57 protein-coding genes (1 of these 57 only partly in view) are annotated in these 56,784 nt (G+C 71.4%); 34 read left to right on the top strand and 23 right to left on the bottom strand.

Annotated elements, in window-relative coordinates; all coding sequences use genetic code 11:
• On the bottom strand, nt 1–68 hold the beginning of the coding sequence (locus RF644_RS00285) for an HAD family hydrolase (RefSeq protein WP_368794909.1). The gene continues 592 nt to the left of window position 1, outside the view; only the first 68 of its 660 coding nucleotides appear in the window; it begins with the start codon at nt 66–68; the stop codon falls past the left edge of the window.
• Nucleotides 65–778, bottom strand: a complete 714-nt coding sequence (locus RF644_RS00280; protein ID WP_368794908.1) for an HAD family hydrolase — start codon at nt 776–778, stop codon at nt 65–67. Before RF644_RS00280 ends, RF644_RS00285 begins: the two co-directional genes overlap by 4 nt.
• 68 nt (nt 779–846) lie before the next feature.
• Here RF644_RS00280 and RF644_RS00275 point away from each other — a divergent pair, with 68 nt between their 5' ends.
• Both RF644_RS00275 and RF644_RS00270 read left to right on the top strand, forming a co-directional pair.
• Nucleotides 847–1,380, top strand: coding sequence for a hypothetical protein (locus RF644_RS00275; protein ID WP_368794907.1), 534 nt, complete (start codon nt 847–849; stop codon nt 1,378–1,380).
• A gap of 76 nt (nt 1,381–1,456) precedes the next feature.
• Entirely contained in the window at nt 1,457–2,008 is a 552-nt protein-coding gene (locus RF644_RS00270) for a DinB family protein (protein ID WP_017832588.1), read from the top strand.
• 48 nt (nt 2,009–2,056) lie between these two features.
• Here RF644_RS00270 and RF644_RS00265 read toward each other — a convergent pair whose 3' ends face one another.
• Nucleotides 2,057–2,473: a VOC family protein gene (locus RF644_RS00265; protein ID WP_017832587.1), complete on the bottom strand. Its 417-nt coding sequence runs from the start codon at nt 2,471–2,473 to the stop codon at nt 2,057–2,059.
• Between the two features lie 342 nt (nt 2,474–2,815).
• On the opposite strand from RF644_RS00265, the gene RF644_RS00260 reads away from it, so the two are divergent.
• Nucleotides 2,816–3,424 carry a CDP-alcohol phosphatidyltransferase family protein gene (locus RF644_RS00260; RefSeq protein ID WP_368794906.1) on the top strand — a complete coding sequence of 203 codons (609 nt, stop codon included), beginning with the start codon at nt 2,816–2,818 and terminating at the stop codon, nt 3,422–3,424.
• Here the strand turns inward: RF644_RS00260 and ppgK are convergent.
• From ppgK to RF644_RS00220, 8 genes are all read right to left on the bottom strand, one after another.
• Nucleotides 3,394–4,230, bottom strand: coding sequence for a polyphosphate--glucose phosphotransferase (ppgK, locus tag RF644_RS00255; protein ID WP_368794905.1), 837 nt, complete (start codon nt 4,228–4,230; stop codon nt 3,394–3,396). The two genes, RF644_RS00260 and ppgK, sit on opposite strands and share 31 nt — an antisense overlap.
• A 208-nt stretch (nt 4,231–4,438) precedes the next feature.
• Entirely contained in the window at nt 4,439–4,762 is a 324-nt protein-coding gene (locus RF644_RS00250) for a hypothetical protein (RefSeq protein ID WP_051063728.1), read from the bottom strand.
• Nucleotides 4,763–5,354: 592 nt separating this feature from the next.
• Entirely contained in the window at nt 5,355–6,878 is a 1,524-nt protein-coding gene (locus RF644_RS00245) for a SulP family inorganic anion transporter (protein ID WP_368794904.1), read from the bottom strand.
• A gap of 204 nt (nt 6,879–7,082) precedes the next feature.
• The gene (locus RF644_RS00240; protein WP_368794903.1) at nt 7,083–9,221 is read right to left on the bottom strand and encodes an acyltransferase family protein; all 2,139 of its coding nucleotides are present in this window, start codon (nt 9,219–9,221) and stop codon (nt 7,083–7,085) included.
• On the bottom strand, nt 9,218–9,586 hold the full coding sequence (locus RF644_RS00235) for a MerR family transcriptional regulator (RefSeq protein ID WP_017832581.1): 369 nt from the start codon (nt 9,584–9,586) through the stop codon (nt 9,218–9,220). Before RF644_RS00235 ends, RF644_RS00240 begins: the two co-directional genes overlap by 4 nt.
• 85 nt (nt 9,587–9,671) lie before the next feature.
• Complete coding sequence (locus RF644_RS00230) at nt 9,672–11,357, bottom strand: ribonuclease J (RefSeq protein ID WP_095650384.1); 1,686 nt, start codon at nt 11,355–11,357, stop codon at nt 9,672–9,674.
• A gap of 275 nt (nt 11,358–11,632) precedes the next feature.
• Complete coding sequence (locus RF644_RS00225) at nt 11,633–12,604, bottom strand: CapA family protein (protein WP_368794902.1); 972 nt, start codon at nt 12,602–12,604, stop codon at nt 11,633–11,635.
• Nucleotides 12,605–12,751: 147 nt separating this feature from the next.
• Nucleotides 12,752–14,104: an MFS transporter gene (locus RF644_RS00220; RefSeq protein WP_368794901.1), complete on the bottom strand. Its 1,353-nt coding sequence runs from the start codon at nt 14,102–14,104 to the stop codon at nt 12,752–12,754.
• 225 nt (nt 14,105–14,329) lie between these two features.
• Between RF644_RS00220 and RF644_RS00215 the strand changes: the two genes are divergently transcribed.
• The 3 genes from RF644_RS00215 (at nt 14,330) to RF644_RS00205 (ending at nt 18,261) form a co-directional block, all read left to right on the top strand.
• On the top strand, nt 14,330–14,905 hold the full coding sequence (locus RF644_RS00215; protein WP_095650387.1) for a hemerythrin domain-containing protein: 576 nt from the start codon (nt 14,330–14,332) through the stop codon (nt 14,903–14,905).
• A 261-nt stretch (nt 14,906–15,166) separates the two neighbouring features.
• Entirely contained in the window at nt 15,167–17,782 is a 2,616-nt protein-coding gene (gene clpB / locus RF644_RS00210; protein ID WP_368794900.1) for an ATP-dependent chaperone ClpB, read from the top strand.
• A gap of 254 nt (nt 17,783–18,036) precedes the next feature.
• The gene (locus tag RF644_RS00205; protein ID WP_031282554.1) at nt 18,037–18,261 is read left to right on the top strand and encodes a DUF3073 domain-containing protein; all 225 of its coding nucleotides are present in this window, start codon (nt 18,037–18,039) and stop codon (nt 18,259–18,261) included.
• 144 nt (nt 18,262–18,405) lie between these two features.
• Here the strand turns inward: RF644_RS00205 and purM are convergent, their stop codons facing one another.
• Genes purM through RF644_RS00180 form a run of 5 tightly spaced genes read right to left on the bottom strand, consistent with a single transcriptional unit; the run spans nt 18,406 to nt 23,200 of the window.
• A complete protein-coding gene (gene purM, locus RF644_RS00200; RefSeq protein WP_126350356.1) occupies nt 18,406–19,566 on the bottom strand; it encodes a phosphoribosylformylglycinamidine cyclo-ligase in 1,161 nt (386 codons plus the stop codon).
• Nucleotide 19,567: 1 nt separating this feature from the next.
• The gene (gene purF / locus RF644_RS00195; protein WP_368794899.1) at nt 19,568–21,349 is read right to left on the bottom strand and encodes an amidophosphoribosyltransferase; all 1,782 of its coding nucleotides are present in this window, start codon (nt 21,347–21,349) and stop codon (nt 19,568–19,570) included.
• A 5-nt stretch (nt 21,350–21,354) separates the two neighbouring features.
• Entirely contained in the window at nt 21,355–21,789 is a 435-nt protein-coding gene (locus tag RF644_RS00190; protein ID WP_368794898.1) for a hypothetical protein, read from the bottom strand.
• A gap of 10 nt (nt 21,790–21,799) precedes the next feature.
• On the bottom strand, nt 21,800–22,165 hold the full coding sequence (locus RF644_RS00185; protein ID WP_017832571.1) for a sterol carrier family protein: 366 nt from the start codon (nt 22,163–22,165) through the stop codon (nt 21,800–21,802).
• A gap of 3 nt (nt 22,166–22,168) precedes the next feature.
• On the bottom strand, nt 22,169–23,200 hold the full coding sequence (locus RF644_RS00180) for an asparaginase (RefSeq protein WP_017832570.1): 1,032 nt from the start codon (nt 23,198–23,200) through the stop codon (nt 22,169–22,171).
• A 106-nt stretch (nt 23,201–23,306) separates the two neighbouring features.
• Here RF644_RS00180 and purD point away from each other — a divergent pair, with 106 nt between their 5' ends.
• Together purD and RF644_RS00170 are read left to right on the top strand one after the other, a co-directional pair.
• The gene (purD, locus tag RF644_RS00175) at nt 23,307–24,629 is read left to right on the top strand and encodes a phosphoribosylamine--glycine ligase (protein ID WP_368794897.1); all 1,323 of its coding nucleotides are present in this window, start codon (nt 23,307–23,309) and stop codon (nt 24,627–24,629) included.
• Nucleotides 24,626–25,606: a phosphoribosylaminoimidazolesuccinocarboxamide synthase gene (locus RF644_RS00170; RefSeq protein WP_368794896.1), complete on the top strand. Its 981-nt coding sequence runs from the start codon at nt 24,626–24,628 to the stop codon at nt 25,604–25,606. The genes purD and RF644_RS00170 overlap by 4 nt, the downstream gene beginning before the upstream one ends.
• A gap of 21 nt (nt 25,607–25,627) precedes the next feature.
• On the opposite strand, the gene RF644_RS00165 is transcribed toward RF644_RS00170, so the two are convergent.
• From RF644_RS00165 to RF644_RS00155, 3 genes are read right to left on the bottom strand one after another with little or no spacing between them, the layout of a single operon-like run.
• Nucleotides 25,628–25,969: an MGMT family protein gene (locus RF644_RS00165; RefSeq protein WP_368794895.1), complete on the bottom strand. Its 342-nt coding sequence runs from the start codon at nt 25,967–25,969 to the stop codon at nt 25,628–25,630.
• Nucleotides 25,966–27,183, bottom strand: coding sequence for a sensor histidine kinase (locus RF644_RS00160; RefSeq protein ID WP_368794894.1), 1,218 nt, complete (start codon nt 27,181–27,183; stop codon nt 25,966–25,968). The genes RF644_RS00165 and RF644_RS00160 overlap by 4 nt, the downstream gene beginning before the upstream one ends.
• A 36-nt stretch (nt 27,184–27,219) precedes the next feature.
• Complete coding sequence (locus RF644_RS00155; RefSeq protein WP_017832565.1) at nt 27,220–27,351, bottom strand: hypothetical protein; 132 nt, start codon at nt 27,349–27,351, stop codon at nt 27,220–27,222.
• 218 nt (nt 27,352–27,569) lie between these two features.
• Here RF644_RS00155 and RF644_RS00150 point away from each other — a divergent pair, with 218 nt between their 5' ends.
• Entirely contained in the window at nt 27,570–28,253 is a 684-nt protein-coding gene (locus RF644_RS00150) for a response regulator (RefSeq protein ID WP_368794893.1), read from the top strand.
• 441 nt (nt 28,254–28,694) lie between these two features.
• Here RF644_RS00150 and RF644_RS00145 read toward each other — a convergent pair whose 3' ends face one another.
• Both RF644_RS00145 and RF644_RS00140 read right to left on the bottom strand, forming a co-directional pair.
• A complete protein-coding gene (locus RF644_RS00145; RefSeq protein WP_368795362.1) occupies nt 28,695–29,414 on the bottom strand; it encodes a FadR/GntR family transcriptional regulator in 720 nt (239 codons plus the stop codon).
• A 116-nt stretch (nt 29,415–29,530) separates the two neighbouring features.
• Nucleotides 29,531–31,201, bottom strand: coding sequence for an L-lactate permease (locus RF644_RS00140; protein WP_368794892.1), 1,671 nt, complete (start codon nt 31,199–31,201; stop codon nt 29,531–29,533).
• A gap of 247 nt (nt 31,202–31,448) precedes the next feature.
• Here RF644_RS00140 and RF644_RS00135 point away from each other — a divergent pair, with 247 nt between their 5' ends.
• From RF644_RS00135 to RF644_RS00095, 9 genes are all read left to right on the top strand, one after another.
• Nucleotides 31,449–32,300 carry a (Fe-S)-binding protein gene (locus tag RF644_RS00135; protein ID WP_368794891.1) on the top strand — a complete coding sequence of 284 codons (852 nt, stop codon included), beginning with the start codon at nt 31,449–31,451 and terminating at the stop codon, nt 32,298–32,300.
• Complete coding sequence (locus tag RF644_RS00130; protein ID WP_368794890.1) at nt 32,297–33,967, top strand: lactate utilization protein B; 1,671 nt, start codon at nt 32,297–32,299, stop codon at nt 33,965–33,967. The genes RF644_RS00135 and RF644_RS00130 overlap by 4 nt, the downstream gene beginning before the upstream one ends.
• Entirely contained in the window at nt 33,964–34,605 is a 642-nt protein-coding gene (locus tag RF644_RS00125; protein ID WP_017832559.1) for an LUD domain-containing protein, read from the top strand. The genes RF644_RS00130 and RF644_RS00125 overlap by 4 nt, the downstream gene beginning before the upstream one ends.
• Before the next feature lie 139 nt (nt 34,606–34,744).
• A complete protein-coding gene (locus RF644_RS00120; protein WP_031282541.1) occupies nt 34,745–35,071 on the top strand; it encodes a CHY zinc finger protein in 327 nt (108 codons plus the stop codon).
• Between the two features lie 111 nt (nt 35,072–35,182).
• The gene (locus tag RF644_RS00115) at nt 35,183–35,932 is read left to right on the top strand and encodes an energy-coupling factor ABC transporter ATP-binding protein (protein WP_368794889.1); all 750 of its coding nucleotides are present in this window, start codon (nt 35,183–35,185) and stop codon (nt 35,930–35,932) included.
• Nucleotides 35,932–36,639 (top strand): energy-coupling factor transporter transmembrane component T, encoded by a 708-nt coding sequence (locus RF644_RS00110; protein WP_368794888.1) that lies wholly within the window; start codon nt 35,932–35,934, stop codon nt 36,637–36,639. The genes RF644_RS00115 and RF644_RS00110 overlap by 1 nt, the downstream gene beginning before the upstream one ends.
• Nucleotides 36,640–36,718: 79 nt before the next feature.
• On the top strand, nt 36,719–37,330 hold the full coding sequence (locus RF644_RS00105; RefSeq protein WP_368794887.1) for a biotin transporter BioY: 612 nt from the start codon (nt 36,719–36,721) through the stop codon (nt 37,328–37,330).
• 86 nt (nt 37,331–37,416) lie between these two features.
• Nucleotides 37,417–38,826, top strand: coding sequence for a class I adenylate-forming enzyme family protein (locus RF644_RS00100; RefSeq protein ID WP_368794886.1), 1,410 nt, complete (start codon nt 37,417–37,419; stop codon nt 38,824–38,826).
• Nucleotides 38,807–39,973: a thiolase family protein gene (locus tag RF644_RS00095; protein WP_368794885.1), complete on the top strand. Its 1,167-nt coding sequence runs from the start codon at nt 38,807–38,809 to the stop codon at nt 39,971–39,973. The genes RF644_RS00100 and RF644_RS00095 overlap by 20 nt, the downstream gene beginning before the upstream one ends.
• Nucleotides 39,974–40,081: 108 nt before the next feature.
• Here RF644_RS00095 and RF644_RS00090 read toward each other — a convergent pair whose 3' ends face one another.
• Complete coding sequence (locus RF644_RS00090; protein WP_368794884.1) at nt 40,082–40,297, bottom strand: hypothetical protein; 216 nt, start codon at nt 40,295–40,297, stop codon at nt 40,082–40,084.
• 114 nt (nt 40,298–40,411) lie between these two features.
• Here RF644_RS00090 and RF644_RS00085 point away from each other — a divergent pair, with 114 nt between their 5' ends.
• The 16 genes from RF644_RS00085 to RF644_RS00010 all read left to right on the top strand — a co-directional run bounded on the left by RF644_RS00085 (nt 40,412) and on the right by RF644_RS00010 (nt 56,074).
• Nucleotides 40,412–40,975 (top strand): CGNR zinc finger domain-containing protein, encoded by a 564-nt coding sequence (locus RF644_RS00085; protein WP_368794883.1) that lies wholly within the window; start codon nt 40,412–40,414, stop codon nt 40,973–40,975.
• Between the two features lie 117 nt (nt 40,976–41,092).
• The gene (locus RF644_RS00080; protein ID WP_368794882.1) at nt 41,093–42,292 is read left to right on the top strand and encodes a glycoside hydrolase family 26 protein; all 1,200 of its coding nucleotides are present in this window, start codon (nt 41,093–41,095) and stop codon (nt 42,290–42,292) included.
• Nucleotides 42,293–42,331: 39 nt separating this feature from the next.
• Nucleotides 42,332–43,534 (top strand): glycosyltransferase, encoded by a 1,203-nt coding sequence (locus RF644_RS00075; protein ID WP_368794881.1) that lies wholly within the window; start codon nt 42,332–42,334, stop codon nt 43,532–43,534.
• A gap of 263 nt (nt 43,535–43,797) precedes the next feature.
• On the top strand, nt 43,798–44,484 hold the full coding sequence (locus RF644_RS00070; protein ID WP_368794880.1) for an A24 family peptidase: 687 nt from the start codon (nt 43,798–43,800) through the stop codon (nt 44,482–44,484).
• Between the two features lie 249 nt (nt 44,485–44,733).
• Entirely contained in the window at nt 44,734–44,943 is a 210-nt protein-coding gene (locus RF644_RS00065) for a Flp family type IVb pilin (protein ID WP_368794879.1), read from the top strand.
• A gap of 153 nt (nt 44,944–45,096) precedes the next feature.
• Nucleotides 45,097–45,471: a TadE family protein gene (locus tag RF644_RS00060; RefSeq protein ID WP_368794878.1), complete on the top strand. Its 375-nt coding sequence runs from the start codon at nt 45,097–45,099 to the stop codon at nt 45,469–45,471.
• The gene (locus RF644_RS00055) at nt 45,459–46,493 is read left to right on the top strand and encodes a pilus assembly protein TadG-related protein (RefSeq protein WP_368794877.1); all 1,035 of its coding nucleotides are present in this window, start codon (nt 45,459–45,461) and stop codon (nt 46,491–46,493) included. Before RF644_RS00060 ends, RF644_RS00055 begins: the two co-directional genes overlap by 13 nt.
• Before the next feature lie 57 nt (nt 46,494–46,550).
• Entirely contained in the window at nt 46,551–47,297 is a 747-nt protein-coding gene (gene cpaB / locus RF644_RS00050; protein ID WP_368794876.1) for a Flp pilus assembly protein CpaB, read from the top strand.
• The gene (locus RF644_RS00045; protein WP_368794875.1) at nt 47,294–48,523 is read left to right on the top strand and encodes a CpaE family protein; all 1,230 of its coding nucleotides are present in this window, start codon (nt 47,294–47,296) and stop codon (nt 48,521–48,523) included. The genes cpaB and RF644_RS00045 overlap by 4 nt, the downstream gene beginning before the upstream one ends.
• Nucleotides 48,520–50,037 (top strand): ATPase, T2SS/T4P/T4SS family, encoded by a 1,518-nt coding sequence (locus RF644_RS00040; protein ID WP_368794874.1) that lies wholly within the window; start codon nt 48,520–48,522, stop codon nt 50,035–50,037. The genes RF644_RS00045 and RF644_RS00040 overlap by 4 nt, the downstream gene beginning before the upstream one ends.
• Nucleotides 50,037–50,984, top strand: a complete 948-nt coding sequence (locus RF644_RS00035) for a type II secretion system F family protein (protein ID WP_368794873.1) — start codon at nt 50,037–50,039, stop codon at nt 50,982–50,984. The genes RF644_RS00040 and RF644_RS00035 overlap by 1 nt, the downstream gene beginning before the upstream one ends.
• 27 nt (nt 50,985–51,011) lie before the next feature.
• Nucleotides 51,012–51,878: a type II secretion system F family protein gene (locus RF644_RS00030; RefSeq protein WP_176337875.1), complete on the top strand. Its 867-nt coding sequence runs from the start codon at nt 51,012–51,014 to the stop codon at nt 51,876–51,878.
• Between the two features lie 112 nt (nt 51,879–51,990).
• A complete protein-coding gene (locus tag RF644_RS00025; protein WP_176337874.1) occupies nt 51,991–52,926 on the top strand; it encodes a glycosyltransferase family 87 protein in 936 nt (311 codons plus the stop codon).
• Between the two features lie 268 nt (nt 52,927–53,194).
• On the top strand, nt 53,195–53,764 hold the full coding sequence (locus RF644_RS00020; protein WP_368794872.1) for a class F sortase: 570 nt from the start codon (nt 53,195–53,197) through the stop codon (nt 53,762–53,764).
• Nucleotides 53,765–53,915: 151 nt separating this feature from the next.
• Nucleotides 53,916–55,343: a hypothetical protein gene (locus tag RF644_RS00015; RefSeq protein ID WP_368794871.1), complete on the top strand. Its 1,428-nt coding sequence runs from the start codon at nt 53,916–53,918 to the stop codon at nt 55,341–55,343.
• A 35-nt stretch (nt 55,344–55,378) separates the two neighbouring features.
• The gene (locus RF644_RS00010; protein WP_368794870.1) at nt 55,379–56,074 is read left to right on the top strand and encodes a hypothetical protein; all 696 of its coding nucleotides are present in this window, start codon (nt 55,379–55,381) and stop codon (nt 56,072–56,074) included.
• Nucleotides 56,075–56,194: 120 nt separating this feature from the next.
• Here the strand turns inward: RF644_RS00010 and RF644_RS00005 are convergent, their stop codons facing one another.
• Nucleotides 56,195–56,428 (bottom strand): hypothetical protein, encoded by a 234-nt coding sequence (locus tag RF644_RS00005; RefSeq protein ID WP_368794869.1) that lies wholly within the window; start codon nt 56,426–56,428, stop codon nt 56,195–56,197.
• Nucleotides 56,429–56,784: the final 356 nt, after the last annotated feature.

Genomic DNA, 56,784 nt, shown 5'->3' with positions numbered 1-56,784 from the left:
GGTTCGGAGTTCACGAGGGTGCCGTCGTGGTCGAACAGGACGGCGGCGGGGAAGTCGGGGGCGCTCACGGGCGGGTCTCCTGCACGGGGTGGAAGGGCGACGACGGGGACTGCGGGTCCAGCGAGCGCAGCAGCTCCAGGGTCAGCTCCCGGTGGGATCCCAGGTGCAGCAGCCCGGGGCCGCGCTCGACCTCCAGCTCGCCGGGGACGACCACCGTGGGGATGCCCGCCGCGACGCCCGCGGCGGCCCCGGCGGGGGAGTCCTCGACCACGACGCACCGGTGGGGGGCGACCCCGAGGCGGCGCGCCGCCGTGAGGTAGGCGTCCGGGTCCGGCTTGGGGCGGACCCCCTGCGCGTACTCGTCCGTGCCGATGACGACCCGGAACAGGTCCTCCGGAGCGGTGGCCGCGGTGTGGTGGCCCATCGCCGAGCTCGCGTTGGTGACGATCGCCGCGGGGATCCCCGCGGCCGAGAGCTCCTCGAGGAGCTCCGCGATCCCCTCGATGAAGGTCAGCTCGGTGTCCTCCAGGACGCGGACGCTGTGCTCGAAGACCGCCCGGAACAGCTCGTCCGGACCGAGCGGCACGCCGACCCGCTGCAGGCGGTCGATCGTCGCGGCGACCGGCCGGCCCAGGGTCGCGAGCGAGTCCTCGGGGGTCCAGAGCCGTCCGTGCTCGGCGGCGAGGTTCTGCTTGGCGCGGTCCCAGAGCGGCTCGGTGTCGACGAGGGTCCCGTCGTGGTCGAAGAGGACGGCGTGCGGGAATCCGGGGGAGGGCATGCGCTCCAGCCTACCGGGGCGCCCGCGGGCGGGTCTCCGGCGGGAGGCCCGTCGATAGACTGGCGGGCGTGGAAACAGCCCTCGACCGCGTGCCGCACCGTCCCGCCGTCCTGCAGCGCGCCGTGCCCGTCCTCGGGATCCCCGCGGCCCTGCTGCTCGGGGTGTGGGTGGCCGTGGGCCGCGGTCTGGCCGGCGCCGCCGGTGACCTGGTGCTGTTCTACACGCTGACGCTGGCCCTGCCGCTGACCGCGCTGCTCGTGGTGGCCGGGGCCCTGCTGCGCCGCGACGCCCGCGCCCACGTCCCGCCCGGGGCGTCCCTGCGGTCCTCGCTGACGGTCCTCGCCGCGTGGGCCGTGCTCGTCTGCTTCGGCGCCGTCCTCCCGGACCGTGTGGACGGCGCCGGCGCCTCCGTGCTGACCCGGGCCACCGACCCCGTCCACCTGGGCCTGTCCGCGGGGTTCGCCAACACCCTCGGCATCCTCTCGTTCGTCCTGGCGACCGCCGCCGTGGTGCTCGCCGCGACCGACCTGCGCCGGACCCGCCGGGTCCAGCGCGGGGAGCCGCTCAGCGAGGACGAGATCCTGGACCGGCAGGGGCTGTGACCCGCCCGGCCCGCCCGGCCCGCCCCGTCCGCCGCGGGACCTCGCCGCACCCGGTGGGCCCGGGTACATTGGCCGCATGACCACCGAGCGCCCCGGAACCCCCGACACCTCCCCGGTCCCTCCGGAGACCAAGGACTGGACCGTGGTGCTCGACCGGGGCTGCCCCGACTGCGGGTTCGACCCGGACTACGACGTCACGAGCACGGGGGAGCGGGCGCGGGCCACGGTCGAGCGCTGGGCGGCGGTCCTCGACCGCCTGGGCATGACGGACCGGCCCCGCCCGGGGACGTGGTCCCCGCTGGAGTACGCCTGCCACGTCCGGGACCTCTGCCGGGTCTTCCGCGAGCGGCTGCGGCTCATGCTCGACGAGCAGGACCCGGTCTTCGCGGACTGGGACCAGGACGCCGCGGCGGTCGAGGGACAGTACAACCTGCAGGACCCCTACGAGGTCTCCGGGGAGCTCGCGCAGGAGGTCCGCGCCACCGCGGACGCCTTCGACGCCGTGACCGGGGAGCAGTGGGCCCGGACCGGCCGGCGCGGGGACGGCAAGGACTTCACCGTGGCGAGCTTCGCGGCGTACTTCCTGCACGACGTCGAGCACCACCTGCGCGTCGACGTCCGCGGCTGAGCCCGCCCCGGCCGCACCTCCCGGCGCGGACGGGCCGGGCGAGGGCGTTCAGCCGAGGTGCACGGTCCCGTCGTCGTCGATCCGCCACCCCGGGTTGTGCGCGATCTCCCACACCACGCCGTTGGGATCGGCGACGTGCGCGTGGAAGACGCCCCCGAAGGCGCCCGGCCGCGGGCTCGTGAGCACGGTCCCGCCCGCGGCGCTCATCGCGTCGACGCTCGCGCGCACCGCGGCCTCGCCGTCCACGTTGTGCGCGAGCGTCACGCCCTGCGCCGGGGTGGCCGATGGGAGGCCCAGGTCCTCGGCGAACTTCCCGGCGTCGAAGAGACCCAGGACCGTCCCCGGGGCGATCTGGAAGAAGAGGATCTCGCCCGGGACGTCGAGCAGCGGCTCCCAGCCGAGACCCCGCGCGTAGAACTCGCGGGCGGCGTCGAGGTCCGGGGTGGACAGGGTGAGGAAGTGCACGCGAGCATCCACAGCGGTCCTTCGGTCGGGCCCGGCCCCGGTGAGCGGGGCGGACGGGGTGGCGCGCCCGGTGTCGGGCCGAGGACGCGCACCGGGTCGGAGCTCACCGGGCGAGGGTGCACAGCGTGCGCCGGCGGAGCCGCTGCGGGCGCACCGACGACCGGCGACGAGGCTCCCGCCCCATTCTGCCCGGGCGGCCCGTGCGCGGCCAGGGACCGTGCCGGCCCTCGCGCCGGGCGGCGTCATCTCCCGGGCCGCCCGGCGCCGACCAGATAGTCTCGAGGGCAGCACCGACGGGCGCGGACCGTTCGCCCGGGAGCGCCGGAGGACGGGACGAGGCACATGGCACAGCAGCACCAGGACGCGGTCGAGCCGGCGGAGTCGCCGTACTACGACCGGGTGCTCACGGTGCCCAACGTGGTCTCGGTGGTGCGTTTCGCGCTCATCGTCCCGGCCGTGCTGGCCGTCCTCGACATCGACGAGCGGCCGGTGCGCGCGCTGGTCCTCGTCGCCCTCTTCTCCCTGACGGACTGGGTCGACGGCACTCTGGCCCGGGCGCTCCGGCAGCGCAGCCGGGTCGGGGAGGTCATGGACCCCATCGCCGACCGGCTGGGGACCGTGGCGATCGCCGTGGCCGCGAGCATCGTCGGGCTGTTCCCCTGGTGGGTGCTGATCGTCATCGCGGTCGTCGACGTCGTGGTGGGGATCGCCACCCTGGTGCGGCGGTCCCTCGGCACCCTGCGGGTCACGACGGTCGGCAAGGCGAAGACCGCCCTGCTCATGGTGGGGACCGTGCTCGTCCTGGCGGGGCCCGCCTGGTCCACCCCCGAGGTGACGGACGTCGGCCGGGTCATGGTCCAGGTGGCGGCCGTCCTGCACGTCCTGGCGGGCGTGCAGTACTTCCGCCAGGCCCTCAGGGGTCAGGCCGACGTCGGCGGCACGGCGAGGTAGGCGTGCCGGGCGGCGCCGATGATGCCCGCCGCGTTGCGCAGCTCGGCCGGGACGACGCGCGTGTCCAGGCGCAGACGGGGCAGGAAGTCCTCGTGCCGGGCGGAGATCCCGCCGCCGACCACGATCAGGTCCGGTGAGAAGAGGAACTCCAGGTGCGCGAAGTACTGCTGGAGGCGCTCGGCGTAGTCCGGCCAGTCCAGGCCCTCCCGCTCCCGGGCCACCGCCGAGGCCCGCACCTCGGCGTCGACCCCGCCGAGCTCCAGGTGGCCCAGTTCGACGTTGGGCACCAGCTTCCCGTCCACGAACAGCGCCGAGCCGATGCCGGTGCCCAGGGTGATGACCAGGACGGTGCCGCTGGCCCCGCGCCCGGCGCCGTAGCGGAGCTCGGCCAGGCCCGCGGCGTCGGCGTCGTTGAGGACGTGGACGGTGCGTCCCAGCCGCTCCGTGAGGAACCGGTGGACGTCCAGGCCGATCCACGCGTCGTCGATGTTCGCGGCGGAGCGCGCCACGCCGTGGCGGATGATCGCGGGGAGCGCCACGCCCACGCTGGCCTCCGGGTGCGGGGCCTGGGGACCGGCGGCGAGCTCCTGCACGATGAGCACGAGCTGCTCGGCCAGGGCCTCCGGTGTGGCCGGGAGGGGGGTGGGGCGCTGGAGGACCGGGGTGGTCAGCTCGCCGTCGGCCATGTCCACGGCCGCGTACTTGATCAGGGTGCCGCCGACGTCCACCCCGATGTGGTGCCGGTGCAGGGTCGACCAGCCGGCCGGCGCGGAGGGTGGGACGGGGCGGGGCGAGAGGTTGGCCATCCGACATCCTAGGGTCGAGGTGGGGGCACGGGGCGACGACGGGCGCGCTGCGTCCGGCTCGCTGCGCCCGACCGGGTGCGGGCCGTCGTCGGGGCCGGCACCCCGGACCATTGTGCCACCGCGGCCGCCGGGGCCGTGGAGATGGCGCCGCGCCCGAGGCGCGGTCCGAGGAGCTCCGAGGAAGATCCGTCGCGGTGGAGGTGCCGGCTCAGGCGCGCGGCCAGAGGCCCGGTGCGCTGCCGCGGTCCTGCGGGCCGGCGTCGTCCCGGGAGCCCGCGTCGATCTCCCACGAGAACGGCACCCGGGCGACGGGCGCGTCCCGGACGAGTCCGTTGACCGCGCGGGCGAGCAGGTCGCGGTGGGCGGCCGGCAGTCTCAGGCACCCGTGCAGGTACGCGTCGACCTCCAGCATCCCGGCCTCGCCGCCGAGCTGGAAGCAGTGCCACCAGACCCGGGCCGCGTCGAGACCGGCGCGCTCGACGGCGTGCCGGGCGAGGCGTGCCTGCACGGCTCCGATCCTGTCGTCGTCCACGGTCCCCCTACTGTGGTGCGTCGCTCCGAGGACGGTCCCGGACCGGGCGCGACGCTGCGCAGCGGTCCGGGACCGTCCGTGGCGGCGCGGTGGCGCCGCCGCCCCCATCATGGTTCCGGGTGGGCCGCGGGGTCACCACACGGAGCCCGGGCGCGTGCGTTTTCCGGACCGTCGGTGCTTCCTCCGGACGCCCGGGCCCGGACGGGCACCACCGACGGGGCCGGACGGAGCGGGGTGCGGGGGTGCCGGCGGACGGGGCCGGCACACAGAAGGGGAGCGGGGCGGCCCCCCAGCCGGCCCCGCTCCCTGCTGCTCCCGCGCCCGGACCCGATGCGGGTGACGCCCCCCGGAGTCCGGAGGCGGCGCGCTGTCGGTCGACGGTGCGGGAGCCGGGGGATGATCCTTGGCGGACCACAGAATCCCCTGGTGAGAAGCAACAATGCTCGATCCCGCGGCGTACGGCAAGACCCCTCCGTGTGACCCAGTTCACATGCAGACACAAAGGGTTGTGATCGCAAATGCACAGCCCGGAAGAGTGTGCTCGGGCGCCGTGCCGCGGCGCCGGGCGGGTGCGCCGGGCCGGTGCGCCGGGTCAGTGCTCGGAGTTGAGCATTCCGCCCAGGCGCACCCGCATCCGGCGGCTGGCCTGGTTGAGCCCGACGATCGCCACGTCCTTGCCGTAGTGGGCGTACTTGTCCGTCACGGAGTCCAGGGCGGCGACGGTGGAGGCGTCCCAGAGATGGGAGTCGGAGAAGTCGATGACGATCCGCTGGGGATCCCCGGCGTAGTCGAACATCGTGTAGAGATCGTTGGAGGAGGCGAAGAACAGCTCCCCGTGCACGGTGTAGACCGCCGTCTCCCGGCCGTCGCGCCGCTCGAGCGCACGGTCGACGGTGACGAAGTGGGCCACCCGGCGGGCGAAGGCGACCATCGCCACGAGCACCCCCACGATCACGCCGAGGGCGAGGTTGTGCGTCCACACGGTCACGGCCACGGTGGAGAGCATCACCAGGGTCTCCGGGAGGGGCATCCGCGCCAGGGTCGAGGGGCGGACCGAGTGCCAGTCGAACGTCGCCCAGGACACGAAGATCATGATGGCCACCAGGGCCGCCATCGGGATGACCGCCACGACCTCGCCGAGGGTCACGACGAGGAGCAGCAGGAAGATCCCGGCCAGGAAGGTGGAGATGCGGGTGCGGGCCCCCGAGGCGCGCACGTTGATCATCGTCTGGCCGATCATCGCGCACCCGCCCATCCCGCCGAAGAGGCCGGTCACGATGTTGGCCGCGCCCTGCGCCCAGGACTCTCGGGTCTTGTTCGAGCGCGTGTCGGTGATGTCGTCGACGAGCTTGGCCGTCATCAGCGACTCGAGCAGGCCCACCAGCGCCATGGTCAGGGCGAACGGGGCGATGATCCGGAAGGTCTCCAGGTCCAGCGGGACGTCGGGGAAGAACAGCGACGGCAGGGACTCGGGCAGCTCGCCCTTGTCTCCGACGCTCGGCACGTCCATGCCCATCGGCACCACGATCGCGGTGATCACCACGATGGCCACCAGCGGGGCGGGGACCGCGCCGGTCAGCCGGGGGAACAGGAACACGATGGCCAGGCCCAGGGCCGTCAGCGGGTAGACGGCCCAGGGCACCCCGATCAGCTCGGGGATCTGGGAGCTGAAGATCAGGATGGCCAGGGCGTTGACGAAGCCCACCATGACCGAGCGCGGGATGAAGCGCATCAGCCGCGCCGCGCCGATCAGGGCCAGGACCACCTGGAAGACCCCGGCCAGGATCACCGCGGCGATGAAGTAGTCGATGCCGTGGGAGGCCACCAGCGGGGCGATCACCAGCGCCACCGCGCCGGTGGCCGCGGAGATCATCGCGGGCCGGCCGCCCAGCACGGCGGTGGTCACGGCCATGGTGAAGGACGCGAACAGGCCCAGGCGGGGGTCCACCCCGGCGATGATCGAGAAGGCGATCGCCTCGGGGATGAGCGCCAGGGCCACCACGAGTCCGGCCAGGACCTCGGTCTTGAGGTGGCGGGGGGACCGGAGGGTCAGGCGCACCGACTGGCGCTGCTCGGGCGTGAGGTCGGCCGCGGGGCCGGCTGTCGTGGTGGCCAAGGAGGCTCCGTTCGCAGGGGAGGAGGGCGGGGGAGGGCTGGGCGGAAGGGCTGGGGTCGTCCCGGGTGCTGCGCATGCGGGTGGACACGGCGTTGCGCGGGCGGTGCGGCGTCCGGGTGCGGAGGCGCTCCGGCGGGGACCGCGTCGTCACCCTATCCTAACGTGAGGGTAGGGTCCTCGGCCGCGGGGCGGGGGAGAGGTGGCTCACGTCCGGTCGAGGGCGGCCAGCAGGCGCTCCTCGACGTCGGGCACCAGCGTCTCGCCGTAGCTGGAGGTGACGTGGTCGAGGTCGCGGTAGACCATGATGTTGCCGACCACCCCGGGGCAGGTGGTCCCGGTGCACAGCCGGTCGGTGAGGTCGATGCTGTGCAGGTCCTCGTGCCGGGCGGCCAGCTCCTCCAGCGGGTTGACGGGGAGCAGCGACTCGGAGCGGGGGACGTTGCAGCGGTCGCGGTCGGGCCCGTAGGTCTCCACGCACTCGAACATGTCGTAGGGGAAGCGCGGGTTGTCGCGGAAGGCCAGCACCGGGATGCCGGCGTCCAGGAACGGTTGCACACCGGCCTCGTAGCCCTCGACGAGCTTCTCGTGCGGGGCCTCGGGCAGGCTGAGGGTGCCGATGGTCAGCACCGCGTCGGGCTCGGTCTCCAGGACCGCCTCCCGGGCCGCGGTGTTGAAGTCGTTGCACTCGGCCTGGTAGTTCTCCGACTCGCTCGTGTAGCGGCAGGCGTTGCGCAGATAGGAGACCACCGTCCAGCCCTGGGCGTCGGCGACCCGGTGGATCGGCGTGAGCAGCTGCCGGGCGTGGGAGTCCCCGAGGACCACCAGGGTCAGACCGGGGTCGGTGCCGCCCGGATCGGTGCCGCCGGCGTCGGTATCGGTGCCACCGGCGGGCTCCGGGTCGGGGGCGATGATCCTGCACTCGCCCAGCTCGGCGATGCCCGCCGGGGTCCGCTCGGGGGGACAGGGGTCCCCGGTGTCGCCCCACTCCTGGTCGCGCTCGTCCTCGGTGGGGATGATCGGCACGTCCGGGACCTCGCTCGCCTCCCCGCGCAGCACCGCGGCACCGGGGTAGTTCTGCGCGGTGCGCTCCACCCCGGCGGTGGGGTCGCGCAGCACCGTGTACTGGTGAGCGCCGGTGAGCGGTACCGCCACGAGCAGGGCGGTGGCGATCAGCCGGATCCCGCTGCGAGCCCGGATCCCGGGCAGGGCGCGCCAGCCGGTCAGCAGCAGCGCGGTGACCCGGGTGAGGACCACCGAGGCGGCCAGGATCCCGAGCCCGGCCGGCACCGGCACGGTGTCCCTGGCCGTGAGCAGCAGATAGGTGATCAGCAGCGGCCAGTGCCACAGGTAGATCCCGTAGGCCCGGTCCCCGAACCACTGCAGCGGACGCGCCGACAGGAGCGGGGCAGCGCCGGTCCGGGCGTCGGGTGCCAGGGCACCGCCGAGCAGGATCGCCGCCGCCCCCAGGGTGGGGGCCAGGGCGACGGTGCCGGGGAAGCGGGTGTCAGGGCCGATGAGGAAGGGGGTGGCCAGGATCGCGGCCAGCCCGGCCCAGCCCAGGACCACCCCGGTCACCCGGGCCGGGGCGCTCCGGCGCCGGGAGGCCGTGCCCGAGGTGCCGGAGCCGGCCAGGGCCAGGGCTGCCATGGAGCCCAGGGCGAACTCCCACAGCCGGGTCAGGGTGCTGAAGTAGGCCGCCTCGGGCCCGGCCGCAGTGGCCACCACCGACCAGGCCAGGGAGCCGGCGAACACGGCGGCGAACACGACCCAGGCCACCGGGCGGAACCTGGTCCCGGTCCGCCGGGCCGTCACGGCGGCCCCGGCCAGCAGCAGCGGCCAGAGCAGGAACACCTGGCCCTGCACCGACAGCGACCACATGTGCTGCAGCGGGGTCGTGGCCGCGGAGTTGCCGGCGTAGTAGTCCACGGCCTGGTCCGCCAGCACCCAGTTCACGACGTAGAACAGCGACCCCCAGGCCTGGGCCAGCAGCTCGGCCCACCGGCTGGGCGGGAACCAGAGGAACACCGCGGCGAGCACGGCCAGCAGCAGCACCGCCACCGGGCCCAGCAGCCGGGCGAAGGTCCGGGCCCAGTAGGCGGGCAGTGCCAGGGGCCGGCCGTGCTCGATCCGGCGGGCGAAGGAGCCGGTGAGCAGGAACGCGGAGAGCACGAAGAACACGTCCACCCCGCCGGAGATTTTCTCGGTCCACACGTGGAAGACCACCACCAGCAGCACGGCCACCCCGCGCAGACCCTGCAGATCCGGGCGGTGGACGGTCCGCGGGGACGGGCTGCGGAGGGCCGCCACGGGCTCGGCGGCGCAGCTCGTCGAGCGCTCGGTCATCGCCGGAGCCGCTGCTCCAGCATCGCGATGAACTCGTCCGCCTGGGCCAGCTTCCTGGCCAGCCGGTCCCGCTCGGGGTGGGCCCGCTCGAGGTAGTCGGCGAGCCGGGCCTCTGCGGGCTCGTCGGCGCCGAGCAGCTCGAGCAGCTCGGCCATCTCCTCCAGGGAGAAGCCGAGCGGCTTCATCCGCTTGATGTGGGTGAGCCGTTCCACGTCCCGCTCCGTGTACACGCGGAACCCGCCCTCGGTGCGCGAGGCCGGCAGCAGGCCCACCTCGTCGTAGTGGCGGATGGTGCGCAGGGACAGCTCGGTCCGATCGGCGAGCTCGCCGATCTGCATGGTGCCTCCGCGGACGCGCTGCGGCATCGAACGACCTCCAGGAATCAGGGGACCCCGAGTCTACCAACCGCCCGGTCCCGGCCCCGGGGCCGGGACCGGGCGGTCGTGCGGCTCAGGCGTCGACGACGACGACCGTCACCAGCGGGGCCCGCCGGTAGGCGCGCTCGAGGTGGCGGGAGACGGTCTCGGCGATGATCGACTCGAGCTTCTCCAGGTCGGCGACCTTGGACGTGGCCGGGCGCGCCAGGGCGTTCTTCACCTTGTCGGCGGCCCCGTCGAAGACGTGCTCGTCGTGGACGAAGCCCTTCGCCAGGAACTCCAGCGGCTCGGCGAGCGCGTTGGTGTCGGCGTCGACGATGGCCACGACCGTGACCACTCCGCCCTCCTGCAGCAGCCGGCGCTCCACCAGGGTCTCCTCGGTGACCTTGCCCACGGTGTGGCCGTCGACGTAGACCAGACCGGCCTCCACCTGCCCGGAGATCCGCGCCCGGCCGTCGACGAGGTCGATGACGGTGCCGTCCCGGCCGATCAGCACGTTCTCCGGGTCGACACCGGTGCGGACCGCCAGCTCGGCGTTGGCGTGCAGGTGCTTGGACTCCCCGTGCACGGGCAGCACGTGGGTGGGCTTGACGATGTTGTAGCAGTAGACCAGCTCCCCGGCCGAGGCGTGGCCGGAGACGTGGACCTTGGCGTTGCCCTTGTGCACGACCTTCACCCCGAGGTCGGTGAGCTTGTTGATGATGCCGTAGATCGCGTTCTCGTTGCCCGGGATCAGCGAGCTCGCCATGAGCACCGTGTCCCCGGCGTTGAGCTGGATCTGGTGCGTCTCGTTGGCCATGCGCGAGAGCGCGGCCAGGGGCTCGCCCTGGGACCCGGTGCACACCAGGGTGACCTTGGCGTCCGGCATGGACTGGAGCTTCTTGAAGTCGACCACCAGCCCGCGCGGGATCTTCAGGTAGCCCAGGTCCCGGGCGATGCCCATGTTCTTGACCATGGACCGGCCCACGAAGGCGACCTTGCGCCCGTGGGCGTGGGCGGCGTCGAGGACCTGCTGGATCCGGTGGACGTGGCTGGCGAAGCTGGAGACGATGATCCGCTTCGGGGCGGTGGCGAAGACCTGGTTGATCGCCGGCGTCAGCTCCTGCTCCGAGGTGGTGAAACCGGGGACCTCGGCGTTGGTGGAGTCGGTGAGGAACAGGTCCACGCCCTCGTCGCCCAGGCGGGCGAAGTGGCGCAGGTCGGTGATCCGGTCGTCCAGCGGGAACTGGTCCATCCGGAAGTCCCCGGTGTGCAGCACCAGCCCGGCGTCCGTGCGGATCGCCACGGCCAGGCTGTCCGGGATCGAGTGGTTGACCGCGACGAACTCGCACTCGAACGGGCCCGCCTTGTGGGTGTCCCCGGCCTCGACGTGGACCGCCTTCGGGGTGATCCGGTGCTCCTTGAGCTTGGACGTGATGAACGCCAGGGTCAGCTCGGAGCCGATGACCGGGATGTCCGGGCGCTCCTTGAGCAGGTACGGCACGCCCCCGATGTGGTCCTCGTGGCCGTGGGTGAGCACGATGCCGACGATGTCGCCCAACCGGTGCCGGATGGAGGTGAAGTCGGGCAGGATCACGTCGATGCCCGGCTGGTGCTCCTCGGGGAACAGCACGCCGCAGTCGACGACGAGCAGCTTGCCGGCGTGCTCGAAGACGGTCATGTTGCGTCCGATCTCGCCCAGACCGCCCAGCGGGGTGATCCGCAGGCCCCCGGAGGGCAGCGGGGGCGGGGACTTGAGCTTGCGGGAGGAAATGGTCAAAGGATTCCGCTTTCATCGTGGGTTCAACGTGGGGTGGAGCAAGGTCGTGCGGGCGGCTCGCGTCGAGCCGGGGCCGCGTCCGGGACCTGACGGCCCCGAGAAGTCTGGGACAACTCTAACGTCGGGTCAGGGTCGCGGCGGACCGCCGGGCGGCGCGGACGGGGAACGGACCGCCCCGGCGGGGGCCCGCAGGAGGCGGTGACCGGTCACCGGCCGGGCGGGAAGGGGCTCGGCGCAGGTCCTCCGCGCGCTCGCGGCGGGACAGCGGGAGGGCCTCAGTCCAGCGGGACGTCGAGGCACTGCTCGTCGTCGCGCCACGTGCACCGCGTGCCGAGCGCGGCGCTGAGCCGCTCCATCCGCCGTGCGATGCCCCGGGCCTCGGCGGTGGCCGTCCTCGCCCGGAGGTCCTCGATCACCGTGGGGTGCAGGCGCAGGCGGCGGGGCAGGCCGTCCCGGACGTCGAGCAGGAAGACGAAGGACTGGTCGTTGCGCTCGTCGGGACGGACGGCGTAGTCGTCGACGAAGTCCCCGGCGCCGTAGACCACCGGCCGGCCGCGGTGCACCTCGACGCCGCGGAAGACGTGCGGGGAGTGGCCGAAGACCACGTCCGCCCCGGCCTCCACCAGCGCGTGGGCGAACGCGCGGTGCTCCGGCGGCACCTGCGCGCCCCAGTTGGATCCCCAGTGGGCGGAGACGACGAGGAGGCCGGTGCGCTCCCGGGTCCGCCGGACGAGCTGCAGGAGGTCCCGCGCGCGGTCGTCGGCGAGGTCGACGGGCACGTGGTGGACGCCGGGGGACGCGGGGCCCGCCGCCCAGCCCGGCTCGTTGTCCGTGAAGGCGAGGAAGCCCACCGCGGTCCCGGCCCGGGTGCAGACCGCGGGGCGTCGTGCCGCCTCCGCGTCCGGGCCCGCCCCGGTGTGCAGGATGCCGTGCTCGTCGAGCAGGGGGAGCATCTCCCGCATGGCCTCCACGCCGTGGTCGAGCACGTGGTTGTTCGCCAGCGAGACGACGTCGACGCCGGCGGCCTCCAGGCTCGCGACGTTCTTGCGGTCCGAGCGGAAGTGGAACCGCTTGCCGGGCCAGGGCGGGCCGTCGTCGGCGAGCACGCACTCGAGGTTCGCGAACCGCAGGTCCGCCTGCGCGAGCAGGGGGAGGACGTCCCCCCACGGATGGGCCGGGCCCTCGTGGCGCAGCCGCTCGTCGACCAGCCGGCCGAGCATGACATCGCCGACGAGTGCGATCCGCATGAGCCGCCTCCTGTCCGGACGCTCCCATCGTGACCCCTGGCCCGCGGGCGGACAAGAGCGGCCGGTGGTGGCCGTCCCGGTCACGGGGACCACGCGGCTCCGCCGGCGCCGCCCGCCCGGGAGGCAGGAGGCGCCGGCGGCCACCGGTCACCGGCCCAGATCGACCCAGTCTGTCATCCGGGCGCTGTTCGCCACGGCCGGGCGCAGCTGCGCCGGCTCCGGCAGGAGCACGGACAGGTCGGAGACGGCCTGGTAGGCCCAGGAGGGCCCGGTGCGCACGGGCGAGGAGGCGGGGACGCCCCCCGTGCGGTGCAGGCGGGTCGCGTAGCCCAGGATGAGCAGACCGGCCACGGCCAGGCCGACGCCCACCCAGGCGGGGGAGCGGTAGCCCCAGCCGGCGGTGATGACGGCGCCGCCGAGGAAGGCGCCCATCGCGTTGGCCAGGTTGAACGCCGCGTGGTTCATGGCGGCGGTCAGGGACGGGGCGTCCTTGGCCTCGCGCAGCAGGCGCATCTGCAGCGCGGTGCTGAAGAGGGCGCCCATGGCGCCGATCCACAGCACGCCGAGCACGGCCGCGACCGCGGAGTGGGCGAACAGGCCGAAGAAGGCCAGGGCCACGCCGGAGACGGCCCCCGCGCCCAGGGCGGTCTTCTCGATGGACCGGTCCAGCAGCGGGCCCGCCAGCAGGGAGCCCGCGGTCATGCCCACGCCGTACACGGCCAGCACCCACGGCACCATGGAGATGTCGAGGCCGCTGAGCTCGGTCAGGATCGGGGAGACGAACGTGTAGACCGCGAACATGCCGCCGAAGCCGACCGCCCCGGCCAGCAGGGTCAGGGCCACCTGGGGCCGGCCCAGGGCACGGACCTCCTGGGCCACGGAGACGCCGCCGCCCTTGCGGGTGCGGGGGATCCAGAGGGCGAGGGCCGCGACGGTGAGCAGGCCGATGACCACCACGAGCCCGTACCCGGCCCGCCAGCCCAGGCTCCCGCCGAGCACGGCGGCCAGGGGGACGCCCACGATGTTGGCGACCGTCAGGCCGAGCGCCACGCGGGCCACGGCGGTGCCGCGCCGCTCGCGCGGCACCAGGGAGGAGGCCACCACCGCGGCGACCCCGAAGTAGGCGCCGTGGGGCAGGCCGGAGAGGAAGCGCGCCACGTACAGCCACTCGAGGGACGGCGCGGCCGCGGACAGGACGTTGCCGGCGGTGAAGGCGGCCATCAGCCCGAGCAGGAGCCTCTTGCGCTCCACCCGGGCGGTCAGGGACGTGATGAGGGGTGCGCCGACGACCACGCCCAGGGCGTAGAGGGAGATGGCGTGCCCGAGGGAGGGGATCGAGGCGTCGAGGTCCTCGGCGATGAAGGGGAGCAGGCCCATCGAGGCGAACTCGGTGGTGCCCACGCCGAAGCCGCCGAGGGCGAGGGCGAAGAGGGCGAAGCGGGTGCCGGTGCGGTCCGGGGCGTTGATCACCTGAAGCACGGCAGTGCGAGGTGCGGACATGGCGGATCCTTCCGTGCGGAACATGGGGGTGCGGGTGGAAGGCGCGTCGTCGGGCCGAACGGGTGGAAACCTCGATGCTACGGAGGATGTCGAGGGCATCCAACGGTTCGGGCCTGTGATCTTGGACAAATCGGGCATCCGTGTGATATGTGTCGCGCTCGGGTTCCAGGGCCTCGTCATGCCGCCCACGGAACCGGGCACCACGACTTCAAGGAGGCGCGTCCCATGACCGACACCCACGCTGCGGGTCCGGACACCGATGTCATCGACATCCTCACCACCGACCACCGGGAGATGCTCGAACTGCTCGGCCAGATCGAGGGCTCCCCGGACGCCGCCCGGCGCAGGGACCTGGCCGACACCGTGATCGCGGAGGTCATGCGCCACGCCGTCGCGGAGGAGATGCACGTCTACCCGGTGATGGAGAAGCACCTGCCCGGCGGCGCCGAGGAGGTCGAGCACGACAAGAAGGAGCACGACGATCTCGTCCGGGTGATGAAGCAGGTGGAGGGCGTCGACGCCTCCGAGCCGGCGTTCATGGAGCTGATCCGCGAGATGCAGTCGCAGCTGCGCCACCACATCGAGGACGAGGAGTCCGACCAGTTCCCGAAGCTGCGGGCGCACATCCCGGCCGAGGACCTCGTGGAGCTGGGCCGGAAGGTGCAGAACGCCAAGAAGGTGGCGCCGACCCGGCCGCACCCCTCCGCGCCGCACTCGGAGCTGTTCCACAAGACCGTCGGGCCCGGCGTCGGCATGGTCGACCGGCTCCGGGACCGGCTGACGGGCCGGAGCACCGGCTAGCCGGGCGACGGTCCCCCGCGGACAGCACAGCACGGACCCCTGCTGGACGAGCGCCTCGCGAGGCTCGCCCGGCGGGGGTCCGTGCTGTTCTACGGAACCACGGCGGGTCGCCGGCGCCGAGCGGGCACAGACCCCTGTTGCCCGGGAGTTGAGTGCGCTAGACTCAAGTTAGCTGAACTGCCCGGCCGCATCCACTGGTGAGCGGTGCCGGGCCGGTTCGTCCCCCATCCGTTCCAGAACGTCCCTCGCCAAGGAGCCGCAGTGGAGACCAAGTTCACCACCAAGTCCCAGGAGGCGCTCTCCGCCGCCTCCACCAACGCCTCGACCGCGGGCAATCCGCAGGTCGAGCCCGCCCACCTCCTCAAGGCCCTCATGGACCAGCGGGAGGGCGTGGCCGTCGCCGTCCTGAAGGCCACCGGGGCCGACGTCGACGCCGTCTCCGCGCAGGCCAGCGCCGCCATCAAGGCCCTGCCCTCCGCGTCCGGCTCCTCCACGGCCCAGGCCCAGTTCAATCGGGGCGCGCTGCAGGTCATCCAGGCCGCGGAGCAGTTCGCCCAGTCCCTCGGCGACGAGTACATCTCCACCGAGCACCTCCTGTACGGCCTTGCCCAGCAGGAGGGGAAGGCCGGGGAGATCCTGCGGGGCGCGGGCGCCGGACCCGAGCAGCTGAGGACCGCCGTCCCGTCCGTGAGAGGAGACCGCCGCGTGACCACACCCAACCCCGAGGGCACCTTCCAGGCGCTCGAGAAGTTCGGCGCCGACCTGACCGCCATGGCCCGCGAGGGCAAGCTGGACCCCGTCATCGGGCGGGACTCCGAGATCCGGCGCGTGGTGCAGGTGCTGTCCCGCCGCACCAAGAACAACCCCGTCCTGATCGGCGAGCCCGGCGTCGGCAAGACCGCCGTCGTCGAGGGCCTTGCCCAGCGCATGGTCGCCGGGGACGTCCCCGAGTCGTTGCGCGGCAAGACGCTGATCTCCCTGGACCTCGGGTCCATGGTGGCCGGCGCCAAGTACCGCGGCGAGTTCGAGGAGCGGCTCAAGGCCGTGCTCGAGGAGATCAAGGACTCGGAGGGGCAGATCGTCACCTTCATCGACGAGATCCACACCGTGGTCGGCGCCGGCGCCGCCGAGGGCTCGATGGACGCCGGGAACATGCTCAAGCCCATGCTGGCCCGCGGCGAGCTGCGCCTGATCGGCGCGACCACCCTGGACGAGTACCGCGAGAACATCGAGAAGGACGCCGCCCTGGAGCGCCGCTTCCAGCAGGTCTACGTCGGCGAGCCCTCCGTGGAGGACACCGTGGCGATCCTGCGCGGGCTCAAGGAGCGCTACGAGGCCCACCACAAGGTGCAGATCGCGGACGCCGCGCTCGTCGCGGCGGCCACGCTGTCCAACCGGTACATCCCGGGCCGGCAGCTGCCGGACAAGGCCATCGACCTGGTCGACGAGGCCGCCTCGCGGCTGCGCATGGAGATCGACTCCGCGCCGGAGGAGATCGACCAGCTGCGCCGCGCCGTCGACCGCCTGACCATGGAGGAGCTCGCGCTGGAGCGCGAGACCGACCCCGCGTCCGTCGAGCGCCTCGCCGCGCTGCGCCAGGAGCTGGCCGACAAGAAGGCGGACCTGGACGCCCTCAACGCCCGGTGGGAGGCCGAGAAGGCCGGCCTGAACCGCGTCGGCGACCTCAAGGAGCGGATCGACAACCTGCGCTCGCAGGCGGAGATGGCCCAGCGCCAGGGCGACCTCGCGGAGGCCTCCCGGCTGCTCTACGGCGAGATCCCGGCGCTGCAGAAGGAGCTCGACGCCGCCCAGGAGCAGGAGGACACCTCCGCCCCGCACGACACCATGGTCTCCGAGGAGGTCACGGCCGACGACGTCGCCGAGGTGATCTCGGCCTGGACCGGCATCCCCGCCGGGCGCATGCTCCAGGGCGAGACCGAGAAGCTGCTGCACATGGAGGAGGTGCTCGGGAAGCGGCTCATCGGCCAGCACCGGGCCGTGCAGGCCGTCGCCGACGCCGTGCGCCGCTCGCGCGCCGGGATCTCCGACCCGAACCGGCCGATCGGCTCCTTCCTGTTCCTGGGTCCCACCGGCGTGGGCAAGACCGAGCTCGCGAAGTCCCTGGCGGAGTTCCAGTTCGACGACGAGCGCGCGCTGGTGCGGATCGACATGTCCGAGTACGGGGAGAAGCACACGGTCTCCCGGCTGGTCGGCGCCCCTCCGGGCTACGTCGGCTACGAGGAGGGCGGCCAGCTCACCGAGTCCGTGCGGCGCCGCCCGTACTCGGTGGTCCTGCTGGACGAGATCGAGAAGGCCCACCCGGACGTCTTCGACATCCTGCTGCAGGTGCTCGACGACGGCCGGCTCACCGACGGGCAGGGACGCACGGTGGACTTCCGCAACGTGATCCTGATCCTCACCTCCAACCTGGGCAGCCAGTTCCTGGTGGACCAGACCATCGAGCCGGAGGCGAAGAAGCAGGCGGTGATGAACGTGGTCAACGCCTCTTTCAAGCCCGAGTTCCTGAACCGGCTCGACGACGTGATCCTGTTCGACCCGCTGTCCACGTCCGACCTGTCGAAGATCGTGGACATCCAGGTCGCCCAGCTCGCCGAGCGCCTGGGCCAGCGCCGCCTGCGCCTGGAGGTCACGCCCGCGGCCACCGAGTGGCTCGGCCTCACCGGCTACGACCCGGCCTACGGCGCCCGGCCGCTGCGCCGGCTCGTGCAGCGGGAGATCGGGGACAAGCTCGCCAGGGCGATCCTCTCCGGGGCGGTCGTGGACGGGGACGCGGTCCGGGTGGACGTCGACGCCGACGTCGTGGCGGACGGGCTCACCGTCACCGCCGTGTCCGAGCGGGCGCACGCCGCGGACTGAGCTGCGGGGCGCGCCGCCGGCCGGCGGGCCGCCGTCCGGGAGACCCGGCGACGGCCCGCCGCCGGGGCTCCCGGGCCGCGTTCCGCCCGCCTCCCGTGAGGTTGCCGACAGTCCACCGCGCCGGTCCCGGGCCGGGCGCAACGGGCTGACAAACCATGTACCCTGGTCTCACGAACCATTCATACGACATTTCCGGGGCCGTACTCTGTGCCAGAGTGCCGCCGTCCGGACCAAGAGACAGAGGGGGTCACGCCATGGGGCGCGGCCGTCAAAAGGCGAAGGCGACACGGCAGGCGCGGGAGATGAAGTACTTCAGCCCGCAGACCGACCTCACGGCACTCCAGCGGGAACTGCGCGGCAGCGAGCAGATGCCCCCGCTGCGGGAGCCGGTCCAGGAGACCGTCGAGGAGGACGAGGACGACTACTCGGCCTACGTCGACAAGTACGCCGACGACTACGACGAGGACTTCCGCCGGTAGCCACCGGGAACTCCGCTCGTCTCCACCGCACGACGCAACAAGGTGCCCGTCCAGGACGAGCACCTTCTTCGCGTCCCCGCGAACAGCGAACGCCCCGCCGGCCGGCGGGGCGTTCGCTGTTCCTCCGGGGCTCTCCGGGCCGGATCAGCCCGTGTAGGCGTTGACCATGCGCACCGCGCCGCCGTCCACGCCCTTGGCGCCCTGCACCCAGTCGGGCCCGCCGTGGTCGGCGTCCGGGTCGATCCCGTCCACGGTGCCCATGACCCACGAGGGCAGGCCCCGGGCCGTGAGGTGGGCCACGGCGGCGTCGGCCGCCGACGGGTCGACGATCGCGACCATGCCCACGCCGAGGTTGAGGGTCCGCTCGAGGTCGGGGAGGGGGACGTTGCCGAGCTGGCTGATCAGCTGGAAGATCGCGGGCAGCTCCCAGGTGCTGCGGTCCACCGTGGCCTCGAGCCCGGCGGGGAGCACCCGGGCGAGGTTCGCGGCGAGGCCGCCGCCGGTCACGTGGCTGAAGCCGCGGACACCGCGGCCCGTGGTCCGGTCCGCGCCGTTCACGGGGAAGGCGGCGGCGAGGTCGAGGACGTCGGCGGCGTAGACGCGGGTGGGCTCCAGCAGCTCCTCGCCCAGGGTGCGGCCGAGCTCCGAGACCTGCCGGTCCAGCGACCACCCGGCCACGTTGATGACCTTGCGGACCAGGGAGTACCCGTTGGAGTGCAGACCGGAGGAGGCCATGCCGATGACCACGTCGCCGGCGCGCACGCGGTCCGGGCCCAGCAGCTCGTCGGCCTCGACCACACCGGTGGCGGCCCCCGCCACGTCGTACTCGTCCGGGGCCAGCAGACCCGGGTGCTCGGCGGTCTCGCCGCCGACCAGGGCGGTGCCGGCCTGCTCGCAGGCCGCGGCGATGCCGCGCACGATGTCCGCGATCCGCTCGGGCACCACGCGGCCCGTGGCGATGTAGTCGGTCATGAACAGGGGCTTGGCGCCGACCACCACGATGTCGTCCACGACCATGCCCACGAGGTCGAAGCCGATCGTGTCGTGCACGTCGAGGGTCTGGGCGATCGCCACCTTGGTGCCCACGCCGTCGGTCGAGGTGGCGAGGTAGGGCTTGCGGTAGGCGAGCAGCTCCGAGACGTCGAACAGTCCCGCGAACCCGCCGACCCCGCCGATCACGTTGGGGGTGTGCGTGGCCTTGACCGCGCTCTTCATGAGCTCGACGGCGCGGTCTCCCGCCTCGACGTCCACGCCCGCGCTGGCGTAGGTGACGGTGCGGTTCGTGGAGGAGGGGGGCTGGGCCATGTCAGGCGTCCTTCGCGGTCTCGGGCTGGGCGGCGTGCTGGGATCCGGGCCCGGCGGGCCCCGTGGTCGTGCGGGCGGCGGGGACCCGGTCCTCCGGCAGGATCAGGTCCTCGAGGTCGGCGTCGGGCCCGGGGTCGCACCCGGTGGAGGTCTCCTGGACGCCGGGGTCCTCGTCGGAGATGCTGGTGCGCTCGGCGGGCCGGCGGGAGAGGCCGTCCGTGGCCGAGGGGCGGGTGTCGATGGACACGGCGGAGGCGTGCTCCGGCCGCTGCGCCACGGCGGATCCGCCCGGGGCGCGGCGGGGCGAGGAGTCCACGGGCGTGCGGGCCTCGAAGACGTTCTTGCCCAGCTTGTCGGCGTCCGGCAGCCGGGTGGGGTAGGTTCCGGAGAAGCACGCGGTGCACAGCTCGCCGCGCTCCTGCAGGGTGGCCGCGATCATCCCGTCCTCGGAGATGTAGCCGAGGGAGTCGGCGCCCAGGGACGCCCTGATCTCCTCGACCCCGAGCCCGTTGGCGATCAGCTCCGCGCGGGAGGCGAAGTCGATGCCGTAGAAGCACGGCCACTTGATGGGCGGGGAGGAGATCCGCACGTGGATCTCGGCGGCCCCGGCCTCCCGCAGCATCCGGATGAGGGCCCGCTGGGTGTTCCCGCGCACGATCGAGTCGTCGATGACCACGAGCCGCTTGCCCGCCACCACCGACTTGAGGGGGTTGAGCTTGAGCCGGATGCCCAGCTGGCGGATGGTGTCCGAGGGCTGGATGAACGTTCGTCCTACATAGGCGTTCTTGACCAGACCGTTGCCGAACGGGATGCCGGACTCCTCGGCGTAGCCGATGGCGGCGGGGGTCCCGGACTCCGGGGTGGGCATGACCAGGTCCGCGTCGATGCCGTGCTCCCGGGCGAGCCGGCGGCCCATCTCCACGCGGGACTCGTACACGGAGCGGCCGTTGATGGTGGTGTCCGGGCGGGCCAGGTAGACGTACTCGAACACGCACGCGGCGCGGCGGGTCTCGGCGAAGCGCTGGGAGCGCAGGCCGTGCTCGTCGATCACCACGAACTCGCCGGGCTCGATCTCCCGGACCAGGGACGCGCCCACGATGTCCAGCGCCGCGGTCTCGGAGGCCACCACCCAGCCGCGCTCGAGCCGGCCGAGGACCAGCGGCCGGATGCCCTGCGGGTCGCGGGCGGCGTAGAGGGCGTTCTCGTCCATGAACGCCAGGCAGAAGGAGCCCACGAGCTGGGGGAGCAGGTGCATGGCCGCGTCCTCGAGGGAGCCGTGCGGGTGCTCGGCCAGCAGCGCGGTGACCAGCGCGGTGTCCGTGGTGTTGCCCTGGGCCATCTCCCCCTGGGAGGGGAACCCGGACTTGTCGATCAGCTTCTCGTAGAGCTCCGCCGAGTTGGTGAGGTTGCCGTTGTGCGCGAGCGCCACGGTCCCGTGCGGGGTGGCGCCCAGCGTGGGCTGGGCGTTGGCCCAGTGGGACCCGCCCGTGGTGGAGTACCGGCAGTGGCCCACGGCCAGGTGGCCGGTCAGGGTGGTGAGGGTCGCCTCGTCGAAGACCTGCGAGACGAGGCCCATGTCCTTGTACACGGCGATGCGGTTGCCGTCGCTCGCGGCGATGCCGGCCGACTCCTGGCCGCGGTGCTGCAGGGCGTAGAGGCCGTAGTAGGCCAGTTTCGCGACCTCCTCGCCGGGGGCCCACACGCCGAACACGCCGCACGCGTCCTGGGGGCCCTTCTCTCCGGGGAGCAGGTCGTGGCTGAGTTGTCCATCAGGGCGAACCACGTCGATCAGCCTTCTCTCGAGCTTCGGGGGTCGGTGGGCCGGGGCGCGTCGCCCGTCGCCCCGGACGGGGCGACGTCGTCCCCGTCCACGACCTCGGTGGTGACGGCCCGCGCCCGGGCCACGGAGACCCGGTCCAGCACGAGCGCCAGGACGGCGCCGGCCGCCAGGCCCAGGACCGTGCAGACGGAGACCATGAACAGGGTCACGGCCCCCTGGGTGAACTCCGCGCTTCCTCCGCCGGACAGCCCCACGAGCACGCCCACCACGGCGCCGAGGACGCCGCCGAGCAGGACGAACGCCCAGATGTTCGGGGCGCGGCGCAGGGTCATCTGCTGGCTGCCGGAGGCGGCCAGCGGCACGGCCGCCCGCACCCGGCGGCGCCGGCGCGGGAGCTTCCGCGGGGACGGGCGCGCGGAGGGGGAGGAGGGAGTGGAGCTCATGCCCTCAAGGCTACCGGGGAAACAGGGGGAGGGCGTCCGCGAGATCGGTCCTTGTGCCCGAGGCCACAGCGGCCCCCGAGGCGACGGCCTCCGGCCAGGTCACGGCCCCCGTCACCAGGCCGAGCCACGTGCGGGCGTCGGTCTCGACGACGTTGGGCGGGGTCCCGCGGGTGTGCCGGGGCCCCGCCACGCACTGGGTCACGCCGAAGGGCGGGACACGCACCTCCACGCTGTTGCCGGGCACCCGCTCGGCGAGCTCCTCGAGGGTGTAGCGCACGGCGGTGGCCACGGTCCGGCGCGGGGTGCCGTCCGGGTCCGCGCGCCAGGCGCTCAGGGCCAGGGTCCCGTCCGCGGGGTCGACGCGGCGGCGGGCCACGGCCTAGTCCTGCCCGAGCGCCCGGACCAGCTCCGGGCCGAGCAGCTCCAGGAGGGGGTCCGCCAGGCGGAGCCGGCCCACGGGGCGGGACCCGCCCATGACCGGGCGCACCACCTGCCCGATCACCGCGGCGGCCGCCGCGGCGGGCACGGCCCCGGCGTGGGCGAGCAGGGCGAGGCCGATGAGCGCGTTGGCGCGGGACCCGCCGTCGAGGACCTTGAGCGCCACGGACCACCCGGTGCGGGTGCCGAGCGCGAGCACGCCCTCCGCGCCGAGCTTCGCCACGACGTCCAGCTCCTCCATGACCACGGTGTTGTACCTGCCCCGCCCGTGCACGAGCTCCGGGTAGTCGAGCATGCACTGGGAGACCGTGGCGGCGCGGGCGTCGGCGTCGAGATTGCCCGCTGCCCGGCCCAGCGTCGAGTACGCCCGGGCGAGGCCGGTCAGGGAGATCGCCGCGAGGGGGGCGCCGCACCCGTCCACGCCCACGTGGGCCACGCGCTCGCCGGAGAACTCCTCGACGGTCTCCAGCACGGTCCGCTGCAGGGGGTGCTCGGGGTCCAGGTAGCTGTCCGTGGGCCAGTCGTTCTCGGTGCAGGCCCACAGGAACGCGGCGTGCTTGCCGGAGCAGTTCATGCAGATCCGGCTCTTGCCGCGGCCGGCCCGCACGAGCTCCGTGCGAACCTCCTCGTCCTCGGGCCAGTCCGGCGGGCACTGGAGCGCGTCCTCGGTCAGGCCGGCGGCCGTCAGGATCGAGCTCACGGCGTCGAGCTGCTCGAAGGAGCCGATGTGGGACGCGGAGGCGATGGCCACCTGGGCCCCGCGCAGCGGGACGCCGGCCTTCATGGCGGCGATGGTCTGGAACGGCTTGAGCGTGGAGCGGGGGAAGATCGGGGTGCCGATGTCGCCCAGTTCGACGGCCACGGCCCCGTCCGGGTCCAGGACCACGGCGGAGCCGCGGTGGCGGGACTCGACGAAGCCGCTGCGCTCGAGCACGGCGAGGTCCACGGCACGGTCCGAGGTGAAGGTCTGCATCGCCCCAGTATGTCAGCGGGGACGGGAATTCCCGGCGGGGCCGGGGCCGTGCCCGCATGCCGGGAACGATGTGCCACTTCCCGGTGCCGCCAACTAGCCTGAGGGCGTGAAGGTTCTGGTACTGGGCCCCGGAGGCCGCGAACACGCAATCATCCGCGCACTGCTGGCAGATCCCGAGGTCGAGCAGGTGCACTGCGCGCCGGGCAACGCCGGGATCGCGCAGCTCGTCCCGGTGCACGCCGTGGACGCCGACGACCCCGCCGCGGCCACCGCGCTGGCACGCGAGCTCGCGGTGGACCTCGTCGTCGTCGGCCCCGAGGCCCCGCTGGTGGCCGGGGTGGCCGACGCCCTGCGCGAGGCCGGCTTCCTCGTCTTCGGTCCCTCGCGGGCCGCGGCGCGGCTCGAGGGCTCCAAGGCGTTCGCCAAGGAGGTCATGGCCTCCGCCGGGGTGCCCACCGCGATGGCGCGGGTCGCGACCACGGAGGAGGAGGCCGCCGACGCCCTCGACACCTTCGGCGCCCCCTACGTGGTCAAGGACGACGGGCTCGCCGCCGGCAAGGGCGTGGTCGTCACCGCCGACCGCACGGAGGCGCTCGAGCACGCCGCCGCCTGCTTCGCTGCGGGCGGGAGCGTGGTGATCGAGGAGTTCCTCGACGGGCCCGAGGTGTCCCTGTTCGTGCTGACCGACGGCTCCCGCGTGATCCCCCTGAGCCCCGCGCAGGACTTCAAGCGGATCCACGACGACGACGAGGGCCCCAACACCGGCGGGATGGGCGCCTACACGCCGCTGCCGTGGCTGCCGCAGGGCTTCGTGGAGGAGGTCGTGGAGCGGGTGGCCCGCCCCACGGTCGACGAGATGCGCCGCCGCGGCACCCCGTTCGTGGGCGTGCTGTACTGCGGGCTGGCCGTGACGACCCGCGGTCTGCGGGTCATCGAGTTCAACGCCCGGTTCGGGGACCCCGAGACCCAGGCCGTGCTGGCCCGGCTCACCACCCCGCTCGGGCGGCTGCTGCACGACGCCGCCGCCGGGCGCCTCGACGAGGCCGAGCGGCTGCGCTGGCGGCCCGAGACGGCCGTCGCGGTGGTCGTCGCCGCGCAGGACTACCCGGACAGCCCCCGGAAGGGCGACCCGATCGGCGGGCTGGAGGACGCCGAGGCGCTCGAGGGCGTGCACGTGGTCCACGCCGGCACCGCGGTGGCCCCGGAGGGCGAGCACGCCGGGCGGATCGTCTCCGCCGGCGGGCGGGTGCTCGCCGTCGTGGCCCTCGGCGCGGACCTCGACGACGCCCGCGAGCGCGCCTACCGGGGCGTGGGGCTCGTGGCGCTCGAGGGCTCGCAGCACCGCACCGACATCGCGCTGAAGGCCGCCCGGGGGCTGGTCACCGTTCCCGGCGCCTCCGCCCCCCGTCCCCGTCAGGAGCAGGCATGAGCGAGCAGGGCACCGTCACCACCCCACCCGAGATCCCCGGGTGGAGGCACATCTACTCGGGCAAGGTCCGGGAGCTCTACGTCCCCGACGAGTCGCGGCTGCGGGCGACGGGCGTGGCCATCTACGACGACGCCGAGTACCGGGCCGGCTCGGTCCTGGTGCTGGCCACCGACCGGATCAGCGCCTTCGACGAGATCCTCCCCACGGAGATCCCGGACAAGGGCAAGATCCTGACGCAGCTGTCCCTGTGGTGGTTCGAGCAGCTCGCGGCCGTGCCCAACCACGTCCTGTCGACGGACGTGCACGAGTCCGTCCGGGGGCGGGCCATCGTCTGCAAGAACCTGTCGATGTTCCCCGTGGAGTGCATCGCCCGCGGCTACCTGACCGGTTCCGGCCTCAAGGACTACCGGGAGACCGGTGAGGTCTGCGGGATCGAGCTGCCCCCGGGGCTCGTGGACGGCTCCCGGCTCGCCGAGCCGATCTTCACCCCGACCGGCAAGGCGGAGGTGGGCGAGCACGACCTCCCCATCACCTTCCAGGAGATGGCCGACGGCGTGGGCCACGCGGTGGCGGACCGGCTGCGCGAGCTGACCCTGGAGATCTACACCGCCGCTGAGCGGATCGCTCGCGAGCGGGGGATCATCGTGGCGGACACCAAGGTGGAGTTCGGCCTGGACTCCTACCGCGGCGCGATCACCCTCGGGGACGAGGTCCTCACCCCGGACTCCTCCCGCTTCTGGGACGCCGAGACCTATGAGCCGGGCAAGGCCCAGCCCTCGTTCGACAAGCAGTACGTGCGGGACTGGCTGCGCTCGGACGAGTCCGGCTGGAACGGGACCGGCCCCGTGCCCTCGCTGCCGGACCAGGTGGTGGAGCGGACCCGCGCGCGCTACGTCGAGGCGTTCGAGCGGCTCACCGGCCGCACCTTCGACCCGGACGGCAACTTGTTCGAGGTGGCCGGCCCGCTCGAGTACTGACGCCGGCGGTACCGGGCGGCGTCAGGCGCCGGGGGAGTCGGGCATCCACTGGGCGCGGCCCATGTCCACGCGCACGAGGTGCCGGTCGTCCTCCCGCAGGGCAGTGCCCTCCTCGCGGTACCGGTCCCGGGCCTCGGCCTGCAGGTGGTCGGCGAGGGTGCCCTGCACGGTGACCACCCGCCACCACGGGAGGTTCTCGCCGGTGGGGTTGCGCGCCATGAGCGTGCCCACGAGGCGTGCCGAGCGGCACTCCGCGAGCTCCGCGACGTCCCGGTAGGACAGCACCCGGCCCGGGGGGATGGCGGCCACGACGTCCGCCACGCGCCGTGCCAGGCCGGGGTCCGGCTCGGCGCGCTCGGTCACAGGGCTTCCCTGCGGTCCACCGGCAGGCACACGTCGAGGACCCACTGGCCGTCCGCGGCACCGCTCTCGGCGTGACCGCCCAGCAGGGAGACACGTTCCGTGATGCCCCGCAGGCCGAGCCCCGAGGACATCACCGAGGAGTGGCTGCCCAGGCGCTGGGTGCTGCGCGGCAGGGGGTTCGCCACGCGCAGGCACAGCTCGTGCTCGTCCGCCGTCACCTCGATCCGGCAGCGGGAGCCGGCCGGAGCGTACTTGATGATGTTGGTGACCGCCTCCTGCAGGATCCGGGCGGCCGTGCCGCGCACGGTGGTGGGCATGGCCTCGAGATCGCCCGTGATGACCACCTCCGGCTCGAAGCGCAGGTCCCGCAGGCTCGCCGCGAGGGACGTGACCACGTGCTCCAGGCTGCCGATGGACAGGCCGGCGCCCGTGACGTCCCGCGGGTGCTCACCCTCGTTCTCGTTGCGCAGCAGCCGGAGCATGACCCGCAGCTCGTGCAGCGCAGAGCGGGCGGCGCCCTCCACGGTCTCGAGGACCTGGTGCAGCTCGCCCACGTCCCCGGAGCGGCGCCGGCTCATGGTCTGCATCGTGATGAGGGTGAGCTCGTGGGCGACGACGTCGTGCAGGTCGCGGGCCAACGCCTGCCGCTCGTCCTCCCGGAGCCGCACATTGAGGATCTCGAGGTCCCGGACCCGTTGCTCACTGCGTCGCCGCTGCTGCGCGAAGTAGCGCACGGCACCTCCGACGAGGGTCACCAGGAGCAGGGGGATGAGCAGATTCCAGAAGACGGTCCCGTCGAACCCTCCTTCGCGGACCGACGCGGCCGCAACGACCCAGGCGAAGTAGACGAGGAGGTGGACCCTGATGAACCGGTCCGTCGCAGTAGCCAGGACGGACACCGTCACCACGGCGGCGGCGATGATCGCCGCCCCGTTGTCGTGCAGGATCAGCGATGAGATCAAGCAGGAGATCGACGCCACGGACGCCCAGGTGGACCGCCACGCGACCAGGCCGATGACGGCGTAGGACAGGACGCTGTCCACGGCGAACATGATCTCCAGGGGCGCAGAACCACTGAAGTTGCTGAGCAAATACCGCAGATCGTCCATCATGGTCACGAGGGCAAAAAGGACGAGCACCGCGGACAGCCACCAAGCAAGAGGCTCGGCGTGGAAGAACGAGGTCTTCCCGGCTGTGCGCGGTGCGCGTTCCAACGATGCAGTTACATTAGCCACACCTGAATTGATACCTCATCGGCAGATCGCGGGCCACCAGCCGCACACCACGTAACGCGGTGCGGCGTTCGCAGGGGCGATGGGGACGGCCACCAGGGTGGCGGCGACGAGCGTGGCGGCGATGGCGCTGTGGATCTTCTTCTTCATGGGGGGCTCCTTGGATCACGAGGACAGCACCGGATCGGGGGGTGGCGGCCGGGGTGGGGGAGAGATCTCCCGGCTGCCAGGGGGGTGTGCTGCCCTGGTACATTCCATTTTGCCAACGTTAACCGAACGGACCTATCGACCTTTGTCCAGACCATTTGTGACTTTTGTCGAATATGACGTGTTGCACTTTGGGGGACATCCAAAAATAGACTGTGCGGGTGACTGATTGCAGAGTGCTTGTCGTGGACGACCAGCCGTTGATGCTGGAGGCCCTGAAGTCCTTCTTCTCGGCCGAGCCGGGGTTCGAGGTGATCGGGACCGCCGCCAACGGGCGCGAGGCCGTGGACCGATGTCTGGCCATCGACCCGGACGTGGTGCTGATGGACATGAAGATGCCCGTGATGGACGGGATCGAGGCCACCCGGGAGATCACCTCGCGCAGCCCCCGGTCCAAGGTGCTGGCCCTCACCACGTTCTCCACGCTGGAGTTCGTGGTGCCGGCCCTCCGGGCCGGCGCGGCCGGTTATCTGGTCAAGGACGCCCGGCCGGACGAGATCATCGACGCCGTCAACCAGGTGCTCAACGACGAGATCGCCCTCTCTCCGGCGATCGCCCGCGCGCTCGCGGACAACGTCATCTCCGTACCGGACCAGCAGCAGCCGGCGCGGTCAGCGGACAACGGCCTGCGCTCCCTGCTGACCGACCGGGAGATGGAGACCGTGACGCTCCTGGCGCAGGGTCTGAGCAACCGGGAGATCGCCGAGCAGATGCACGTCTCCGAGGGCAGCGTGAAGGCCTACCTCGGGCGGGTCTGTGAGAAGTTCGGGGTCCGCGACCGGGTGCAGGCGCTGATCAAGGCGTACCAGAGCGGGCTCGTCGATCCGCAGCTGCGCGATCTCTGAGTCTGGGGCCCCGTCCGCAGTCCCGGTCCGGACGGAAGTCCAGGAAAGTTGTAGACGAAAGTGCATTCATCTGCATTAGCAAACCCGGCATAGTTGTCAGTGCGAGCAGAGAAGAAAAGTCGGTGGATGAGTGAGAGACATCCCCACGGCGCACGGCCCAACCCCCCATGAGGCCGAGCCCCGGACCGGATGGTCCACCGACCTGCTCACGGTAGGGGGCCGCCCCGGGACAGTCCCCCCTGGACCCGGGATGTGGCCGCGCAAGGCCTGGATCACCTTGCACCCCCCTCGGCCGATGGCCCCCTACCGTGCAACATCTGCTCCGCGGACCTCGCAGACGAGAACGGCCCCACCGGAACCGGTGGGGCCGTTCTCGTGCGTCCGGCGCCTCTGCGGGTCGTCAACCCGGGCTCGGGGGCCTGAGTCCTCAGGGTCGTCCGGTCACGCCCGCCGGCCCTGCCCCTCCTGAGCGGCGGCGCTGTGGCCGAAGAACCAGGTGATGTGCTCCCGCAGCGCGGCGGCGGCGTCCTCGCCCCGGCGCTCCTGGAAGGCACGCAGGATCTCGCGGTGCTGCTCCTGCAGGGTGCGGCGCACCTGCGGCCAGTCGTCCAGACCGGCGACGGTCTCCTGCACGTACCCGATGGTGGCCTGGCGCAGCGAGGCCATGATCGTCTCGACCACCACGTTGCCGGCCAGGGAGGCGAGCAGGATGTGGAACTGCGCGTCGTGGGCGTGGAAGTGCTCGTCCGGCAGGTCCGGGTCCTCCATGGCGGCCACGAGCTCCGCGGCGCGCCCGAGCACCGCCGCCCGCCCCGGGGTCTCCGCCGCGGTGGCCGCCTCGCGGGCGGACTGGGTCTCGAGCAGCAGCCGGGTCTGCACGAGGTCCCGCACCGGCAGCGACCGGTTGGCCACGTGCATCCGCAGCGCCCACCCGAGCGCGGCCGAGGGCTCCGCGATGACGATCGCCCCCGCGTTCGGCCCGGACCCGGTCGACGAGCGGACCAGTCCCATGGCGTCGAGGATCCGGATCGCCTCCCGCACCGAGGCGCGGGAGATGCCGAACTCCTCGGCCAGGTGGCGCTCCCCGGGCAGCTTGTCGCCCACCGAGATCTCGCCCGAGCGCAGGCGCTCCTCGAGCCAGTCGAGGACGACGGTGTACATGCGTGCGGCTGCGGGCACGGGGGGCTCCTCAGGGGATGGGCGGACGCGGACCAGTCTAGGGAAGCGACAGGGCCCCGCCGGACCGGTCGGTCCAGCGGGGCCCCGGGCCGGGGTGCTCAGGAGGTGGGGACCATCCAGGCCAGCACGTTGGACTGCAGGAACACGAGGGTGCACAGCAGCAGGAGCAGGCCGAGGGACCACCAGATGACCGAGCGGAAGATGGCGGACTCCTTGCCCTCCATGCCCACCGCGGTCGCGGCGATGGCCAGGGACTGCGGCGAGATCATCTTGCCCACCACACCGCCGGAGGTGTTCGCCGCCGTCATCAGGTGCGGGTCGAGGCCGGTGCCCTCGGCTGCGGTCTTCTGGAGGTTGGAGAACAGCGCGTTGGCGGAGGTGTCGGAGCCGGTGACCGCGGTGCCCAGCCAGCCGAGCACGGGGGAGAGGAACGCGAAGGCCGCGCCGAGACCGGCCACCCAGGTACCGATCGAGATGGTCTGGCCGGACGTGTTCATGACGTAGGCCAGGGAGAGCACGCTCATGATGGTCAGGGCGGAGAAGCGCATCTTCCAGAACGAGCGCCCGATCTCCGCCGCGGCGTTGCCCACCGAGAGCCGGAAGCGGCCGTTGCCGTGGAACACCGAGTAGATGACGGCGACGAGCAGCCCCGTGATCAGCAGCAGTGTGCCCGGGCTGGAGAGCCACTGGAACTTGTAGATGGTGCTCGTGACGGGCTCGCCGGCTGCGTTGACGAGGTGTCCGTGCAGGCCCGGCCAGGGGATGGAGATGTCGGTGGCGGCAAGGGCCCCCGGGATGTTCACGCCGAGGGTCCACAGCTTGGCCAGGCCGAAGACCGCGACCACCAGGACGTAGGGCAGCACGGCCATCCACACGCGTGCCGGGGTCAGCCCCTCGGGTGCGGGAGGCTTCTCCACGCCGAGGCGGGTGCGGACGGCGTCGGCGCCCTTGGGACGCCAGAAGCGCAGGAGGATCACCGCGGCGGCCAGGCCGGTGAGGGAGGCCACGACGTCGGTGAGCTCGTAGGAGAAGTACGTGGCGCACCACCACTGGGCGATCGCGAAGGAGACGCCGATGACCAGCGCGGCCAGCCACGCCTCCTTGAGCCCGCGCACGCCGTCGATGATGAACAGCAGGATGAACGGCACCATGACCGCGAAGAACGGCGCCTGGTGGCCGACGACCGCGCCGATCCGCGCGGGGTCCAGACCGGTCAGCACGCCGGCAGTGGTGATCGGGATGGCGATCGCGCCGAACGCCACGGGCGCGGTGTTGGCGATGAGCACCACGGTGGCCGTCTTCAGGGGCTTGAGCCCCAGCGCCAGGATCATGGTCGCGGTGATCGCGACGGGCGCGCCGAAGCCGGCGAGGGCCTCGAGCAGGCCGCCGAAGCAGAACGCGATGAGCACGGCCTGGATGCGCAGGTCCCCGCCGCCGATGGTGTCGAAGATGGTCCGCAGGTCCTCGAAGCGGCCGCTGAGGACGGTCACCTGGTAGAACCACAGTGCCATGACCACGATCCACACGATGGGGAACAGGCCGTAGACCGCGCCCTGGGTGGCGGAGAGCAGCGTCAGGGAGAGTGGCATGCCGAAGGCCAGAACGGCGACGACGATCGCTGCCAGCAGTGCGGTGGCGCCCGAGACATGGGCGCGGGCCTTGACGCCCAGCAGCATGACGAAGAACGTGAGCAGCGGGATGGTGCCGACGAGGGCGGAGAGCGCGACGCTCCCGCCGACGGCATCGGTCATCGCGGTAAAGGTGGTCACTCGGACTCCCAGGGACGGGGACGGACGGAACGGTGCGTGGGTGGCCGGGTACGCGTCACGGCTATGGTCGGACCACAATGGTCTGACCACGAAGAGTACATGAGACACGTCACACGGCCAACCGCTCTCCCGAGGCGGCGCGATCGTTGCGCCGGTCGATTGTGTGACGGGGTTCACCGGTCTAGCATGGTCAGACCACATGCGGCAGCCCGTCGTCGTCGCCCCTGTCCCGTCCCCCGGAGGTCCCATGAGAATCGCCCTGTTCGCCACGTGCATCGTGGACGCGATGTATCCGCGGGTCGCGCTGGCCACCGTGCGGGTGCTCGAGCGGCTCGGCCACGAGGTGGTGTTCCCGCCCGGTCAGGGCTGCTGCTCCCAGATGCACGTCAACAGCGGCTACTTCGACGACGCCCTGCCCGTGGTCCGCAACCACGTGCAGGCCTTCTCCGCCGCGGACTACGACGTCGCCGTAGCGCCGTCGGGCTCCTGCGTCGCCTCCCTGGGCCACCAGCAGCCGATGATCGCCCGCGCCGGCGGCGACGAGAACCTCGCCCAGGAGGCCGCGGCCGTCGCCGCCACCACCTACGAGCTCTCGCAGCTGCTGACCGACGTGCTCGGCGTGCACGACGCGGCCGCGCAGCTCGGCTCCTGGTTCCCCCACCGGGTCACCTACCACCCGTCCTGCCACGGGATGCGGCTGCTGCGCCTGGGGGACCGGCAGAAGGACCTGGTCGCCTCGGTCGGGGACATCGACTTCGTCGAGCTGCCCGACGCCGAGGAGTGCTGCGGCTTCGGCGGGACCTTCTCCTTCAAGAACCCGGACGTCTCCGCCGCGATGGCCGAGGAGAAGATCGACAACATCGTCTCGACCGGGGCCGAGCTGTGCACCGGGGGAGACGCCTCCTGCCTGATGCACCTGGGCGGGGCCATGGCCCGCCGGGACTCCGGGCCGGGCACCGTCCACTTCGCCGAGATCCTCGCGTCCACCCGCGAGAACCCGCTCGAGGTCTCCGGGCCGGTCGAGCTGTCCATCCCGGGGCCGGGGGCGCGCCGCACGGCGTCGTCCTCGGCCCCCCGCACGACCGGAGGAGCTCGATGAGCCGCACGGCCCTGGGCATGCCCGCCGTCCGCCCCGTCCACGGCCAGGGGAACCTGCACGCGCAGACCGCGTTCCCCGCCGCGGCGAAGGCCGAGATGGGCAACACGCAGATGCGCGCCAACATCCGCCACGCCACCCACACGATCCGCGGCAAGCGCGCCGCGGTGGCGGGGGAGCTGCCCGACTGGGAGGAGCTGCGCTCCGCCGGCTCCGCGATCAAGGAGCAGGTCATGGCGAACCTGCCGCACCTGCTCGAGGAGTTCGAGCGCAACCTCACGGCCCGCGGCGGCACCGTGCACTGGGCGCGCGACGCCGAGGAGGCCAACCGGATCGTCACCGAGCTCGTGCAGGCCACCGGGTCCACCGACGTCATCAAGATCAAGTCCATGGCCACCCAGGAGATCGGTCTCGAGGAGCACCTGGCCGGCCACGGGATCACCGCCACGGAGACGGACCTGGCCGAGCTGATCGTCCAGCTGGGCCACGACAAGCCGTCCCACATCCTGGTCCCGGCGATCCACAAGAACCGGCACGAGATCCGCGACATCTTCCTGGCCGAGATGGCCGAGACCGACGAGACGCTCACGTCCGAGCCCCGGGACCTCGCCGAGGCCGCCCGCACCCACCTGCGGGAGAAGTTCCTCTCCACCTCCGTGGCGGTCTCCGGGGCGAACTTCGGCGTGGCCGAGACCGGGACGCTGACCGTGGTGGAGTCGGAGGGCAACGGCCGCATGTGCCTGACCCTGCCCGAGACCCTGATCACCGTGATGGGCATCGAGAAGATCGTGCCCACCTTCCAGGACCTCGAGGTGTTCCTGCAGCTGCTCCCGCGCTCCTCCACCGGGGAGCGGATGAACCCCTACACCTCGATGTGGACCGGCGTGACACCGGGGGACGGCCCCCAGAACGTGCACGTGGTGCTCCTGGACAACGGCCGCACCGCGGTGCTCGACGACCCCGCCGGGCGCTCGGCGCTGCACTGCATCCGCTGCTCGGCGTGCTTGAACGTCTGCCCCGTCTACGAGCAGGCCGGCGGTCACGCCTACGGCTCCACCTACCCGGGGCCCATCGGGGCGATCCTCTCCCCGCAGCTGACCGGCATCACCTCCGAGCAGAACGCCTCCCTGCCCTACGCCTCCTCGCTGTGCGGGGCCTGCTACGACGTGTGCCCGGTGAAGATCAACATCCCCGAGATCCTCGTGCACCTGCGCGACGAGGACGTGCGCACCCAGCACGGCGAACGCTCCGACGACGGCGCCGCCGCGGCACCGGCCCGCACCCGGCGCCTGCCGCAGGCCCCGTCCGAGATGGACCTCATGATGAAGGGGGCGTCCTTCGTGATGTCCTCCGGCAAGCGCATGGCGCTCGCCGAGAAGGCCCTCCCGCTGGGCCGGGCCGTGGCGGGCAAGGACCGCGCAATCAGCTGGCTGCCCGGCACGGCCGGCGGCTGGACCGACGAGCGGGACATCCCCGCCCCGCCGAAGGAGTCCTTCCGCAACTGGTGGGCCAAGCACGCCGACGAGACGCAGCAGCGGGTGGCCGCCGACGGCGGCCCCGTCACCGACGGTCCGGACGCCGCAGCCGGTGCCGCCGCCACGGCGGGCGCCGCCGGCGGCCCGCAGGACGGGCCCGCGGACGACACCCAGCACGACGGGGGAGAGCGATGACCGACGCCAGGACCGAGATCCTCAACCGGATCCGCGGGGCGCTGCACGACACGCCCGCGCCCGCACCGGCGGAGCGCACCTACCGCCGCACCTCGGACCGGCCGCACGAGGAGGTCGTCGAGATGCTCGAGGACCGGCTGGTCGACTACAAGGCCTCGGTGCACCACGAGACCCCCGCCACCCTGCCGGGACGGATCGCCGAGCTGCTGGGGGCCTCCGCCCGCTATGTGGTGCCCGAGGGCCTGGACCGCGCCTGGCTGCCCGAGGAGTCCGGCATGCGGCGGGTCATCGTGGATCCCAACGACGCCCGGGCGGCCTCCGCGCTCGGGGTGCGGGAGCTCAACGCCGTGGACGCCGTGGTGACGTCCTCGACCGTCTCCTGCGCCGAGACCGGGACCATCTTCCTCACCGGCCGTCCCGACGAGGGCCGCCGGGCGATCAGCCTGGTCCCCGACCACCACATCTGCGTGGTGCCGCTGGACTCGGTGGTCGAGCTGATCCCCGAGGCCCTCGCCCTGGTGAAGCCCACGGCCCCGGTCACCATGATCTCCGGGCCGTCCGCGACCTCGGACATCGAGCTCGAGCGCGTGGAGGGCGTGCACGGGCCCCGGACGCTGGACGTGATCCTGCTCGGCTGAGCTCCCGCACCCACCGCACGGTGGTCCTCCGCCGCGCGGCTGCGGCTCCGTACAGTGGACGTCGTCGGAAGTCACGAGCGGCCGGTCCGGGTCCTCCCGCGGGAGGACCCGGACCGGCCGCGGCACGGGAGGGGCAGCGGTGAGACGGGTTCTGGGACGTCCTGTCGACGAGCAGACGCGGTGCGTGCACTACCGCACGCCGCTGGACGTGATCGCGATCAAGTTCTGGTGCTGCCGGGCGTACTACCCTTGTCATCTGTGCCACGAGGAGACCGCCGGCCATCCGGCGGCGCAGTGGCCGGTCGAGGAGCAGGACGCCGAGGCCGTGCTCTGCGGGGTCTGCGGCCACGAGCTCTCCGTGCGGGAGTACCTGGCCGCGGACGGCTGTCCGCGGTGCGCGGCCCGGTTCAACCCGGGCTGCGCCCTGCACGCCGATCTGTACTTCGAGCCGGCACCCCGGGACTGAGACGTCCCGGGACCCAGGCGTCCCGGGGCGGCGGCAACGCCTCCGGGACGCACCGGGGCGCGGCAGCGGCCGCCGGCCGCTGAGCAGGACGAGGAGAGGACGGTTTCCACGGTGTCGATCAAGCATCCGCTGCGGGACCGGTCCCGCCGGGCGGAGCCCTCCGTCCTGCCGGGGACCCGGTCCTCGGCGATCCGGCTGACCGGGGTCACGGTCACCCGGGAGGGCCAGGACGTCCTGCGCGACGTCGACCTGTGCCTGGACGAACAGCGGATCGCGGTGATCGGGCTCAACGGATCGGGCAAGTCCACCCTGGTGCGCCTGCTCAACGGGCTGCTGCTGCCCACCCGGGGCACCGTGCAGATCGGTGGGCTGTCCACCGCGACCGACGCCAAGCGCATCCGGCGCCAGGTGGGCTTCGTGTTCCAGAACCCGGAGAACCAGATCGTGATGCCGCTGGTGGCCGAGGACCTCGCCTTCGGGGCGAAGAACCTGGGCCTGCGCGGGGCCGAGCTCTCGGCCCGGGTGGACGGGGTCCTGGAGCGGCTGGGCATTCCTCACCTGGCCGAGCGGGAGTCCTACGCCCTGTCCGGGGGCGAGAAGCAGCTGGTGGCCCTGGCCTCGGTGCTGGTGATGGAGCCGTCCACGATCGTCTTCGACGAGCCGACCACCATGCTCGACCGGCGCAACCGGCGCCGGCTGCAGGCCACCATCGACGAGCTCGACCAGCGCGCCGTCGTGGTGACCCACGACCTGGAGCTGATCGGCGGCTACGACCGGGTGCTGGTGGTGCACGAGGGCCGGATCGCCTTCGACGGCGCCCCCGGACCGGCCGTCGCGTTCTACTGCGGGATCAGCGACTGATGGGCGCGGCCCGGCAGCAGGACGCCCGCAACAGCGCCGCTCGCCCCCACGGTGCCCGGCCCCACGGTGCCGGTGGGTTCCACCGTGCCGGGCCCACCGGTGTGCTGGCCCGGATCCCGGCCGGTCCCAAGTTCGCGTTCCTGTTCGCCGCCAGCCTCGGCATCTACGCCGTGACGCACCTGGGCGTCCAGCTCGCCGTCTTCGGCCTGGCCGTGGCCGCCGCCGGGGCGACCCGCACCCCGGTCACCCGTCTGGCGCGGCTGCTGGCCGGGCTGCTGCTCATCGTCGGCGTCGTCTTCCTCACGTTGGGGTTCACCACGACCTGGGAGGCGGCGGCGGTGGCGGCGCTGCGGCTGCTGAGCCTGTGCCTGTTCGCCTGGGCGGTGAGCCTGTCCACCACCTTCGCCCAGATGCTGGCCCTGTTCGAGCGGCTGCTGGCCCCGACCCGGCGCCTGGGGCTGAACCCGGCCCAGATGAGCCTGGCCCTGTCGATGACGATCCGGTTCATCCCGCAGATCCGCACCCAGTACCTCGAGGTCCGCGAGGCCCAGTTCGCCCGCGGGCTGCACAACAGCCCGGTGGCCGTGCTGGTGCCCCTGCTGGTGCGGACCCTGGAGTCGGCCCAGGAGATCGCCTCCGCCCTCGACGCCCGCTGCTACGACTCCGCGCCCCCACCGCGGGCCGCGCCCCGGACCGCCGCCGACTGACCCCTGGCCCCCCGACCGTTTCAGACGTCTCCGCCCCGCCTGCTCGAGCCCCGCCGCTCGTCCCCGATCGAAGGACCCCATGACCACCATGACCTCCCGGACCGCCGACAGCTCCCAGACCACCCAGAGCACCGTCCTGGTGGCCGTGTTCGCCGCCCTCATCGCCGCCCTGGGGCTGGTGCCCCCGATCACGGTGGGGATCATCCCGGTGCCCATCACGCTGCAGACCCTCGGGGTGATGCTCGCCGGGGCGCTGCTCGGGCCGGTGCGCGGGATGCTCTCCGTCGTCGTCCTGCACGCCCTGGTGCTGGCCGGGCTGCCGCTGCTGGCCGGGGGCCGGGGCGGGCTCGGGGTGTTCCTCGGCCCGACCGGCGGTTACCTGGTCGGCTGGATCCCCGCGGCCCTGGTCATCGGGGCGCTGGTGCAGTACTGGGCGATCCGGCGCACCGGCCGCACTGCCCGCTTCGCCGCGGTGCTGCTGAGCGTGGTCGTGGGCGGCATCGCGGTGATCTACGCCTTCGGCATCCCGTGGACGGCCGTGGTCACCGGGCTGCCGCTGTCCACCTCCGCGCTGGGCGCGCTCGTGTTCGTCCCCGGGGACCTGCTGAAGGCGGTCGTGGCGACCCTGGCCGCGATCAACGTCCACCGCAGCTACCGCCGGCTCCTGGGCGGGACGCCCACCGCCCGCTGACGACGGGTAGGCGCCACACGCCGGCAACCGTCATGCACGACTCACTGCCGCATCCGCAGTGTGAGACCAGCACCGAGGACGAGGACATGCCCTTTCTGGACCGCGTGACCCGCTGGGCCGAGGACCGCCCGCAGGAGCTCGCCGTCGCCTGCGGGAACGACCGGCTGAGCTGGGGTGATCTGCGCGCCGGGGCCGCGGCCCTGGCCGCCTCGGGCGAGCCCACGGGGATCCTGCGGCAGGCCAACGGCACGGACTTCGCCGTCCGGTGGGCCGCCGGAGTGGCCGAGGAGCGCGTGTGCGCCGTCCTGGACCCGTCCTGGCCGGAGGACATGACCGCGCAGGTGCGGGAGCGCTGCGCGGCGCGCCTCCCCGCCGATCCGGCCCCGGCGGAACTGCGCGACGGCGACCCGGCCTCGGCCTTCCTGATCGGCCTGACCTCGGGCACCACGGCCCTGCCCAAGGGCTTCCAGCGCAGCCGCGCCTCCTGGCGGCGCTCGTTCGAGTCCTCCGCGGAGCACTTCGGTCTGGGCCCCGAGGACCGCGTGCTGGCACTCGGGCCGCTAGCGGCGAGCCTGAACCTCTACGCCCTCTCCGAGTGCCTCTACGCCGGGGCCGGCTTCGTGACCCTGCCGGGCTTCGACGTCGCCGCCGCCCACGCCGCGATTCCCCGGCACGGGGTCACCCGCCTGGTGCTCGTGCCCACGATGCTGCGCGTCCTCGCCGAGCGCGGCCTGGCCGCCGGTGCCGACGCGAGCGGGATCACGGCGATCGTGTGCGCCGGGCAGAAGCTGGACCCCACCACGTTCGAGGCGGCCCGGCGCTGGGCCCCGCAGGCCACGATCTGGGAGTACTACGGTGCCGCCGAGCTCGGCTTCGTCGCCGCGCGCTGCCACCCTCCGGGCGAGCCCGCCGAGATACCCGCCGAGGACTCCGGCACCGCGGTGGGCGTCCCGTTCCCCGGTGTGGACGTGGCTGTCCTGGACGACGCCGGGAACCCTGTGCCGGAGGGCGTGACGGGCACGATCTGCGTGCGCTCGGACCTGGTCTGCGACGGCTGCCTCTGGGGCGACGACGGCCAGGGCCTCGGCCGGCTCGGCGGCCTGCACACGGTGCGGGACCAGGGCTTCCTCCGGAATGGGCAGCTGCACGTGCTGAGGCGGGCGGCGGAGATGATCAACACCGGCGGGCTCAACGTCTATCCGCACGAGGTCGAGGCGGCCCTGGCCCTGGTGCCCGGAGTGGCCGACGTCGTCGTTGCGGGCCTTCCCGACGACGCCCGCGGTCAGCGGATCGTGGCCGGGATCCTCCCGGCCGCCGCCGGGCCGGACCGGGGGCGGATCCGGGCCGGACTGGCGGGGCGGCTGGCCCCGGCCAAGCACCCGCAGCAGTACTGGGAGCTCCGGGAGCTGCCGGTGACCGCGAACGGCAAGCTCAGCCGCGCGGTGTTACGCGACTGGATCCTCGAAGGAGACGCCCGTGTCCGTCCGCTCGGCTGAGGCCCCCGTGCTGGTGCTGGGCCGGCGCACGCCCCTGGCGCGCGCCGGGACCCTGCTCGAGGGCGTGCCCGTCCACCGGCTCCTGGCACCCGTGTTCCGATCCTTGCTGGAGGACGCCGGGCTGGACCCCGCCCGGCTCGCCGACGTGGTCGTGGGCAACGCGGTGGGCGCCGGCGGCAATCTCGCTCGGCTCGCCGCGCTGGAGGCCGGTCTGCCGCTGTCCGTGCCGGGCCTGACGGTCGACCGGCAGTGCGGCTCGGGTCTGGACGCCGTGGTGCTGGCCTGCCGGCTCGCCCAGGCCGGGGCCGGCCGGGCCTTCCTCGCCGGCGGGGCGGAGAGCATCAGCACCGCACCGCTGCGCGGACGACGACGCGAGGACGGGGGAGTCGAGTACTACCGCCGCGCCCAGTTCGCCCCGGAGCACCTGGGCGATCCCGACATGGGGGAGGCCGCCGAGACGGTCGCCCGCGAGCACGGGATCGGCCGGGAACGCCAGGACGACTACGCACAGCGCAGCCACCGGCGGGCGCTGGCCGCCGCGGAGGCGGGGGCCTTCGCGGACGAGCTGGTGCCGGTCACCGGACCCCGTGGAGAGGTGCGGGCCGACAACGGCCCGCGGCGGGCGCTGAACGCGAAGCTGCTGGCACGCTTCCCGGCCGTGTTCGCGGCCGGTGGGACGGTCACGGCTGGCAACTCCTGCGGGGACGCCGACGGCGCGGCCGCCGTGCTCGTCACCGACCCGGCCACGGCCCGGGCTCTGGGCCGGCGGGACGGGCTCGCCTTCCGCGGTGCGGTGACGGTCGGGGTGGACCCGGCGCGGCTGGGCATCGGCGCCGCCGTGGCCGCCCGGCTGCTGCTGGCGGAGCAGGGCGTGGCGGTGGAGGAGCTGGCGGCGGCCGAGTTCAACGAGGCCTTCGCCGGACAGGTGCTGGCCTGCACGGACCTGCTCGGCCTCGACCAGGAGGTGCTCAACGCCGAGGGCGGCGCCCTGGCCCTGGGCCACGCCTACGGCGCCTCCGGGGCGGTGTCCGTGGTGCGCCTGCTGTCCCGGTCATGGGCCCTGCCCACCGGGAGCCTGCTGCTGGCGATGATCAGCTCCGCCGGCGGGATCGGCACGGCGGCCCTGTTCGAGAAGGTCGCGCTCTGACCGGAGCGGGTGCGCCCTGGACGACAACCCGTGCCCCGGCCGAGAACTGTCCCTCCGGCTGGGCCGGTGGCCGGCCACGGGCGAGTGGCCCGGGTGACCGCGTGCCGCTCAGCGCGAGCGCTGCGCCGCCGGGAGATCCGCGTCGTCCAGGGCGGGGTAGGACGGGCCGTGCTCGCCGAGCACGGTCACGCCGCGCCGCACGTTGTAGTACACGTCCCGCAGCGTCCAGCTGCGCAGGGCCGTGCGCTCGCGCCGCGGGACGGACTGCCGGCCCACGGTGGCGAACACGAAGAGCAGCGCCAGGAGGTAGAGTCCGCCGACCATGAGGAGCTCCTTCTCGCGACCATCGTCGCGTAAGGGTCTAAACTGTTGATGACACTCACGCTAGCCGTGGAAGGGATAAGTAGTCAAGTGCATTTTGCCTATGACACTGAAGACGTGCTCGAGTCCGACGTGGCGCTGATGAACACCGCGCCGGGGGCCTCCCGCTCCGGGGAGGACGAGCTGGTGACCACCGCGCAGCTGCGGGCCCTCCTCGAGGAGCACGGCTGGTCGGGGCGCTTCGACCGTGACGAGCACGAGCTGGCCGAGGTGCGTGAGGTCCGCGGCGAGCTGCGGCGGGTCTGGGCCCTGGAGCGGGACGCCATGGTGGACGCGGTCAACGCCGTGCTCGACACCACCGAGCTAGCCCCGCACCTGGCCCGGCACGACGGGAAGGACTGGCACCTGCACGCCTCGCCCTCGGACGCCCCCCTGGCCGCCCGTCTGCGCCTGGAGACGGCGTTCGCCCTCGTGGACGTGATCCGGGCCGACGAGACGGAGCGGCTGCGGGAGTGCGGGGCCGAGGACTGCGACGGGGTGCTCCTGGACCTCTCCCGCAACCGATCCAAGCGCTTCTGCAGCCAGCGGTGCGCCAACCGCACCAACATGACCGCCTACCGCCGGCGCCAGGCCTCCGACACGGACACGGACGACCGCCCGGACTCCGGCGCAGGGGCGTGAGCCGGCCCGGCTGACGGGCCGGAGCGGGGAGCGGGGCATCGTCGTCGTTCGTCACGGACCGCGCCGCCGGACGCCTATTTCCATGATTTTCTATTGAGTGCTTCCTAAGCTGAGCAAGTGAAGGAATCCTCGCTCGTCGCCGTCGTGTTCGTCGCCGCCCTCGCCCTGGGCGGCGGTACCCTCGCGGCCCAGATCTCCTCCCAGCCCGACGAGGAGGTCCAGGCCGCGCCGCTGCCGGTGTGCACCGTCCTCGACCGGTCCGAGCTGGTCCCCCAGACCGGCGCCCTCTACGGCGTGAACCTCGACTGGGAGGACAAGCCGCTGGCCGACTACGCCGAGCGGCTGGGCCACCGGCCCGCCGTGTCCGTGTCCTTCACGGGGTTCCCCTACGACGAGCGCGGGCACGACTACCTGCGGATGGCCGCCGACCAGATCCGGTCCGACGGCCGGATGATGCTGCTGACCCTCGAGCCCGAGGGCGGGCTCGCCGAGGTTACCGACGACGCCGTGCGGCAGCTGACCGCCGACCTCGCGGCGATCAACGACTCCGGGGTGCCGGTGGTCGTGCGCTTCGCCCACGAGATGAACGGCTCCTGGTACGCCTGGGGCCACCAGCCGACGGCCTATGTGGAGGCCTATCGCCGCGTGGCGGACGCGGTGCACGAGCAGGCCCCCGGCTCGGCGATGATGTGGGCCCCGAACTACGGGGGCGGCTACCCCTTCGCCGGCGGGCAGCACGAGGCCGAGCCCGGCACCGCGGACTTCGCGGCCCTCGACACCGACGGCGACGGCGCGCTGACCATGGCCGACGACCCGTACGCCCCCTACTACCCGGGCGACGACGCCGTGGACTGGGTGGGCATGTCCCTGTACCACTGGGGCGACGCCCACCCCTGGGGCGAGAACGAGATCCCGGAGCCCGGCAAGTTCGCCGCCCAGCTCACCGGCACCTACGACGGCGCCGGCGGCGACGACAGCGCCGTGCCCGACTTCTACGCCGAGTACGGGGAGCGGCGCGGCAAGCCCGTGGCCATACCGGAGACCGCCGCCCTGTACAACCCGGCGGTGGGCGGCGCCGACGAGCTGGCGATCAAGCGTGCGTGGTGGGGCCAGGTCTTCGACGAGTCGATTCCCCAGGACTTCCCGCAGCTGAAGATGATCAGCTGGTTCGAGTGGGACAAGCACGAGGTCGAGATCGACGGGCCGGTGGACTGGACGACCACCAACACCGCCGCCGTCCGCGACGCCTTCACCGCGGATCTGCCCGAGTGGCTGCACTGGGGCCCGGAGGAGAGCTGCACCCCGGCCGGTTCCTGACCCACTGCGGTCGGGGCGCGGCAGGAGCACACTGGGTCCATGAGGATGATGCTGCTGACCGCGGGCACCCGCGGCGACGTGGAGCCGTTCGCCGCCCTCGCCCGTTTCGCCGCCGGCCACGGCCACGAGGTCCGCCTGGGCCTCCCCGACTCCTCCGGCGTGGACCTGTCCGGGCTGGACACCGTCAGCCTCGAGGTGGACTTCCATCGGCTGGTCCAGGAGCACGGGATCTCGCCGTGGACGGCCGTGCGGCACTTCCGCACCGAGGTGGGCCCCGACATGCGCCGGATGCTGGCCGCCGCCGTGCGGGAAACGCTCGCCTTCGCGCCGGACGTGGTGGTCCACCACCCCAAGGTGCTCACGGCCCCGGCGGTGGCACAGGCGCTGGGCGTTCCGCACATGGTGGTCGAGGCCGTTCCCGTGCTCACCCCCACCCGGCAGTTCCCGGCGCCCGGCGTGGTGAACCGGGACCTCGGCCGGTTCAACCGGGCCACCTACGCGGTGGCCCGCGGTGCCGAGCGGATGTTCCGCCGGGACATCGACCGCGCCTGCGCCCAGCTGCCCGGCGGCCGGCCGAGCACCGTTGTTTCCCCGGCGGCCACGCTGCTGCCCATCAGCCCGCAGCTCCTGCCGCGCCCGGACGACTGGCCGGCCTCCGTGCACCTCACCGGGTCCTGGCACTCCGACGCCCCGGCGCTGGAACCCGATCCCGCCGTGCGCCAGTTCCTTCGGGGCGGGCCCTACCTCGTGGCGACCTTCGGCTCCATGGCGTCGGGGGACCCGATGGCCCGGGGGAGGGCGGTGGTCAAGAGTGCTCGTGCCCACGGTCTGCGCACCCTGCTGCTCACCGGGTGGGGCGGTCTCGCGCTGCCGGACGAGCTCCGGGGCGACTTCCGGGACGACGAGGTGCTCGCCGTGCCGTCCCTGCCGCTCGACGCGGTGCTGCCGGGTGCGGAACTGGCCGTCCACCACGGCGGGGCCGGGACCGTCCACACCGTGGCCCGCGCCGGCGTCCCGCACGTGGTGGTCCCGTTCCTGGCCGACCAGCCGTTCTGGGGCCGGCAGCTCCACAGCATCGGCCTCGCCGCAGCGCCCATCCCGCAGAAGAAGCTGACGGCCGAGCGGCTCACCGCGGCGATCGGCGACGCCCTCGGATGCCGTCCCGCCGCCGAGCGGGTGGGCCTCGAAGTGCGGAAGGAACGCGGACTGGAGGCCGCGCTGTCCGTGCTCAACTCCTGTTGATCGGGAAAAACACAGAATGCTGACGATCTTCGAATATTCGTTGTCTGTTTTTCTCGATAATTGCTCGATTCCCGCTCGCGGTCTGAGTATTTCCGCGCTCGACAACCCTCCACTCACGAAATGCGCGGTGACGTACTCAAACACCGGAAAGGCCAACCTTTCGGTTAGTCTCTGTCCCGGACGGAACCCTGAATGGGGGACGGACACTGACCCGGGCGTCAGCCGAAGCGCCCACGTATCGGAGGGGCGCTTTCGTGGAGTCCATGCTCGGAACAGCCCCTCTCTGGTGGGTGCTGGCCGCCGGTCTCGGGGGTGCTGTGGTGGGCTGGTTCCTGCCCCGTGCCGTCCTGCGGTCCAGCCCCGTCACGGACGAGCTCGACCCGGCTCCATCCCGTCCGGTGCTCATGGTGTTGACGGCGGCACTCTTCGTCCTCGTGGCCTCGTTCTTCGGGCTCAGCTGGCAGCTCCCGGCGTACCTCTTCTTCGTGGCTGTCGCGGTGATTCTCACAGTGATCGACCTGCGGCACCACTTGCTCCCCAACGCCGTGGTACTGCCCGCCCTGGTCTTCGGCTTCGTGCTGCTCGCCGTGGCTGCCGTGGGGGAGAACGCCTGGGCCGCGTTGCTGCGCGCAGTGCTGGGCGCCCTCGTGCTGTTCGTCCTCTATCTCGTGCTGGCGCTCATCTCGCCGGCCGGGCTCGGTATGGGCGACGTCAAGCTGGCAGCAGTGCTGGGACTGTTCCTCGGCTTCCAGGGGTGGGGGGCGGTCTTCGTCGGAGCCCTTCTGGCCTCGATCTTCGGTGCACTCGTGGGACTTGCCATGCTGACGTCCCGCCGCGGCGGACTGCGCAGTGACGTCCCGTTCGGCCCATCAATGCTGGCCGGGGCCCTGGCGGCAGTGGTGTGGGGCGAAACCCTCGCTCGGGAGCATTTCCTGCCAGGCCTCTCCTGACGCCGTTCGGGGGACAAGCTCCATGCCGTGCAGGTAGATGCGGATGAATGCACCTCTCCACTAGGCATTACGTCCATTTTTGACGTCCCCCAAAGTGCATGCATCTGAATGCTTGTGTGTTTGCGATCGTGACAGCTATCTTTTCTACAGGTCGGTAAGCAAGTGGCAGACAGATCCCGCGAGACGCGAATGCCAGGGCTCGTTCTCCGACTCAACCCCCTTATTTATCTCTCATCGTGAGGACACACCATGTTGCCCATTCTCGTCACCCTCCAGTACGTCGCAGACGCCAAGAACTCCATCGTTGACCGCCTGACCCGCGAGGAGAAGGGCGCCACCGCCGTCGAGTACGGCCTGATCGTCGGTCTGATGGCCGTCATCATCGTCGCCGCCTTTGCCATTCTCGGGCCGAAGATTAACTCTCTGTTCGGCAATCTTGACTTTGGCACCGCCAAGTAAGTCAGCGCAACTAAGTCTGATGTGTCACTGCCTCTAATCTGAAGCGCCGCGGCGCCCCTCCACGGGCGCCGCGGCGCTGCTCTTGACCTTGATTTGACTGGCTCGTTCATCAATTTCAGCCATACCCGCATTTATTGAGGAAAGGACCACTTCATGGGTCGCTGGCGCTCAGAGCGGGGAGCCGCAGCCGTCGAGTTTGCACTGGTACTTCCGATGCTTCTTTTGATCATGCTGGCCATCATCGAATTTGGCCGGGCCTACAACGCCCAGATCAGCTTGACCCATGCAGCACGGGAGACAGCACGGTACATGGCAATCGACAAGGACTGGGGCGTCGCGGCAGCTAAAGGCGTGGCCGCTGCGCCGTCTGTCGACCTCGCAGCCTCAAATTTCGCCACGTCGACCAACACGTGTCCCAAGGGAACCGACGTGCACATCACCGTGAACTACGACCTGAAGACGATCACCGGTGTTGGCGGAGGCAAGATGAGTCTGTCCGGCAAGGCGGCCATGCGATGCGGCGGCTGATCGACGTCTTGGAACGGGCTCGAGTGCGTCACCGAGCAGACAGCGAACGCGGTGCGATCGCCGTGACAACCGCGCTGACCCTTGTCGTCCTCCTCGGCTTCGCCGCCATCGCGATCGACTTCGGACTGATGTACGAGGAAAGAGCACAACTGCAGAACGGAGCCGACTCAGCGGCCCTAGCGGTGGCACAGAATTGCATCGAAGCCCCTTCCACGTGCTCTTCCTCTGCACCGCACATCAGCAGCAAAATTGCCCTCGACAACACCCGGGATGGGCTGTCTGACATCGCGTCACTGACTTTTCCCTCGTCCACCTCGGTCAGCGTGCAGACGCAGGCAAACGATGGCAAGGCCGGGGCAGGGAAGCTCGCTCTCTCTATCGCACCGGTGCTGGGTGTCAAAGATCCGTCGATCTCTGCGGCTGCCTCCGCGTCGTGGGGCGGACCCGGAACAGGGCCGGCAACTCTGCCCATCGCGGTGTCCCACTGCCAGGCCACGAAAGCCTTCGAGCAGTCCGGCTCCACAGTGGTCCTCGACATCACGGGCAAATCGAACCTGCCGGGGTGCACTCATGAGGGCAGTTCGGTGCCGGGTGGATTCGGGTGGTTCCGTCAAGGAGCAAAGGCGGAGTGTGGTCAGGAGACGTCCCACGACGACATCGTCTTCAGTGACCCCGGGAACGATTTCGCGGAATCCTGCGACGACGTGTTGAAGGGGCTGCTCCACAAGTCCATCGGGGACGTCCTCCTGCTTCCCGTCTATGACAGCACCGCGGACAGCGGCAACAACGCCAAGTACTACATCTCCGGGTGGATCGCCTTCAAAGTCACCGGGTGGAACTTCGGCGGCAGTGCCAAGGACGACAACAACGTCAACGTCCGGGAGCACGCGAACGAGGGACTGTGCACCGGCAGCTGCCGTGGCATCATCGGAACCTTTGTGCGCTACGCCAGCCTTGACGAGCTGTACACCGACGACGGTCCGCTCACCTACGGAGCAGCGGTCGTGAAACTCAGCGACTGATGAGCACCACCATTCCCAGTCCCATCTGCATTTCTCACCTGTGAGGACGACACTCCCGTGAAGACCCGTATTCTCGCCGGCTTTGTGATGGCGATTCTTGCCATCGCCGGCCTGGTGCTCGTCACCACCTACGTCGGCACCGCCGACGCCCGCGCCCTGGACGACCAGGAGCCCCGAGAGGTCTACCTCGTCACCGCCCCGATCCTCAAAGGCACCCCTGTGGAGGAGTTCGGCGAGTCCGTCGCCCTCCACACGGTGCCTGCTGCCGTCGTCCCGGACGGCGCGCTGCCCTCTCTTGAGGGCCAGAGCGGAAAGGTCGCCGGCGTCGACCTGCAACCGGGGGAACAGGTCCTCGACTCCCGGCTGGTCGACCCCGCGGCCCTGGAAGCCCCCGGCACCGTGCCCGTCCCGGACGGTCTGCAGGAGGTCACCATCCAACTGGACGCGCCACGTGTGGTCGGTGGTCAGCTCACGGCCGGGGACCGGGTCGGCTTTTTCGTGTCCTTCGAAGAGGACGAGAACCGCAGCTCTCGTACGTCCAAGGACCTGGACAAGGTCCTCGTCACCTCGGTGCAGGGTGCTCCCTCTTCGGCCGCGCCTGCAGAGGGGGAGAGCGGCACGGACGTCACGGGCAACGAGGCACCTGCTGTCCCGGAGGGCTCGATGCTCGTCACCCTCGCTGTCAACGCTGACACCGCGGAGAAGATCGTCTATGCCTCCGAGTTCGGCCGGATCTGGCTCTCGCTCGAGGGCAAGGACGCCGAGGAGAACGCCAACGGCGCCACGCGGGAGGACTTCTCGTGAGCCGCCTTCTGCTGGTCACCGGTGACCCCGGCTACGACACCCGTTTCCGCCAAGCCGTCCAGGGCCGAATACCCGGCGAGGTGCAGACCGTTCTCGGCACCGCCCTGCCGGCCACACCGGACGAACTGCTCGGCCGCTCCGTGGGCGAGCTGCCCACCGTGGTCGTCATCGGGCCCGGCCTGGACCTGTACGAGGCCCTTCGCCTGGGCGGCGTCTTCGACATCCAACGTCCCGAGATCTCCCTCGTCCTGGTGGTGCCCTCGGACATGCCGCTTGCCATGGCCGCCATGCGCGCCGGCTTCCGTGACGTGTTGGACCTCGACGCCGATCCCGACGCTGTCCTCGGCACCCTCTCCCGCGTCCTCGACGCGACCGAGTCCCGCCGCCGGATGATGCCATCAGGCGGTCCCGCCACCGGTAGCTTGCACGCTGTGCCATCGGCTCCTCGCGACGACTCCCGCACGATCGTCGTGACCTCTCCCAAGGGTGGGGTGGGCAAGACGACCATGGCCACCAACCTGGCCGTGGGCTTGGGGCGGCTCGCGCCCATGAACACCGTGATCGTCGACCTCGACGTCCAGTTCGGTGACGTCGCCGCCGCCCTGCGACTCGCTCCGGAACACTCGCTGACCGAGGCGGTGACCGGCCCCGCAGTTGACGACGCCCTGGTGCTCAAGACCTTCCTCACCGTCCACCCCGCTTCGATCTACGCCCTGTGCACACCGGCCAACCCGGCAGAAGGCGAACTGATAGGCGGCGCTCAAGTGGCCCATCTCCTGGAGCAGCTCTCGGGACAGTTCCAGTACGTCGTCGTCGACACCGCACCGGGCATGGGCGAGCATGCGCTCGCCGCCCTCGAGGCGGCCACCGACGTCGTCTTCGTCACCGGCATGGACGTCCCCGGGATACGTGGGCTGCGCAAGCAGATGGACCTTCTCGGGGAGATCGACCTCGTGCCGCCGAACGCCCAGGTCGTGGTCAACGCCGCCGACCGCAACACCGGGCTGTCGGTGCAGGACGTCGAAGCGACCGTCCGGGCCTCGGTGGACCATGTGGTCCCCCGCTCCCGGATGGCCGCCTACGCCACCAACCGGGGTGAGCCCCTGCTGCTGCACGCACCGAAGGACAAGGCCGCACGACAGTTGCAAGCCCTCGTCGATTCTTTCGCCCCCGAACGCCCCGCCGCTCGGCGAGGCCTGCACCGGAAGGCCATGGTCCGCTCGTGAAACTTGCCGAACGTCTCGCCGCCGCACGCGGTGAAGCCCCTCCCACGGCTGCGGCGGCTTCTGGCGCGACCCCTCAACCCGTTGCCGACCGTCCGAGCGAACCGAGCACGGACCTCGCGGGCAGCGAAGTCTCTCCTCCTGCAGATGACGACTCGCCGTCCCCCGGCTCGCTCGTGCTCCCCGCATCCGTCGCGGAGGTCCCGGCCGATCCGGCACCACGCGCCCAAGCCGGGAAGTTCGACGCGTTGGCCGGGCTCAAGCACCGGGTCAAACAAGAGCTCCTGGATCGCATCGGCTCCCGGCAGTCGGACTCAAGCCTGTCCGACGTGCAGCTCAAGAACTTCGCCACGAAAGAGCTCACCCGCATCGTCGCGGAGGAGCAGGTGCCGATGTCCTCCGAGGAGCGTCTCCGGCTGATCCGCTCCGTCAGCGACGACGTGCTCGGCTACGGTCCCCTCCAGGAGTTGCTCGACGACGACTCCGTCACCGAAATCATGGTCAACGGCCCCGACCAGATCTTCATCGAACAGAAGGGCAAGGTGACCCTCTCGGAGTCGACCTTTGCCTCGGAGCAGGACCTGCGCCACGTCATCGAGAAGATCGTCACCCAGGTGGGACGGCGCATCGACGAGTCCTCGCCCCTCGTCGACGCGCGTCTCCCGGACGGCTCGCGCGTCAACGCGGTCATCCCGCCGCTCGCGGTCAAAGGCTCTTCCCTGACGATCCGCAAATTCGCCAAGGACCCGCTTACCGTCGAGGACCTCATCCGCTTCGGGTCGGTGTCCCCCCAGATGGCAGAGCTGCTGCGTGCGTGCGTCGAGGCGCACCTCAACATCCTGGTGGCAGGCGGTACCGGTACCGGCAAGACCACGATGCTCAACGTGATGTCCTCGTTCATCCCGCACGGCGAGCGCATCGTGACCATCGAGGACGCCGTGGAGCTGCAGCTGCAGCAGGAGCACGTGGTTCAGCTCGAGTCTCGCCCGGCGAACATCGAGGGGCGGGGGGAGATCACCATTCGAGACCTGCTCAAGAATTCCCTCCGCATGCGGCCGGACCGGATCGTGGTCGGGGAGTGCCGTGGCGGCGAGGCCCTGGACATGCTTCAGGCGATGAACACCGGACACGACGGATCTCTGTCCACCATCCACGCCAATTCTCCGCGCGACACCATCTCGCGACTGGAAACCTTGGTCATGATGGCCGGCATGGATCTGCCGCAGCGAGCGATCCGTGAACAGATTGCCTCCGCCATCCACGTGGTTGTCCAGCTGTCACGGCTCCGGGACGGCACGCGCCGCGTCACCCACATCACCGAGATCCAGGGCATGGAGGGTGAGACCGTCACCCTGCAGGACGCCTTCCTCTTCGACTGGGACGCCGGAGTGGATCCCCGCACCGGCCGGTTCCGTGGCACGACCCGCTCCACGGGGGTGCGCCCGCGGTTCGTGGACAAGTTCGAGGACTATGGCATTAAGCTCCACTCCTCCGTCTTCGATCCGGGGCGGCGCTGATGGCACCGCTGCTGATCGGCGTCGGGCTGCTCTGCCTCGCCGGGTTGCTCGGGCTTTTCGTGGTCTTCCGCTCACGCACGCCGCGACTGCCCATGGACCGGCGCCGGCCGCCGCGCGGACCCCGGGAACTCGAGTCATCGCAGCTGTCCCGGCTCTCGGGTGTCACCACCGAGGCTGTCTCCGAGTTCCTGGAGCGCCGGGGGTGGACGCGCAAGGTTGCCGCCGCTCTGGAGAACGCAGGCATCAAGTCCTCGCCGGCCGACTTCCTCGTGCTGGTCATCATCGGGGCGGTGGTCGCGGCGGCGGCCGGGACGCTCGCTGGGGGACTGCTGCTCGGACTGGTGTTCTTCCTGACGGCTCCCTTCGCGGCCAAGCTCGTGATCGACTTCCTCACGAATCGGCGCAAGCGGAACTTCGCCGACCAGCTCGACAACACACTGCAGCTCTTCTCCGGATCGCTACGAGCTGGCCACTCCCTGCTGCGCGCTGTCGACGCGGTAGCCAAGGAGTCCCAGGCTCCGACCTCGGAGGAGTTGACGCGAATCGTCAACGAGACCCGTCTCGGCATGGACCTGGACGCTTCTCTCGATCAAGCCGCCAAGCGCATGGACTCCCAGGACTTTTCCTGGGTCGCCCAGGCGATCGGCATCCACCGCGAGGTCGGCGGCGACCTCGCGGAGGTCCTCGATCGTGTGGCAGGCACCATCCGTGAACGCAATCAAATCCGGCGACAGGTCAAGACACTTTCGGCCGAGGGGAAGATGTCCGCCTACATTCTGATGGCTCTGCCCGTGCTGATCGCGGGAATCCTGTCCTTGATCTCTCCCGAGTACATTTCCCAATTTCTCACGAGCGGCTTCCTCGGCTACGCAATGATCGTCGTTGCCCTATTGATGTTCGCGATCGGTGGCTTCTGGATGTCGCGGATCGTCAAAATCAAGTTCTGATTCTCCCCCTTTCTCGAAGGACGTTCCATGACCCCCCTTTTCCTCGGCATGCTGCTTCTCGCCGGTGCCGCGGGCCTGGCCATCTGGCTCGCGGTGGGTGTGCGCTGGGGCGGCGACCGGCTGGTGCGCCAAAACCTGAGAGTCGGCTTCGGTGCCACCGAGGCCGAAATGATCCGCGACGCACCGGACTTCGGCTGGGCCAGCCGGTTCACCACCGGTAACGGCCAGGAGCGGCTTGAAACCCTTTATTCGAAGGCGGGCCGGCCTGCAAGCTGGCCGGTCGCCCGCCTGATGGCTTACAAGGTCTATGCCCTGGGCGCCGCCCTCTTGGTGGGCCTGCTGCTCCTAGCCATGACCGGGGGCAACGGCATGATCCTGCTCATCGTGGTGGTCATGGTGCCGGTGGGTTACTTCCTGCCCGAGCTGTTGCTGTACAGCCAAGGCATCGAGCGGCAGAAGGCCATCGGACTCGAACTTGCGGACACCCTTGACCAGATGATGATCGCTGTGGAGGCCGGCCTCGGCTTCGAGTCCGCAATGGCCCGCGCCGGGCACAATGGCAAAGGCCCACTCGCCGAGGAACTCGTGCGCACGCTTCAGGAAATGCGTGTGGGCATTCCGCGCCGCGACGCCTACCTGGCGCTCGAGCAACGAACTGATGTGCCGGACCTGCGGCAGTTCACACGCGCGGTAATTCAGGCCGATGCATACGGAATTTCCATCTCCACGGTGCTGCGGACGCAAGCCGACGAAATGCGCATCAAGCGTCGGCAACGGGCGGAAGAGGCGGCGCAAAAGATCCCCACCAAGATCCTCATACCACTCATGCTTTTTGTGCTCCCGGTACTTTTCCTGACAGTGCTAGGTCCGGTTGTGCTGAGCTTCGTTAGCTGAGGAGCCCGCGCGAGTACATCACTTCGACCTTGTGGTGGTCGCGATGAGTTATGTCAGCCGTATTGTCAAAGGTATGGCGCGTGACTCACAAGCCAGAAAGTAGATAAACTTCATGGGCGTTACATCAATCAATTCGGCAGGCAATCGATGGCCCGTTCCCGCAGGCAAAGCATTTGCTGAGAATTTTCCACTCTTCATGAAGGCCGCGCTCTCAGGATTGTGGTTCATGTCGGCTCTCGTCATTGTTCAAATCGTCCGATCTGTTATGGCCGAGCCGAGGGTCTTCGGCCAGGATTCACATGCGTACTGGCTTGCGGCGCAGGCCGAACTCGTATACAGCAGACCCGCTGGCACGCTGGACGCCTATCTCTACTCCCCAGTGTTCCTGACGCTCATCAAGCCGCTCACGTGGCTGCCTTGGCCGGTCTTCCTCGCGGCGTGGACGGTCTTGTTGCTGGCGATAGTCGTCTGGCTGGTGCGGCCCCTGCCATGGGAGTGGGCCGTTCCTCTGGCCGTGTGCTGCCTGCCGGAAGTCTTGGTGAACAACATATTCTTGCTCTTGGCTCTAGCAGCGGTGGTGGGCATGCGTTGGCCAGCTTTGTGGGCATTCCCAATCCTGACGAAAGTGACAATGGGAGTGGGGCTTCTATGGTTTGCCGCTCGCGGTGAATGGTGGAGCCTGATCAAGGGCATTGGCGTGACAGCGCTGATCGTGGCAGTTGCGTACGCTGTGGATCCACTTTCCTGGCAGGCCTGGGTCCACTTCCTGCTCAGCAATCGTGACGGCACAAAGGATGGACTGGCACTGTTCGCACTGCGTTGCCTGGGCGCCGTCGTGTTGGTGGTCGTCGGCGCCCGGCTGAACTGGCCCTGGCTGGTTGCCCCGGCCATGCTTCTGGCCTCTCCCGTCCTCGTCTCCATCGTGCCTGCTGCTTTGCTCGCCGCGATTCCTCGGCTGGCGATGTTGAACAGTGCAGGGCCGCCTCCCATTCAGTTCCTGAATACTGGAGAAGATATGTCTATTTCGAAGTCCCCTCTGGGGGCCTGATGACAAGAGTTGTTGTCCCCTTCCAGGACGGCTCCACAGAACGCTGTCACGCCCACGGAACGGGTCTTGTACAGTGACCGCCCCTACTCGCGAAATTTACGAGTCGAGACGCCGACGCCCCGTGCTGGTCACCGTCCTGGCGATAGTTTCGCTTTCGGCCGCAGGCCTGGCCGCACACCAGTGGACCGTAGGCGCTCAGGCCGTCGGCTTGGGAGGCGTCATCCAGCACGACGCCCCAGGGTCTGTTAGAGCTCCGGGTCCTATCGGTGTGTCGTCACTTGATCCGGACGACGCCCGGGCCGCCGGTGACCCGGGGTCCCACTCCGCGGTGCGGGGACCGAAGACCTGCGGGAACCTGTCCATCCGGGCCCGGGTCTGCTCCCCGTCGATCGGCATCGACGCGGCGCTCGATTCCATGGGCACGGACGCGGCCGGGAACATGGCGGTGCCCACCCACGAGGACCGTGCGGCGATCGGTTGGTACTCGGCCTCCGCCCCGATCGGCGGTGAGCGGGGCAACGCGGTGCTGGCCGGCCACGTGGACTATCCCTATGACGCTCCCGCGCTGGCCACGCTCTACACGGCGCAGCCCGGGCAGAAGCTCTGGGTCTCGGACGGGACCGGGGGAGTGTTCTCCTACACCGTGACCACAGTGCGGGAGCCGACCCCGCGGGACGCGCCGCCGCGGGACATCTTCGAGTTGACCGGAGACCCGGGACTGTCCCTGGTCACCTGCTCGGGCGACTACGTCCAGCCGGACGGAGCGCCGTCCTGGTCGTACACGAACAACCTCATCGTGGACCTGGCCCTCGATCCCGCGACCGTCCCCGTCCCGTGATGCAGCCGGGCTGCCCGTCCCCTCTTGTGCGCACACCCGGCGTCGCACAGTGACTTCCTCGGACGACACCCCCCTCCATGCAATTACATTAGTAAAGATCGGTCGGCCGCCCACCGGCCTGCCGATCCCCACACGATCCCCAGGAGTTCCCATGCCCTCCCCCCGCCCCGTCCGCCGCGCGCCGCTCCTCGCGGTGGCGGCTCTGGCCGGCACCACCACGGTGACCGGGACGCTGGTCGCCGCAACGCCGGCCGCAGCCGTGCCCGTGGCGATCGCGGAGTACCTCGTCGAGGTTCCGGAGGGGAGCTCGAGCACCGGCGCGGAGTCGTTCTACACCCCGGTGACGTTGAGCAACACCGACACCGCCTACGGCATCCACGAGGACCAGCCCCTGGCCCCCGTCGGAGAGCTCGTGCTCGACGACGACGGCTACTCAGTGGCCGAGCCCTTCGACGACCCGGCCGCCGGGTGGGAGAACGTGGTGGGCGAGAAGGTCGGCGAGACCCCGGTCTACTGGGAGCCGGAGAACGCCGCCCTGGCCGGATACATCCTCTCGGTCTTCGGTCCCACCGAGGATCCGGACGAGGCGCTGGCGGTGCAGTGGACCGTGCGCTCCCTGTCGACCGCGGAGCTGCCGCAGCCTGCCGGCATCGAGCAGTCGCACCTGGACCGGGCCGAGTTCCTCATCCAGGACGCGCGCCACAACGTCCCGGCTCTCGCCCCGCAGGACGGCTACCGGGTCTCCGTGTCCTTCGCGCCGAACGGTCGGCCCGACACGCTGCTCGTCACGATGCCGGAGGCCTACTACGCCACGACCGTCACCCTGTCCGGGCCCGTTACCTTCGCCGACGGGACGAGGACGCAGAGCTTCACCGGCGGGGACCGGGACAAGTACCTCGAACTGGCCGTGCCCGCCGGGGTCACCGAGGGCGAGCTCACTGCCGACCTGACGGCGACCATGCCCTCGACCGAGATCACCGTCCTGGCCGACGACCAGTACCGCGACCTGCTCATCGCGGGTCAGGAGCGCACGGTCGACTGGGGTGCGAGCGCCGGGTTCGAGATCGACGCCCCGACCGCGCTGGAGGAGGTCCCCGACGAGGAGACCACGCCCCCGGACGACGACGAAACCGGGGGCACGCCGGTCGATCATGAAACTTCCACCGGCAACGACACCGACGACGACGGAATCGGTGGCTCCGGCGGCGACACGGACTCCGGCGACGGCGCGACCGGATCGGACGCCGAGCCGGTGGCCCGAGATCGCGGCGCCCCTGTCCTCGAGATCGTGACGGACGCCGACGCCGAGCAGAAGCTCACGGCGACCCTCGAGGCCTTCGTCCTGTTCGACGAGCAGACCACCACCTCCACGGAGGTCGTCACGGAGACCACCATGACGGCTGGGGGAGCGGCGTACGCCGAGTCGGCGATGGCCAACACCGGCATGGGCGCAGCTCCTGCGGCCGGTGAGCGCAGCGCGATGACCTCGGTGGTCCTCGTCGTGGTCGCCGTCGGCGCGGGCCTCGGCGCCTGGCTGCTGCGACGACGCCCCACCGCCACCTCGGACCGGTCCGCCTGATGTTCACCTCCGTCCCAGTTCTCCGGGAGATCTCGATGAGCCGCACCACCCGCACCGTCGTCGTCGCGTCCCTCGCGCTCGCCGCCCTCACCGGCTGCGGCAGTGCCGCGGCCGAGGCGAAGGGTGCGCACACCTACGAACCCCTGCCGCCGCTCAGCACCGCGACGCCGACCACCAGCCCGGCGCCGCAGCCGACGTCCCCGGCGGCGCCCGAGTCCTCTCCTGCCCCGACGGCTGAGGCCTCTGCGGACCCTGCCGCCCCTGCCGCAGGGGCGGCCCAGGTCGCCGCCCCGGTCGGCGGCACGGCAGGCACGAGCATCCCCGGGCAGGCACCCGTTGCCGGGTCCTCATTCGCCCTCGGGCAGGCACCTGCCGCTGTGGCGGGGCCCGTGGGTGGTGGCATGCCGGTCCAGGCGACGGAGCGGACGTCGACCAGCACCACGACGACCACGTCGACGACGATCGAGGCCGGTCTCAAGCTCGTGGTCACCTGCGAGGGGCTGTGCCTGCTGGGCGACCTCTCCACGCCGGAGCTCGCTGGTCAGGACGGACCGTTCTCCGAGGACCTCCTGCGGCAGGCGCTCGAGGAGGAGCTGGGTGGGGAGGGCGGCGACCAGCAGCAGCTGACCGACGACCTGCTTGAGCAGCTCATGCAGGGGCAGTGGGCTCTGGCAGAGCGGGATCTCGAGGGCGGGGACGAGAAGCTGGTCTTCTCCTCGGCCCGGAAGTAGGTCCGCGGCGTCCGGAGCGCGGTCATCCGGCGGAACGGCGCGGTCCGCGCCCGTCGCGCGCGGCTACAGCATACGACGACGCACCCGGCCCTTGACCTCGGCCGGGTGCGTCGACGTCGCTCAGGCAGGCACGGCCGCCCAGTGCACGGCGAAGCACGCCGTGGCGGCCATCGAGTACAGCCACACGGAGGCCTCGCGGGTCCACGGCACCTTCCGGGTCATGGCAGAGCTGATGACCGCGGCGATGATCAGTCCGATGCCCAGCCACAGGGACCAGTCGGTGAACTGCTGGAGGACGGCGCCCAGCACGCCGGTGCCGGCGTCGTCGAGGACACGATCGATGTCGAGATTCATGGTGAGAACTCCCCCCGGAGCTGACGAACGTTCCGGGCGCCCCCATGACGCCCGCGACGACAAGGGTGCGACACCGGCGGCGGGGAAGCGGAGGATCAGCCGGTCCCTGGGCAGCCGGGGCGGGCACGCCCTGACAGTGCCGAGCCTATTCGATGAATTTGCAAATGCATCGGCGGAGGGCGTCGCTTCTTGCGGGGACAGCCGGCCCCGCGCGTCGTCGTCGGGACATGCGGAAGGCCCCGGACCGACTGGTCCGGGGCCGTTCGCTGGTGGTCGGGATGACAGTGTGCTGGTTCAGGACATAGGCAAGGCATGTCTCGGGACATCGGCAACATGAGGTCGCACATCCGCGGCAG

The sequence above is a fragment of the Kocuria sp. CPCC 205258 genome (genome assembly GCF_040981005.1).
GTDB lineage: Bacteria > Actinomycetota > Actinomycetes > Actinomycetales > Micrococcaceae > Kocuria > Kocuria rosea.
Note: the sequence above shows the minus strand (reverse complement) of the source record. Positions and strands in the feature narration are given on the sequence as shown.

Coding starts and splice junctions, on each gene's coding strand:
- RF644_RS00280 (WP_368794908.1), bottom strand. CDS start 778: ATGCCCTCCCCCGGATTCCCGCACGCCGTCCTCTTCGACCACGACGGG.
- RF644_RS00270 (WP_017832588.1), top strand. CDS start 1,457: ATGACCACCGAGCGCCCCGGAACCCCCGACACCTCCCCGGTCCCTCCG.
- RF644_RS00260 (WP_368794906.1), top strand. CDS start 2,816: ATGGCACAGCAGCACCAGGACGCGGTCGAGCCGGCGGAGTCGCCGTAC.
- ppgK (WP_368794905.1), bottom strand. CDS start 4,230: ATGGCCAACCTCTCGCCCCGCCCCGTCCCACCCTCCGCGCCGGCCGGC.
- RF644_RS00240 (WP_368794903.1), bottom strand. CDS start 9,221: ATGACCGAGCGCTCGACGAGCTGCGCCGCCGAGCCCGTGGCGGCCCTC.
- RF644_RS00235 (WP_017832581.1), bottom strand. CDS start 9,586: ATGCCGCAGCGCGTCCGCGGAGGCACCATGCAGATCGGCGAGCTCGCC.
- RF644_RS00225 (WP_368794902.1), bottom strand. CDS start 12,604: ATGCGGATCGCACTCGTCGGCGATGTCATGCTCGGCCGGCTGGTCGAC.
- RF644_RS00220 (WP_368794901.1), bottom strand. CDS start 14,104: ATGTCCGCACCTCGCACTGCCGTGCTTCAGGTGATCAACGCCCCGGAC.
- RF644_RS00215 (WP_095650387.1), top strand. CDS start 14,330: ATGACCGACACCCACGCTGCGGGTCCGGACACCGATGTCATCGACATC.
- RF644_RS00205 (WP_031282554.1), top strand. CDS start 18,037: ATGGGGCGCGGCCGTCAAAAGGCGAAGGCGACACGGCAGGCGCGGGAG.
- purM (WP_126350356.1), bottom strand. CDS start 19,566: ATGGCCCAGCCCCCCTCCTCCACGAACCGCACCGTCACCTACGCCAGC.
- RF644_RS00190 (WP_368794898.1), bottom strand. CDS start 21,789: ATGAGCTCCACTCCCTCCTCCCCCTCCGCGCGCCCGTCCCCGCGGAAG.
- RF644_RS00180 (WP_017832570.1), bottom strand. CDS start 23,200: ATGCAGACCTTCACCTCGGACCGTGCCGTGGACCTCGCCGTGCTCGAG.
- RF644_RS00170 (WP_368794896.1), top strand. CDS start 24,626: ATGAGCGAGCAGGGCACCGTCACCACCCCACCCGAGATCCCCGGGTGG.
- RF644_RS00155 (WP_017832565.1), bottom strand. CDS start 27,351: ATGAAGAAGAAGATCCACAGCGCCATCGCCGCCACGCTCGTCGCCGCC.
- RF644_RS00145 (WP_368795362.1), bottom strand. CDS start 29,414: ATGTACACCGTCGTCCTCGACTGGCTCGAGGAGCGCCTGCGCTCGGGC.
- RF644_RS00135 (WP_368794891.1), top strand. CDS start 31,449: ATGAGAATCGCCCTGTTCGCCACGTGCATCGTGGACGCGATGTATCCG.
- RF644_RS00130 (WP_368794890.1), top strand. CDS start 32,297: ATGAGCCGCACGGCCCTGGGCATGCCCGCCGTCCGCCCCGTCCACGGC.
- RF644_RS00125 (WP_017832559.1), top strand. CDS start 33,964: ATGACCGACGCCAGGACCGAGATCCTCAACCGGATCCGCGGGGCGCTG.
- RF644_RS00110 (WP_368794888.1), top strand. CDS start 35,932: ATGGGCGCGGCCCGGCAGCAGGACGCCCGCAACAGCGCCGCTCGCCCC.
- RF644_RS00105 (WP_368794887.1), top strand. CDS start 36,719: ATGACCACCATGACCTCCCGGACCGCCGACAGCTCCCAGACCACCCAG.
- RF644_RS00100 (WP_368794886.1), top strand. CDS start 37,417: ATGCCCTTTCTGGACCGCGTGACCCGCTGGGCCGAGGACCGCCCGCAG.
- RF644_RS00090 (WP_368794884.1), bottom strand. CDS start 40,297: ATGGTCGGCGGACTCTACCTCCTGGCGCTGCTCTTCGTGTTCGCCACC.
- RF644_RS00075 (WP_368794881.1), top strand. CDS start 42,332: ATGAGGATGATGCTGCTGACCGCGGGCACCCGCGGCGACGTGGAGCCG.
- RF644_RS00070 (WP_368794880.1), top strand. CDS start 43,798: ATGCTCGGAACAGCCCCTCTCTGGTGGGTGCTGGCCGCCGGTCTCGGG.
- RF644_RS00065 (WP_368794879.1), top strand. CDS start 44,734: ATGTTGCCCATTCTCGTCACCCTCCAGTACGTCGCAGACGCCAAGAAC.
- RF644_RS00060 (WP_368794878.1), top strand. CDS start 45,097: ATGGGTCGCTGGCGCTCAGAGCGGGGAGCCGCAGCCGTCGAGTTTGCA.
- RF644_RS00055 (WP_368794877.1), top strand. CDS start 45,459: ATGCGGCGGCTGATCGACGTCTTGGAACGGGCTCGAGTGCGTCACCGA.
- RF644_RS00035 (WP_368794873.1), top strand. CDS start 50,037: ATGGCACCGCTGCTGATCGGCGTCGGGCTGCTCTGCCTCGCCGGGTTG.
- RF644_RS00030 (WP_176337875.1), top strand. CDS start 51,012: ATGACCCCCCTTTTCCTCGGCATGCTGCTTCTCGCCGGTGCCGCGGGC.
- RF644_RS00025 (WP_176337874.1), top strand. CDS start 51,991: ATGGGCGTTACATCAATCAATTCGGCAGGCAATCGATGGCCCGTTCCC.
- RF644_RS00015 (WP_368794871.1), top strand. CDS start 53,916: ATGCCCTCCCCCCGCCCCGTCCGCCGCGCGCCGCTCCTCGCGGTGGCG.
- RF644_RS00010 (WP_368794870.1), top strand. CDS start 55,379: ATGAGCCGCACCACCCGCACCGTCGTCGTCGCGTCCCTCGCGCTCGCC.
- RF644_RS00005 (WP_368794869.1), bottom strand. CDS start 56,428: ATGAATCTCGACATCGATCGTGTCCTCGACGACGCCGGCACCGGCGTG.